Source organism: Acidovorax temperans (assembly GCF_028596105.1).
Classification (GTDB): domain Bacteria; phylum Pseudomonadota; class Gammaproteobacteria; order Burkholderiales; family Burkholderiaceae_C; genus Acidovorax; species Acidovorax temperans.
In genome coordinates this window covers 3,500,591-3,556,004 of record NZ_CP117193.1, presented here as the reverse complement: position 1 = coordinate 3,556,004, position 55,414 = coordinate 3,500,591, and the positions used below count along the sequence as shown (strand labels likewise).

Below are 55,414 nucleotides of genomic sequence, written 5' to 3'. Positions count from 1 at the left end.
CGGGTACAGGCCGTGGGGCGCCGTCTCCGCCTCAATGATCGACATCGTCTGGGGGATGCGGTACTTCTCGAAAATCTCTTGCAACAGTACTTGCGAAGCCAGTGGGCTGCCCGCCATTTCAGCCTTGGAGGGGAAGCCGTCTCCATCAATATGGGCCAGTAGCAACCTCAGGCCGTTCTCGGTTGTGGTGTCGGGCACCGGCAGCGGGGGCAGTTGCAAGGCTTTTTGCAGAAAGGTGAACGGGTTGACCACCCACCGTGTTTGTTCAGTGCCGGGCAGCTCCGTCAGAACATACGGGTCGAGAATGAATCCTCCCCAGGGCATCAGGGCTCCGCCCACGTAGCTGCGGCCATTCTTGTCCACAAATTCGACCAGGGGCTCTGCCTGCGCAGCTTGCGGCCCCACCAGCAAGACGGGCGTGTCGTCCCGCTTGATGGGGGGAAGGGCAATCTCGAATTCCATCGCGGCGTGTTGGCCCTTCAAGCGCAATGGTGCGGTGATGTTCAGATCGTTGGCTTGCAGTCCGAACGTGGTAGCCCAGGATTTGTCGGGTTGCAGGCCAAAGTCACCCATGATGGCAATCGGTATGCCCTCGGTTTTGCGGGCCTGCAACCACTGGTTCAGTTCGCGCATCCGGTTTTTGGGGATGAAGCCAGAAAAATAGGTCACCACCCCGGCATAACGGTCGCGCTGAATCCCCCCGGGCAACGGGTTCAGGATGTCGGCGTAGTCCACCACATAGCCCATGTGGTTCAGGGGCATCTGCGCGTAGCGGTGGGGGTTGCTGTAGTTAAGCGCTGGGGACTCTGAACTGTTGTAAACCACCAGAATGCGGCGGGGCACCAGCTCCAGCGTGCCAATGCCCACGCTGCTCAAACGGCTGTCCGTCACCCAGGGGATGAAGCCATCAGCTTCGATGCGCTTGGCGGTCTCGCGTGCCAGAGCACGGTCGTGGGGGGCGACGTAATCGATGGCCAGTGCAGGAATGCCATCACGGTCCTGGATGGTCTTGAGTTGAGCGATCAGCCACTGGCGGTCAGCCAGAGGCACTTCTTCGTAGCGACTGGCACCCGCATTCCAGCCGCGGTACAGCGATTCTGCGGCGACCATGTGGATCTTGCCTTTCAGGCGTGGCGCAATCTCGAACCCCCGGTTCATGATCAGCTGGATGCCCGGGAAGCGTTCGTGCAGCGTTTCAATCACGCGAACCAGGCCGTCTTGCTGTGCAGCCTCATCAAAGCGGCTGGCCAGGCGGTACGAGTCCATGGTGTCCAGAAAGAACCCCCGGTAGCCCCGTTGCCACAGGGGCGCTACCACCTGGTCTGCAAAAAAAGCGGGCCATTGCGCGGGCGTCTGGTCGACCACCACGGAGTTCCAGTGCCCGTTGCGGGCCATTTGCCACTGCGCCGGTATGTTCTTGAAATAGGCCCGCGTGGGCTGCACTTCTGCCACCGACGTGTAGGCGTAAAGCTCGGTCCCTTTGGCGCGCAAGGCTAGCGGGTCGTAGCCATGGTCGGGCTCCACCACCACGATATCGAAGACTTTCAGATCTTCTAGCGGTGCGTTGTGCTGGTAGTAAAGCGCTACCGCCGGTGCCTTCTTGGCCTGAGCGTATTTTGTTGCGCCCATGGCAGCCAATGCCAGCATCAACAAAACGAGGAGGCGAAGCGGATGTGTCATGGACGGCGGCGGGTTCCGGGGTGGCGCTTTGTGGGCGCAAGGTGATTCGATCCGGTAGGCACTGTAGCGCAGGGCTGTCCGCAGGGTGGCAGGCAGTGGATCAATGAAGTGTGGATTTTATGGCTTGTGGTTCGGGACGGCGTTTACCCTCGATAGAGCGTTCAATGCAAAGATGTGAGTGTGTACTTTTCTTTTTGGTTTTGATAATCAATGGTTTCTGGGCTGAGGAGGCTCACAAAGCCACTTCGGGGTGTTTGGAGTTCACCCACAGTGGAAAACGATTGTTTGCAATGGTGCTGGGGCCGCGACCATGGCCTTCGTCCCTTGTGTGCTCTCGCTGGCCAGCCCGGCGAATCGGAAAAGAAGTCGCGCAAGGCTTTTGGCGCTGCAACGCGGGAGGCTTTTTGATCCGACAATTCACCCTATCTGGTCGATCCCGTGCGATGGATCTCTTCCTCAGAACCCAGATCCCCATTTTTAGGAGTGCGATAGCGTGATTCTTGTAACGGGCGGAGCCGGCTTCATTGGCTCGCATACCTGTGTGGCGTTGGCCCAGGCCGGCATTCCTTTCGTGGTGCTGGACAATTTTTGCAACAGCCGCCGTTCGGTGCTGGAGCGGGTGGAGCGCATCACTGGCGCACCCGCGTCTTTCATCGAGGGCGATATCCGCGACACGGCCTTGCTGCAGCGGGTGTTTGCCGAGCACCCTGTCGAGGGGGTCATCCACTTCGCAGCCCTGAAGTCGGTGGGCGAGTCGGTGCGTGAGCCGCTGCGGTACTACGACAACAATGTGGCGGGCACCGTGGCCTTGCTCGGCGCCATGCGGGCGGCGAATGTGCGCACGCTGGTGTTCTCCTCGTCTGCCACGGTGTATGGTGACCCGGCCTCGGTGCCTATCCGTGAGGACTTCCCGCTGTCGGCCACCAACGCCTATGGCTGGAGCAAGCTCATGATGGAGCAGGTGCTGGCCGATGTGGACGCTTCTGAGCCCGGCCAGTGGCGCATTGCCCGCCTGCGCTATTTCAACCCCGTGGGTGCCCACGCCAGTGGCTTGATCGGCGAAGACCCGCAAGACATTCCCAACAACCTGCTGCCTTACGTTGCGCAGGTGGCCGTCGGCCTGCGCGAACAACTCAGCGTGTACGGCAACGACTACCCCACGCCCGATGGCACCGGCGTGCGCGACTACATCCATGTGTGCGATCTTGCCGAGGGTCACGTGGCCGCGCTGCGCTACCTGCGCGATCACCCCGGTCTGCTGACGGTGAACCTGGGCACGGGGCGCCCCGTGTCGGTACTCGAGATGGTGCGTGCCTTTGAACGCGCCAGCGGCCGGGCCGTGCCCTACCGCATCGTGGCGCGCCGGCCGGGCGATGTGGCCCAGTGCTGGGCTGATCCTGCTCTGGCCCAGCAACTGCTGGGCTGGACTGCCAAACTGGGCCTGGACCAGATGTGCGAAGACGCGTGGCGCTGGCAAAGCGGTGTGGGCGCCAGCCTGCAGGCCTGAGCGGGCCGGGCCCTGCGGATGGCCGTGGTATCTTGCACGGGCCGCTCTGGCCGCGCCCTCGGGGTTGCGGCTTCCTTTCATTGATATTCTTCTTTTTTCTCATCCCTCTGCGCCATGCTTGCCAAACGCATCATTCCCTGTCTTGACGTTACCGGAGGCCGCGTGGTCAAGGGTGTCAATTTTGTTGAACTGCGCGATGCAGGCGACCCGGTAGAGATTGCCGCGCGCTACAACGCCCAGGGGGCCGATGAGCTGACCTTTCTGGACATTACCGCCACCAGCGATGGTCGTGATCTGATCCTGCACATCATCGAAGCCGTGGCCAGCCAGGTGTTCATTCCGCTCACCGTGGGTGGCGGCGTGCGCACGGTGGAAGATGTGCGCCGTCTGCTCAACGCGGGCGCGGACAAGACCAGCTTCAATTCCGCTGCCATTGCCAACCCCGACGTCATCAATGCGGCATCGGCCAAATACGGCGCTCAGTGCATCGTGGTGGCCATTGATGCCAAGCGCCGCTCTGAAGAAGACGCGCTGCGCATCGGCGCCAACGGCCAGCCGGTGGGCCCTGGCTGGGATGTCTACAGCCACGGCGGGCGCAAGAACACCGGGCTTGATGCACTGGCGTGGGCGCAGGAGATGGCGCAGCGCGGCGCTGGCGAAATATTGCTCACTAGCATGGACCGTGACGGCACCAAGTCCGGCTTTGACCTGGCCCTGACCCGTGCGGTGAGCGACGCCGTGAGCGTGCCCGTCATCGCCTCGGGCGGAGTGGGCAATCTCGACCACCTTGCAGACGGCGTGCAGCAGGGCGGTGCCGATGCCGTGCTGGCTGCCAGCATCTTCCACTACGGCGAATACACCGTGGGCCAGGCCAAACAGCGCATGGCAGAGCGTGGCATTCCCGTGCGTCTGTAATCGGTAGCTTGTTTTGCTATTGATTTAATAGCTGCTGGCGCTTTCTGTACAAGCGCTAGCGGCCAAAAACGTTTAAATTTTTGATCCCCGTCCGGCCCTCTGGCACAAATCACCGACAATCCGCCCATGAACTGGCTCAATGAAGTGAAATGGGACGCGCAGGGCCTGGTGCCCGTGATTGCGCAAGAGCAGGGCACAGGCGATGTGCTGATGTTTGCCTGGATGAACCGCGAAGCGCTGGCCAAGACCGCAGAGCTGGGCCGCGCGGTGTACTTCAGCCGCTCGCGCAAGAAGCTGTGGTTCAAGGGCGAGGAGTCGGGCCATGTGCAGACGGTGCATGAAATCCGCCTGGACTGCGACAACGACGTGGTGCTGCTCAAGGTCACGCAGGAAGGGCACGAGCCTGGCATCGCCTGCCACACCGGGCGCCACAGCTGCTTCTTCAGCGTGCTCAAGGATGGCGCCTGGAAGGCCGTTGATCCGGTCTTGAAAGATCCCGAATCCATCTACAAATAAGCCCATGAGTTCCAACGATTCCCACGTGCTGCCTCAGCAAGACGCCCTGGCCCGCCTGGCGGCCGTGATTGAAAGCCGCAAGCCCGCCAACGGTGGCGATCCGCAGACCAGCTATGTCTCGCGCCTGCTGCACAAGGGGCCGGATGCCTTCCTGAAGAAGATTGGCGAAGAGGCCACCGAAGTCGTGATGGCGGCCAAGGATGTGGACCATGGTGCCGACAAGGCAAAGATCGTCTACGAAGTGGCCGACCTGTGGTTCCACTCCATGATCGCTCTGGCCCACTACGGCTTGAGCCCGGCGGATGTGGTCAAGGAGCTGGCCCGCCGTGAAGGCACCAGCGGTATCGAAGAAAAAGCCCTGCGCAAGGCAGACGCGCGCGCGGCAGACGAGAAAGGCTGACAGCCATGGCAGATGACTTCACCGATGTGCGGACCAAGGACCAGCGGGCCGAGGACTTGAAGGCCATCGGCTGGGTCAGCTACCTGTTGCATCTGATTGTGGCGGTGGGGGCGGTCATTCCCGGTGCGCAGCCCGGCGCTGCCTTGCTGTTGATTGCGCTGGTGATCGACCTCGTCAAAAAGAGCGATGCAGAAGGCACCTGGCAGGCCAGCCATTTTTCCTGGCGCCTGCGCACGGTGATTTGGGCAGGTGTGCTCTATGTACTGACGGCCCCGCTGTGGATTTTGATCCTGCCCGGCTGGATCGCCTGGGGGCTGATCTCCCTGTGGTTCCTGTACCGCATCGTGCGCGGCATGGTCGCCATGAACAAGGGGCAGGCTCTGGAGATGTGAGATTGGCGCTGCTGGCGAGCGGGTGCCTTGCTCAGCCCTTGGCTGACAGCCCTTCGTCAGCCGGCGGACACGCAGGACGCCGTGTATATCCCTGACAATGCGAAAACTTGCCCGGAGTCATTCAGGGCTCTGTAATCAGTTATCTGGCGGCTGCGGCCGGTTTCATTCATCCCTCCACCATGCACGATCCGAACTGCCTTTTTTGCAAGATCATTGCCGGCGAGATTCCTTCCCGCAAGGTCTATGAAGACGAGGAAATCTTCGCATTCCACGACATCCATCCCTGGGCGCCGGTGCACTTTCTCATGGTGCCCAAGGCGCATATCCCTTCGATGGCCCAGGTTACCCCAGAGCACGCCGGGCTACTGGGGCGCATGATGGCGCTGGCGCCCCGGCTGGCCCTGGAGCAGGGGTGTAACCCGTACCCAGACGGCGGCTTTCGCATCGTCACCAACACCGGGGTTGAAGGCGGGCAGGAGATCCACCATCTGCATATCCATGTGATGGGTGGCCCACGCCCCTGGCTCAAAGGCTGAGGTCAAGAGCTGACAGTCTTTTCCCCTTCACGCCGGGGTTACATCGCGCGTCTAAAATGATTGCAATTCGTTAGGAGAAATTCCATGGGTTCCTTTTCCATCTGGCACTGGCTGATCGTGCTGCTGATCGTTGTCATGGTCTTCGGCACCAAAAAGCTCAAGAACATGGGCTCTGACCTGGGCAGCGCGGTCAAGGGCTTCAAGGACGGCATGAAAGACGGCGCAAGCGACGCCCCCGCGCCCACCGCAGCCCCAGCTCCCAGCCAAGTCGCCAACAGCCAGGCCGCTGACAAGACCACCATCGACGTGGAAGCCAAGCAAAAAAGCTGATGGCTTGAGCGAGCGTTGATTCCATGATTGATATTGGCCTGTCCAAAATGGCGCTCATTGGGGCGGTGGCGTTGATCGTCATCGGCCCTGAAAAGCTGCCCCGCGTCGCCCGTACCGTGGGCACCCTGCTGGGCAAGGCGCAGCGCTACGTGGCCGATGTGAAGTCTGAAGTCAACCGCTCCATGGAGCTCGATGAGCTTCGCAAGATGAAGGACTCGGTGGAAAACGCCGCGCGCGACGTGGAGCAGTCCATCCAGACCAGCGCCAGCGAGTTTGAAAAAGACTGGGCGCAAGCCACCAGCTTCGAGACCGAAAGCCACGACACTGCTTCGGCTGTGCTGCCCGCCTACAAGCACCCTGGCAAAAACTGGCGCCTCAAGAAAGGCGCTACCCCCCAGTGGTACAAAGCCCGCAATGGTGTGCGCACCAAAGCGTTGTCCGGTGCGGCGCGGGTAGCGCGCTACCGCCCTAAAAAGTTCCACTGATGCTGCGCCCGCGCGCGCTGCATGGGCGGCCCTGACGCCCTCGAAGATCCAACATGGCAGACACCCCCACCCAAGAAGACGAGCTTGCTGGAACGGAGCAACCGTTTGTCCAGCATTTGATGGAGCTGCGCGACCGCTTGGTCAAGGCCATCATCGCCATTGCCGTGGCTGCTGCTTTCCTGTTTTTCTTTCCCGGCCCCGGGCCGCTGTACGACTTTCTGGCAGCGCCACTCGTAGCGCATTTGCCCAAGGGCGCCACGCTGATTGCCACTTCGGTGATCTCGCCCTTCATGGTGCCGCTCAAGATTTTGCTGATGTCGGCCTTTTTGCTGGCTTTGCCATTCGTGCTCTGGCAGGTGTGGGCGTTCGTGGCGCCGGGCCTGTATTCGCATGAGAAGAAGCTGGTCTTGCCGTTGGTGGTCTCCAGCACTGTGCTGTTTTTCATCGGCGTGGCCTTTTGCTATTACTTCGTGTTCGGGCAGGTGTTCGCGTTCATCCAGAGCTTTGCACCCAAGAGCATCACGGCCGCGCCAGACATCGAGGCGTACCTGAGCTTTGTGCTGTCCATGTTCCTCGCCTTCGGCCTGGCCTTTGAAGTGCCGATTGCGGTGGTGGTGCTGGCCCGCATGGGGGTGGTGAGTATCGAGAAGCTAAAGAGTTTCCGTGGTTACTTCATCGTCATCGCGTTCGTGATCGCCGCCATCGTCACCCCCCCCGACGTGGTGTCGCAGTTGGCCTTGGCGGTACCCATGTGCATTCTTTACGAGATTGGCATCTGGGCCGCGCAACTGTTCATCAAGCACACCAAAGCGCCGGGCACGGCAGAGGAAGAAACCGCTTCTTCCTGACAGCGGAGGCGCTGCTTTGTGGCGGCATTGGGCTGCTGCCCACTATTGCGGCGCCGTATTGCCCTGCTTTGCACTCCTCCAGTGACGCTCCGCATGGTTGGTTTGACGACTTTCAGTGCAGGAAGTCTGGTTGCCACCAAAGCAGGATAGGTTTTTTCTTTACCAATAAAAATAGCTGCTAGCGCCCGAAAATAAAGCGCTAGCAGCTATGTTATTGATAGCGTATAAGTTCCTGCGGGCCGCAGGAGTTTTGTATTGTGCTTCAGCGACGCACAGCGCGCTGGGGGCGAGGGCGTACCCCAGGGTTGATGTTCAACTCCAACTTCTTGTCGGCACGTTGCACCTCGAAAGCTGAGGGCGTGCCGGGTTTGAGCGCAGCCACGGCAGTCAGCAGCTGCGACACGTTGCCCACAGCCTTGTCATCCACCTTCAGAATCACGTCGCCGGGGCGCATACCCGCCTGTGCGGCGGGGCCGTCTTGCAGCACCCCGGTGATGATCACGCCTTCGGTGGCTTTCACGCCGAAGGTTTCGGCCAGTTCGGGCGATAGTTCATTGGGTTCCACGCCAATCCAGCCGCGGGTCACCTGCCCGTCTTTCACGATGCCGTCGAGCACCAGGCGCGCGGTAGACACGGGAATGGCGAAACCGATCCCCATGCTGCCACCCGAGCGCGAGTAGATGGCCGTGTTGATCCCCATGAGGTTGCCGTTCACATCCACCAACGCGCCACCCGAGTTGCCGGGGTTGATGGCGGCATCAGTCTGGATGAAGTTCTCAAACGTGTTGATGCCCAGCTGGCTGCGCCCCAGCGCACTGACAATGCCGCTGGTCACCGTCTGGCCCACGCCAAAGGGGTTGCCAATGGCCAGCACCTGATCGCCCACGGCCAGGGAGTCTGAATCGCCGAGCGTGATCACGGGCAGCTTGTCGAGCGTGATCTTGAGAATGGCCAGGTCGGTTTCGGGGTCGGTGCCGATCACGCTGGCGCGGGTGCGGCGGCTGTCGGTCAGCGTGACTTCGATTTCGTCCGCACCTTCGACCACATGGTTGTTGGTGAGGATGTAACCGTCGGGGCTGATGATGACACCGCTGCCCAGTCCGGTCTGGGCCTGTGGGGCCTGGTCACCAAAGAAGAATTGGAACCAGGGGTCGTTGCTGCGTGGGTGGCGTACGGCCTTGCTGGTATTGATGCTGACCACGGCGGGCGATGCTTTGCGCGCTGCGCCGCTGAAACTGCCCGCCGCAGGCTGCCCCGCCGGGGCTGGGGGCGCTTCCATCAGGGCCACGCCGGCGCCCGAGCGGGTGGCGCCTTGGCGGATCCAGTCGGGCTGGAGGGTGGCGACAACAAAATAGGCCGCGGCGAAAACCGTCACGGCCTGAGAGAACAGCAGCCAGATGCGTTTCATGATGAGTAGATAGGGCAAAGGTGCGTGGGGTGCGCGGAGTTCTGCTGTGTGATCTTCGGGGCTCGGAATAGTTGCTATTGTCCTCCAAGCCTTGGCGGCGCATGGCGCGGCGTTGGGTGGGGTCTTGGTGCTGCCTGCGCGAGCCCGCGCGACAATAGCGGGCATGAGCATATCCCGCGTAGACCTTCTGCAGGCATTCGACGGCCTGCTGCAACCCGAGCGTTTCAAAGACTACGGGCCCAATGGCCTGCAGGTGGAGGGCAAGGAACAGATCGCCCGCGTGGTGAGCGGCGTCACGGCCAGCAAGGCGCTGATCGAGGCGGCCATTGCAGCGCGCGCTGATGCCATCTTCGTCCACCACGGACTGTTCTGGCGCGGACAAGATGGCCGGGTTACAGGCTGGATGAAGCAGCGCCTGCAACTGCTGCTGGCGCACGACATCAATCTTTTTGCGTACCACTTGCCGCTGGATGCGCACCCCCAGTGGGGCAACAACGCTCAGTTGGGCCAGATGCTGGGGTGGACTAGCGTGGCGCAGTTTGGTGAACAGCTGCTGGGCTGCGTGGCCAATGCCGACTATCCCCATGCGCAGGCCGTGGCGAACCACGTGGCCGCCGTGCTGGGCAGGCCGACCACGCTGGTGACCTCGGCCGATAGCACGCGCCCCGTGACCAAAGTGGCGTGGTGCACGGGTGGGGCGCAAAGCTACTTTGAGGCGGCCATCGCTGTAGGTGCTGACGTGTTCATCACGGGCGAAATCTCGGAGCCACAAGCCCATCTGGCGCGCGAAACGGGTGTGGCCTTCATTGCCGCAGGGCACCACGCCACCGAGCGCTATGGCGCCCCCGCGATCGCGGGCGAGGTGGCGCGGCTGCTGGGCATCGGGCACGAGTTCATCGAAATCGACAACCCCGCGTGAATGGTTTGCTATTGAAAGCGTAGCTGCTTGCGCTTGATTCACGGGCGTTAGCGCCAGAATTTATGAAAATCAATCTCAAGCCCATCGCCATTACCCAAGGCGACCCTGCAGGCATAGGCCCTGAAATCGTGGCCAAGGCGTTCCGGGATGCGCCCGATGTGCTGCGCGGCTGCTTCGTTGTCGGGAACGTGGCCACGCTGCGACGCGCCGCGGGCTGCATTGCAAGCCCGGGCATACCTTCGCTGCCCGTGGCGGTGATCGAGGGGGTGGCCGATGCCCTGGCTGCGCCCCCGCGCTGCGTACCGGTGCTGCCGCTTGCGGGTCTGCCCGACACCGTGGCGGTGGGGCAGGTCAGTGCTGAGGCAGGGCGCGCCGCTGCTGATTGTGTGCAGTGGGCAGCACGCGCCGCGCTGCGCGGTGAGGTGGCTGCACTGGTTACGGCACCGTTGCACAAAGAGGCGCTCTCTGCTGCAGGCGTGGATTACCCTGGTCACACCGAACTGCTGCAGGCCGAGGCTGCCGCCCACCAAGGCGTGGCGCTGGATGCGATGCCGGTGCGCATGATGTTGGCAAGCGATGAGTTGCGCACGGTGCTGGTCAGCATCCATGTGTCCCTGCGCGATGCAATTGCTGCTGTGACCGAGGCCAACGTGCTGCAGACCGTGCAGATCGCGCATGCGGCACTGCTGCGCACCTTGGGGCGTGCGCCGCGCATCGCTGTGGCGGGGCTCAACCCCCATGCGGGCGAAGGTGGTTTGTTTGGCCGGGAGGAGCTGGAAATCATTGCTCCCGCTCTGGCTCAATTGCGCGCGCAAGGGGTGGATGTGCACGGACCGTTGCCGCCGGATACCGTCTTCATGCGGGCTCGGCACACCGAGGCACATCCTGGTGAGTTTGATGTCGTGATCGCGATGTACCACGACCAAGGGCTGATTCCTGTCAAATATCTGGGTGTGGATAAAGGGGTGAACGTCACCCTGGGCCTGCCATTGGTGCGCACCAGCCCCGACCACGGCACCGCGTTCGATATCGCAGGGCGGGGCGTAGCCGATGCGTCCAGCCTGATCGAAGCGGTACGCATGGCGCGGCAACTCGCCTGAATTTTCGAGCGGTGTCGGCCGCAGATGCGACAACGCCCTCGACAAGAGGGCGCTGAGTCCATCAAAAAGCTGAGTTTGTGGCGCAGATCAGCGCTTGAGGCTATCGCGGATCTCGCGCAACAAGACGATGTCTTCGGGTTCAGGTGCTGGAGCGGCAGGCGCTGGAGCAGGTGCTTCGCGCTTGAGTCGGTTGATTTGCTTGATCATCATGAAAATGATGAACGCCAGAATGATGAAATTGACGGCCACGGTCAAAAAGTTACCGTAGGCGAAAACCGGCACGCCAGCCTTGCGCAGTGCGTCCAGGGTCATGGCGGTGCCCGCTGGCACATTGCCCAACACCAGGAACAAATTGGAAAAATCCAGTTTGCCAAACACCAGGCCCACCACCGGCATGATCAGATCGGCCACCACGGAGTCCACGATTTTCCCGAAGGCTCCGCCAATGATCACCCCCACAGCCAGGTCGATCACATTGCCCTTGATGGCAAATTCTTTGAATTCTTTGATGATTGTCATCTTTGCTTCCCTTTTTGGTTTCAAGGGCCCGTCGCCCCAGGTGGTGTGAAACCGCATTATCTAGGAGAGATGGCGCAGCGGTGCTGCTTCGCTATGGGGCTGTGACGCCAGATTGCAAGAGGGCGGCTGGTGTTACGAGTTTTCACTCCGCTACAATCCCCGGCTGACCCCAACATAGCGATGTATACCGAGGATCCCCATGAGTGACACACCAGTCGACACCAGCAAGCGGACGTGGCTGATTGCGTCCGGATGCGCTGGTGCTGCGGGAGGAGTGGCCGTAGCCGTGCCCTTCGTCAGCAGTTTTCAGCCTTCGGAAAAAGCCAAAGCAGCCGGTGCTGCGGTAGAGGTTGATATTTCAGCCCTGCAACCCGGCGAGAAGCTCACTGTGGAATGGCGCGGCAAGCCCGTGTGGATTCTCAAGCGCACCCCTGAGCAGATTGCTTCGTTGGCCAAGACCGAGCCTCAACTGGCCGATCCCAAGTCAGATCGCAAGACGTACCCCACCCCTGAGTACGCAAAAAACCAACACCGCTCCATCAAGCCTGAAATTTTCGTGGGCGTGGGCATTTGCACCCACTTGGGTTGCTCGCCCGGCGATAAGTTCCAAACGGGCCCTCAGCCTTCTTTGCCTGACGACTGGAATGGCGGCTTTCTGTGTGCTTGCCACGGCTCCACTTTCGACTTGGCTGGCCGTGTGTTCAAGAACAAGCCTGCGCCTGACAACCTGGAAATCCCGCCCCACATGTATCTGTCCGATTCGCGTCTGCTGATCGGTGAAGACAAGAAGGCTTGAGGTAGCACGACATGGCTGAATTCAAGGAAATCTCCCCCAACGCTTCGGCGTCTGCCAAGCTGACGAACTGGTTTGAGAACCGGTTCCCCACAGCTTTCGATGCCTACCGTGTGCATATGTCGGAGTACTACGCTCCGAAGAATTTCAACTTCTGGTACATCTTTGGTTCGCTGGCACTGCTGGTGCTGGTGATCCAGATCGTCACCGGTATCTTCCTGGTCATGCACTACAAGCCTGATGCGAATCTGGCTTTCGCATCGGTGGAGTACATCATGCGTGATGTGCCCTGGGGCTGGTTGATTCGCTACATGCACTCCACGGGGGCTTCGGCCTTCTTCGTAGTGGTGTACCTGCACATGTTCCGTGGCCTGATCTACGGTTCTTACCGCAAGCCGCGTGAGCTGGTCTGGATCTTTGGCTGCGCCATTTTCCTGTGTCTGATGGCTGAAGCCTTCATGGGCTACCTGCTGCCTTGGGGCCAGATGTCTTACTGGGGCGCTCAGGTGATCGTGAACCTGTTTGCAGCCATTCCCTTCATCGGTCCTGACCTGGCTCTGCTGATCCGTGGCGACTTTGTGGTGGGCGACGCTACCCTGAACCGCTTCTTCAGCTTCCACGTCATTGCCGTTCCTCTGGTTCTGCTGGGCTTGGTTGTGGCGCACTTGCTGGCGTTGCACGATGTGGGCTCCAACAACCCAGACGGCGTTGAAATCAAGGGTCCCAATGCGCCCCGTGATGCCAAGGGCAAGCCTCTGGATGGCGTGCCATTCCACCCTTACTACACCGTGCACGACATCTTTGGCGTGTCTGTGTTCCTGTTGGCTTTCTCTGCGGTGGTGTTTTTCGCGCCTGAATTTGGTGGCTACTTCCTCGAGTACAACAACTTCATCCCCGCAGATCCGCTGGTGACGCCGTTGCACATTGCTCCCGTGTGGTACTTCACCCCGTTCTATTCGATGCTGCGTGCTATCACCAGCGAGATGATGTATGCCCTGATCGCCTGTGTGCTCCTGGGTGCATTGTTCGGAGTGCTCAAGGCCCAGTTGCCAGCCATCTTCAAGGTGGTGATCGCTGGTGGCGCTGTGGTGGTCACCGCTTTGATGCTGGCCATTGACGCCAAGTTCTGGGGCGTGGTCGTGATGGGTGGTGCCGTGATCATCCTGTTCTTCCTGCCTTGGCTGGACTACAGCCCTGTGAAGTCCATTCGTTACCGTCCCGACTGGCACAAGTACTTCTACGCTGTGTTTGTGATCAACTTCCTGATCTTGGGTTACCTGGGCGTCCAGCCTCCTTCGCCGATTGGTGAGCGGGTTTCTCAGGTGGGTACTTTGTTCTACTTCGGCTTCTTCCTGCTGATGCCTTGGTGGAGTCGCATTGGTAAGACCAAGCCTGTGCCTGATCGCGTTACCTACGTTGCGCACTGAGAGCCGGAGAAAACAACAATGAAGAAACTCATTCTCACGATCGTGGCAGCGCTGGGCATGGTGGCTGGCTCTGCAATGGCTGCTGGCGGCGGCCATCCCCTGGACAAGGCGCCCGTCAAGACCAATGACTTGGCCTCTTTGCAAAATGGTGCCAAGCTGTTCGTCAATTACTGCCTGAACTGCCACTCTGCTGCGTTCATGCGGTTCAACCGTTTGAAAGACATCGGTTTGACAGACCAGCAGGTGAAAGACAATCTGCTCTTCACCACCGACAAGGTCGGTGAAACCATGAAGGCGGCGATTGATCCGAAACAAGCCAAGGCCTGGTTCGGTGCCAATCCTCCTGACCTCACTGTGATTGCCCGTTCGCGTGCAAGCTCTGCAGGTTCGGGTGCGGACTACCTCTACACCTACCTGCGTACCTACTACCGCGACGACACCAAGCTGACGGGCTGGAACAACCTCGTGTTCCCCAACGTGGGCATGCCTCACGTGCTGTGGGAGCTTCAGGGCGAACGCCGCCCCGTCTTTGAAGAGCACGAAAGTCACGGTCAAAAGACTCACGTGCTCAAGGGTTGGGAGCAGGTGTCTCCGGGGAAGATGACCCCCGCCCAGTACGATGCGGCTATCGGCGACTTGGTCAACTACATGCAGTGGATGGCCGAACCCGCTCAGAACACGCGCATTCGCGTTGGTGTGTGGGTTCTGATTTTCCTGGGCTTCTTCACCGTGATCGCATGGCGACTGAATGCGGCTTTCTGGAAAGACGTCAAATAACTTGCTGACTTTCTGACGACTTCTCTTGGATGAGACGTCGTCAGTTTTTTATAGAGTGGGCGCTTTGGTGCTTCCCACTCTTTTGATTTTTAGGAGCCTCCCACCATGATGGTGCTTTATTCGGGAACAACTTGTCCCTTTTCCCACCGCTGCCGTTTTGTCCTGTTTGAAAAGGGCATGGATTTTGAAATCCGCGATGTGGATCTGTATAACAAGCCGGAAGACATCAGCGTCATGAACCCTTATGGGCAGGTGCCTATTCTGGTGGAGCGTGATCTGATTCTGTATGAGTCGAACATCATCAACGAATACATTGATGAGCGCTTTCCTCATCCCCAGTTGATGCCTGGCGACCCGGTTGATCGCGCGCGCGTGCGTCTGTTCTTGCTGAATTTCGAGAAAGAGCTGTTCGTTCATGTGAACACGCTGGAGTCTCGCGCCACCAAGGGTAACGAAAAGGCGCTGGAGAAAGCCCGGGCCCATATCCGTGATCGCCTGACCCAGCTCGCGCCTGTGTTCCTCAAGAACAAGTACATGCTGGGCGACAATTTCTCCATGCTGGATGTGGCCATTGCTCCGCTGCTGTGGCGCCTCGACTACTACGGTATTGAATTGAGCAAGAACGCTGCACCTTTGCTCAAGTATGCAGAGCGCATCTTCTCGCGTCCCGCCTACATCGAAGCATTGACTCCCTCCGAAAAGGTCATGCGCAAGTAAGTGCGAAGCCTTTGCTAACCCGCTGAACTGCTGGACACCCCATGAACGCTCAGGAATCGACCTCCACACGACCGTACTTGATTCGTGCTCTGTACGAGTGGTGCACTGACAATGGTTTCACGCCTTATGTCGTGGTGCGTGTGGATGATTCAGTGCAGGTGCCTCGCGAGTTTGTTCACGATGGTGAGATCGTGTTGAACATCAGTTTTGACGCAACCAGCTCGCTGCAGCTGGGTAATGATTTCATCGAATTCAAAGCCCGGTTTGGTGGCAAGCCACGCGATATCCTGGTTCCTGTCGGGCGTGTGATTGCCATCTATGCGCGTGAAAATGGACAAGGCATGGCTTTTCCCCCACCTGTGGACAGTTTGGTGGCGGCCCCTTCTTCCTCGGCTGTGTTGACTCCCGTAGCCGATGTTGTCGAGTCGGGTGCTTCTGCTGAAGATCGCGTTGTTCAGTTGGTTCCTGCCGTTGATGTGGGGGATGATGAACCGCCTAAACCAACCCCTGGGCCTCCTAGTGGGCGTCCCTCACTCAAACGGGTGAAATAAGCATTTTTTGTTGAGGCTCGTTTTTTCGGTATAAAATGCGGGCTTCGCCGGTTTAGCTCAGTTGGTAGAGCACCCGCCTTGTAAGCGGTAGGTCGTCAGTTCGATTCCGACAACCGGCACCATATTTCTTTTCCTTTTTCTCTTCATTTCGTCAGTTCAACGCAAGTTCGTTTGAACTTTCAGGCGAATGGAGTTAACCTCCCACCCCTTGGTTCGCAAATGAGCCTGCAGTGCAGGAAGTATTTGCCGCAGCTTGGCCGCTGCTGAGTTGCTTTTGACCAGAAGGCACCAGGTAGCACCTTCGATAGGCCCTGCCCGTACGGTGTCGCGCAGGCCCGCTGGAAGCAGCGGCTCAATAGCCTTCAGCCTTTCGCTAGAGTCTTTGGTCAGTGCGGTCAGCATGGCCAGCGTGGGTGATTCTGCGCTGGCTTGCTGCAGTGTGATGGCATAGTGGCGGCGGTTCATGGGTGGTGCCTCTATGGCAGGGAGATGATTTTGTGCATTTGATTATCACGGACGCTCGCGGAGCCCGCACCCGCTCCTTGCACCTGTCGGGTGCTCGGCTGGCTCTGGTGGGTTGCGTGCTCGCGCTCGGATTCTTGCTGGTTGCTGCGTCGCTCTATCACTGGGTTTTTGTGAAGGGGGCGCGGGAGGGGTGGCCCGTGTTTGGCGCGCTGGTCAAACTGGTTGCCAAAGACGAGTTCGATGAACGCGACAAGTTCATGCGCGCCAACCTTGATGCCATGGCAAGGCGCGTGGGCGAGATGCAGGCCCGTATGGTTCAGCTGGAATCCCTGGGCGAGCGCGTCATGGGCTTGGCAGGCTTGCCCGCATCAGAGGTTCCCAAGGCCGATGGTCGTGGCGGTGCGCTGGTCGGGGCGCGGAATTTGTCGCTCGAAGAGTTGCAAGCCACCCTGGATGATCTTGAGAGAGTGGCTGGCCAGCAATCTGACTGGATGACGGTGGCTGAATCCCGGCTATTCGATCAGCACATCCGCAAGAAAATGGTGCCCACGCATGCCCCGGTAACCGGGCGCACGGCCGGATCTGCTTTTGGGTGGCGGCTGGATCCATTCACCGGCCAGTCGGCTCTGCATACAGGGCTTGATTTTCAGGCGGATACCGGCACTCCCATTCTGGCTGCTGCTGGTGGGGTGGTGATTGCTCAAGAGTTTCACCCGGCCTATGGGAACATGATCGAGTTGGATCATGGCAACCAGCTGGTGACACGCTATGCCCATGCGTCCCGCACCCTGGTAAAGCAGGGTGATCTGGTCAAGCGTGGGGAGAAAATCGCTGAGGTAGGTAGCACCGGTCGTTCTACGGGACCCCATCTGCATTTTGAAGTGCTCGTTCAAGGGGTATTTCAGGATCCTCAAAAATTCCTCAATGTCGCATCTGGCAAGGCTGCAGATACCGTCGCGGCGATCTCCAGAACCCCCCTGGTAGCCCAGCAAAACGCGCCTCCTGCAGGCAGCTAAAATCCATCGTCCTGGGCTCCCCGCGGAATGCTTGCATTTATCCGCGAAGAGCCCACCTGCATTCAATTCTTACTAGGGATTTCGGTCGTTCGACTGCGCTGTTGAAGTGTGTCGAGCGGACCTGTTCGCATGGCAACCAATTTCCTCACCAAAATTTTCGGCAGCCGAAATGACCGGCTTCTCAAGCAATACCGCAAAGTGGTGGCTCGCATCAACGGCATGGAGCCTGAATATGAGAAGCTTTCGGACGACGCGTTGCGCGCCAAAACCCAGGAGTTCAAGGATCGTGTAGCCAAGGGCGAGTCTCTTGACTCCATCCTCCCGGAAGCCTTCGCTGTGGTGCGTGAGGGTTCCAAGCGCATCATGAAGATGCGCCACTTCGATGTGCAGATGCTCGGGGGCATGGCGCTGCACCATGGCAAGATTTCGGAAATGCGCACGGGTGAGGGCAAAACCCTGACCGCTACGCTGCCGGTATACCTGAATGCGCTGTCTGGCAAGGGCGTGCATGTGGTCACCGTGAACGACTACCTTGCCAATCGTGATGCCCAGTGGATGGGCCGCCTGTATAACTTCCTTGGCTTGACGGTGGGTATCAACCTGCCCAACATGCCGCGCGAAGAAAAGCAGGCTGCGTATCGCGCTGACATCACCTACGGCACCAACAACGAATACGGCTTCGATTACCTGCGTGACAACATGGTCTACGAAGCCCGTGACCGTGTGCAGCAAGGGCTGAATTACGCCATTGTGGACGAGGTGGACTCTATCCTGATCGATGAGGCACGTACGCCGCTGATCATCAGTGGTCAGGCAGAAGACCACACGGCAATTTACATTGCCATGAACAAGGTGGTTCCGCTGCTGGTACGCCAGGAAGGGGAAGCCGATCCTCGCACGGGCGAAGGGGTCATCAAGCCCGGAGACTTCACTGTTGATGAGAAGGCGCACCAAGTCTTCCTGACCGAGCAAGGGCACGAGTCTGCAGAGCGTATTCTGGCCAGCCATGGCCTGATCGCCGAGGGTGCTTCGGTTTACGACCCGGCCAACATCACTTTGATGCACCACCTGTACGCAGCCCTGCGTGCCCACCACCTTTATCACCGCGATCAGCACTACGTTGTGCAGAACGGCGAAATCGTGATCGTGGACGAATTCACCGGCCGCCTCATGTCGGGCCGTCGCTGGAGCGATGGCTTGCACCAGGCAGTAGAGGCCAAGGAAGGTGTGAACATCCAGGCTGAAAACCAGACCCTGGCTTCTATCACATTCCAGAACTACTTCCGCTTGTACAACAAGCTGGCTGGCATGACGGGCACGGCCGATACCGAAGCGTATGAGTTCCAGGAAATCTACGGCCTCGAAACCGTGGTCATCCCACCCAACCGGCCCAGCAAGCGAGACGACCAGCTCGACCGCGTCTACAAGACCACGCGCGAGAAGTATGAAGCCGCGATCAAGGATATTCGCGAGTGCCACGAGCGCGGCCAGCCCGTGCTGGTGGGCACCACGTCGATCGAGAACTCCGAAATCATCGACCAGCTGCTGAACAAGGAGGGCCTGCCGCACCAGGTGCTCAATGCCAAGCAGCACGCGCGCGAGGCCGATATCGTGGCCCAGGCGGGTCGCGAGGGCATGATCACCATTGCCACCAACATGGCTGGGCGTGGTACCGACATCGTGCTGGGTGGCAACATCGAGAAGGATGTGGCAGCCATCGAAGCCGACGAGTCCCTGTCCGAATCCGAGCGTGCCGCCAAGGTGGCAGCGCTGCGCGAACAGTGGAAGGCTGACCACGAGAAGATCAAGGCACTGGGCGGTCTGCGCATCATTGCGACGGAGCGCCATGAGTCTCGCCGTATCGACAACCAGTTGCGTGGCCGTTCCGGCCGCCAGGGTGACCCAGGCTCTTCACGTTTCTACCTGAGCCTGGACGACTCGCTGATGCGCATTTTCGCGGGCGACCGCGTCAAGGCCATCATGGACCGCCTGAAGATGCCCGATGGCGAAGCCATCGAAGCGGGCATCGTGACGCGCAGCATCGAATCTGCCCAGCGCAAGGTCGAGGCCCGCAATTTCGACATCCGCAAGCAACTGCTGGAATACGACGACGTAGCCAATGACCAGCGCAAGGTGATCTACCAGCAGCGCAACGACATCCTCGATTCGTCGGATTTGACGGACGTGATAGCCGCGATGCGCGAGGACTGCATGACAGACCTGGTGCGCCAGTATGTGCCTGCCGAGTCAGTGGAAGAGCAGTGGGACCTGGCTTCGCTGGAGAAAATCCTCAACGACGAATGGCAGGTTCCCGTGCAGTTGCAGGCATGGGTGAGCCAGTCCGAGTCCATCACCGACGAGGAAATTCTGGAGCATGTTGTCAAGCTGGCGCATGCCGCTTTTGAAGCCAAGGTGGCACAAGTGGGGCGTGAGAACTTCACGCAGTTCGAGCGTGCAGTGCTGCTGCAAAGCTTTGACTCTAACTGGCGTGACCACCTGAGCGCACTGGACTATCTGCGCCAGGGCATCCATCTGCGTGGCTACGCCCAGAAGCAGCCCAAGCAGGAATACAAGCGCGAAGCGTTTGAGCTGTTCCGTCAGTTGATCGATCACGTCAAGAACGAAGTCACCAAGATCTTGATGACGGTGCAAGTGCAGTCCTCTGCCCAGCTGGATGAGGCGGCACAGCAGCTGGAGGCCCGCGCTGAGCACATCACCAACGTGACCTACACCGCACCCACCGAAACTGGCGAGGCCGAAACCACTTCTGGCAACGCCGGTGGCGGTATCGACACCGCAGCCTTTGAAGGCATGCGCGTGGGGCGCAATGATCCCTGCCCTTGCGGCAGTGGCAAAAAATACAAGCAGTGCCACGGCAAGCTGGCCTGATGGCTGCTTAGTTTCCAACACGGGCTGCGGCCCGTGTTTTCATTTGTACCCTCGTCTTTGCGCATAATCGTTCGCAGTTTTCTTGAAAGAGCACTCTATGCCTGTAAATCTTCTGGCCCCTGTGGCGGCTGACCTGCATCCCATCGCAGGTGTTCGTATTGGTGTGACCGAAGCGGGCGTCCGCAAGGCCAATCGCAAGGACCTCACAGTGTTTTTGCTGGACGAAGGGGCCAGCGTGGCTGGCGTCTTCACGCAAAACCGCTTTTGCGCAGCGCCGGTGCAAGTGAGCCGCGAGCATCTGGCCGCAGGCAAAGGTGTGCGCGCCATGGTCATCAACACTGGCAACGCCAACGCCGGCACGGGGGCCGATGGCTTGGCGCGTGCGCGCTCTACCTGCCAGGCCCTGGCGGGCTTGCTGAACGTGGCGCCCGAGCAGGTGTTGCCTTTCTCCACCGGCGTGATCATGGAATCCCTGCCCACGGACCGCATCGAAGCCGGTCTGCCCGCCGCGGTGGCTGATGCGCAGGCTGACCACTGGGCGCGTGCGGCCGAAGGCATCATGACCACGGACACCCTGCCCAAGGCGTTCAGCGCCCAGGCCCAGGTCGGTGGTGCCACCGTGTCCATCACAGGCATCAGCAAGGGCGCAGGCATGATCCGCCCCAACATGGCTACGATGCTCGGCTTTTTGGCAACGGATGCTTGCGTGGGTGCATCGGTTGTGCAGCAACTGGCACGCCATCTGGCAGACCGTTCTTTCAACCGCGTGACGATCGATGGCGACACCTCTACCAACGATTCTTTCGTGGTGGTGGCGACCAATAAGGCAGCCCACGCCCCCATCACTTCGCTGGACAGCACCGAAGGGCAGGCCCTGCTGGCAGCCATGCTGGACGTGGCGCAAAAGCTGGCCCAGGCCATCGTGCGCGACGGCGAGGGGGCAACCAAGTTCATCACCGTGCGCGTGGAAGGCGGCAAGACTGGTGAAGAGTGCCGCCAGGTGGCCTATGCCATCGCCCACTCGCCCCTGGTGAAGACAGCCTTCTACGCCAGCGACCCAAACCTGGGTCGCATTCTGGCGGCGGTGGGCTATGCCGGCATTGCCGACCTGGACCAGACCCGTATCGATCTGTACCTGGACGATGTGCATGTGGCCGTGAGCGGTGGGCGCAATCCTGCCTACCGCGAGGAGGATGGCCAGCGTGTGATGAAGCAAAGCGAGATCACCGTGCGCGTGGTGCTGGGCCGTGGTGATGCCTCGGACACCGTGTGGACCTGCGACTTCAGCCACGACTACGTGACGATCAACGCCGACTACCGGTCTTGATTTGCTATTGAATTTATAGCTGCTTGCGCTTGATGGTAAAGCGCTGGATGCCAAAATGAATGAAAAATTTGAACGCTTGATGGAGCGGGCCGAGCAGCTCATCGCCCGTATCGAATCGGTGCTGCCCCAGCCCTTGGGTGCGCCCGATTGGTCGCAGGCCATTGCCTGGCGCTACCGCAAGCGCAGCAGCGGCCACGGCACGCTGGAGCCTGTGCGCCATGTGGCGTCCATGCAGTTGGCTGATCTGAAAGAGATCGATGCCCAGAAGGAGAAGATCGAGCGCAACACCCTGCAGTTTGTGCAAGGCAAAACCGCCAACAATGTGCTGTTGACGGGCGCCCGTGGCACGGGCAAGTCCTCCCTCATCAAGGCCTGCCTGAATGCCTACGCGGGCCAGGGCCTGCGCCTGATTGAAGTGGACAAAGCCGATTTGACGGACCTGCCGGATATCGTCGATGTTGTATCCGACCGTCCTGAGAAGTTCATCATCTTTTGCGATGACCTGAGTTTTGAAGATGGCGAGCCGGGCTACAAGGCACTCAAGTCCATTCTGGACGGTTCGGTGGCTGCAGCCACCCCCAACGTGCTGATCTATGCCACCAGTAACCGGCGCCACCTCTTGCCCGAATACATGTCGGAAAACCGCACCTACACCCACACGGACGATGGCGAAGTGCACCCGGGCGAGGTGGTGGAAGAGAAGATTTCGCTGTCGGAACGCTTTGGACTGTGGGTGAGCTTCTACCCCTTCAGCCAGGATGAATACCTGACCATCGTGGCCCAGTGGCTTGCATCCCTTGGTGTGCCCGCATCGGCGATTGAAGCGGCACGACCCGAGGCCCTGGTGTGGGCGCTGGAGCGCGGCTCGCGCAGCGGGCGCGTGGCCTACCAGTTCGCACGCGACTATGCGGGGCGGCTATGAGGCTTGGTTGCGTTAGGGGGCACTTCCCACGTGGAGGGCTCTGCCATGGCTGAACCCCGCAAGCACACCGAGGTCGCCGTCGGCATCCTGTTGCGTGAAGATGGCGCCATGCTGCTGTCCACCCGCCCACCGGGCAAGCCGTACGCAGGGTACTGGGAATTTCCGGGAGGCAAGCTGGAAGCGGGTGAGACCGTGGAGCAGGCGCTGCGCCGTGAACTGGAAGAGGAGCTGGGCATCACCATCGCTGCTGCCAGCGTCTGGAAGGTGACCGAGCACGACTACCCGCATGCCCTGGTGCGCTTGCACTGGTGCAAGGTTCGGGAATGGAGCGGTCAGTTTGAAATGCGCGAAGGCCAATCCATGGCCTGGCAGACGTTTCCCCTCACCGTGGAGCCCGTACTGCCAGGGGCCTACCCTGTTCTCGATTGGCTGGAGCAGGAGCAGCTTGCTTGATTTGCTCCTGATTTTGTAGCTGCTGGCGCTTGATAGATAAGCGCTAGAGCCATATTTAATGCATCACTGCTCTAGGCGCGGGTCACCATACTGGGCATCTGCAGGAGGCGCTTCTGCCGGCATGCGAAAGTCCTCACTGGCCCAGGCGCCCAAATCGATTTGCTTGCAGCGCTCGCTGCAAAATGGCCGGTAGCGGTTGGCAGGGCTGTAAACGCTGTCTCCACCGCAGGTCGGGCACACCACGGTGCGGGCCGCTCCTTGGCCTGATGGTTCGCTAGGGGTGTTGCTGGATGCCATGTTGGAATTCTTCAAGAAGCTTGCGCGGCGGAAAGCCTGTAATCAAGCGCACAGCGTCAGTTCAAACGCAGCGTCGTCGGTGCAAGCGTGCAGCCGCCCGTCCGCCTCTTGTTTCATCAGGCGCACGGAGACAATCAGGCGGTTGCCGCTGATTTCAGGGATCAGTCCGCAATAGGGATCGATGCGCAGCCGCAGCAGTTGAAACGTGCGGCCAGCCGGCAGGTTTTGCTGGAACTGACCCCGTTCGGCCGCCACTTTTTGTGGCACGCCAGAGTCGCGCAGGAGTTTGAGCAGCACATAGATCGATTCGGCCAGCGGGGCCAGCGTCGAGGCCCAGCCTTGAAGAGCCTCTTGCCGGTAAGCGGCGTCCTTGTGTTGCCAGGCGTAGTACGCGGGCAGGTCAAACCCGCAAGTACCGCCGGGAATGCCTACGCGGCTGCGAATGCTCATCAGCCAGTCGTTTTCGGTGAGCGCATGGCCCGCCTTTCCTGATTGGCTGTTCAGCGCAGCAAAGCAACGATCCAGCTGCGCAATCACCGCATCCAGGGCAGCCTCGGAAATGGATGGATTGCCGCGGTAACCATCCAGCTGGTGCTTGTGCTTTTCGATGTCCTTGAGAACATCCGATTTCAGATCGGCTCTGGCCGCCACATCCATGATTTCAAACATGGTGACCAGCGCGTAATGGTGGTCCAGGGGATGGGCCCTGGGAATCAACTCTCCAAGCCGCCGGAACAATTGCTCCAGGCGGAGGTATGTCCTGAGTCGTTCGTTGAAAGGGTATTCGTAAAGGATCACGCTGGCAGGTTCCTGGGCGCAGTGGGTTGGGCCTGGCGCCGAAGGCTTGAAAACGCCGACCGGCAGGTGCTTTTATGCATTGAGGAACATCATAGCCCCAACCGGGTGGCTACTTGTTTCGCCATCTTGTGAAGATCGGCCAGCGTGCAATTATCACCATTGTGAACCACGATATCGGCCGATGCGCGCCGAATGTTGCGTGGCGATTGGGCGGCCAAAATCGCCTCGACAGTGCTCTGGCTCAGACCACTTCGGCTCATCACGCGCTGAATCTGCACAGCGGGTGGGCAATCGATCACGATCACCGCATCCAGCCGCTGCACCCAACGGCCCGACTCCACCAGCAACGGAACGTCAAACACAATGACCCGCGTTCCCGCATCTTCTGCCGCCTGTGCTTGCTGGCTGCTGTGCAAGGACACCAGGGGGTGAACGATGGCTTCCAACGCCATTCGCGCTTCAGGTGTCGAGTACGCCAACTCTCGCATCCTCCCTCGGTCAAGCGCCCCCGTATCGTCCACGAACTCAGGTCCAAAGCGCTGAACAATCGCTGCGATGGCCGCGCCCCCGGGCCCGGTGACTTGTCTGGCGATTTGATCGGAATCCACGAGGGCTGCGCCGCGCTTCTGGAGCAACGCTCCAAAAGTGGACTTGCCGCTACCGATGCCCCCGGTGAGGCCAATTCTTGACGCTCGCCCGTGCATTTACAGCCCAAACGTCCGCAACACCGTATCCATCATCACCTTGGGGCTAGCGATCATTGCGGTCAGCCCAGCACCTACCAGGAACGGCCCGAAAGGAATGTAGCCCCCCTCGCGCAAGCTGCTGAAAACTTTGAGTCCAATACCGACAATCGCCCCAATCACTGAGGACATCAGGATGATCGGGACCAAGGCTTCCCAGCCAAACCAGGCGCCCAAGGCGGCAAATAGTTTGAAATCGCCGTACCCCATCCCCTCCTTGCCCGTGGCCAGCTTGAAGCCCCAATAGACAAGCCACAAGGACAGGTAGCCAGCCACAGCTCCCATCACGGACGAGAACAAAGGCACCTGAATCCACTGCAATGCGGCAGCCACCACCCCCGCCCACAAGAGTGGCAAGGTCAAATCATCAGGCAGCAGCGTGGTGTCCCAATCAATGAAAGCAAGCGCAATCAAAACCGCTGAAAAACCACACCACGCCAATCCTGTGGGGGTGGGGCCCCAGCGATGCACGCAAAAAAAGAAAAGTGCTCCGGTCAAAAGTTCCACCAGCGGATACCGCGCACTGATCCGCGTCGCGCAACCTGAACACTTACCGCGTAGAAACAGGTAACTGATGACAGGGATGTTTTCGTACCAAGCGACCTGATGCCCGCATGCCGGACACGCTGACCGAGGAACCATGAGATTGAAGGGCGCTTCCGCGGGGGACGGCTCTTCTATCTTTGATGGTGTGTTCTCTTTTTCTGCCTGATAAGCGGTAATTTCCGCCGCCCATTGACGTTCCATCATCTTGGGCAATCGGTAAATCACCACATTCAGAAAACTACCAATAAGCAATCCCAGCAAACCCGCCAACCCAGCGGCTGGCAACACAGCGAAATCCATTAAACCACCTGACCCAATTTGAAAATGGGGAGATACATGGAGACTACGATTCCGCCAATCAAAGAGCCGAGAAAAACAATAATGATGGGTTCCATCAGGCTGGAGAGGCCTGCAACCATCTCGTCAACTTCCGCTTCGTAAAAATCAGCAGCCTTCCCCAGCATATGATCAATGGATCCGGACTCTTCACCGATAGCACACATTTGAATGACCATCGACGGAAATATCTTCGCGTTGTCCATAGCTACGGTGAGGCTGGTGCCTGTAGATACTTCCTGTTGAATTTTTTCTGTCGCAGTTGCGTAGACGGAGTTGCCTGAAGCTCCTCCTACCGAATCCAGTGCTTCGACTAGTGGAACGCCCGCTGCAAACATGGTCGCCAATGTACGTGTCCATCGTGCAACACAAGATTTATCGATCAGTGCACCAAAAATAGGCATTTTCAACAAGAATCGATCCATGAATTTCTGCATTTTTTCATTTCTTTTCCATGCTTGAAAGAAAAAATAAAATCCACCGCCAATTACTGAAAAAATGAGCCACCACCATTTTACGAAAACTTCGCTGATTCCCATCACGAAAAGTGTGGGTGCGGGTAGGTCGGCTCCAAAAGAGGTAAATACCTCTTTGAATGCTGGAATAACAAATATCATGATCACTGTTACGACTACAAAAGCAACAATGATGACGGAAGCTGGATACATAAGAGCCGATTTGATTTTCGATTTAATCGCCTCCGTTTTCTCCATATAGGTGGCCAGACGATCAAGTAATGCTTCTAAAATACCTGCGGCCTCTCCCGCCTCTACTAGATTACAATAGAGACTATCAAAATACATGGGGTGCTTGCGAAACGCTGCGTTCAAAGATGTTCCTGTTTCAACATCCGAGCGAATGTCATTAAGAAGCTTTGTAACGCTTGCGTTTGTATTTCCTCGACCAACGATGTCAAAAGACTGAAGCAAGGGAACCCCAGCTTTCATCATTGTTGCCAGCTGTCGAGTGAAAAGCGCTATGTCTTTGGGCTTGATCTTTTTCCCAGAGCGGGTGCGCCGCTTCTTTATTTTTGTGGGGAAAACCCCTTGACGGCGAAGCGTCGCTTGGACTTGATTTTCCCCTACAGCACGGATTTCTCCGCGCACCACTTTACCTGCACGATCTTTTCCCTCCCATTCAAAGACAAATTCCTTGGCGGATTCAAGTACGAAGCGCAACAAAGATGAACCCGGTGACGGGTGGCTGAGGATGCCAAGGCATCATGGCCGCTCAAACCGCCAAGTCCAAGTTGCCCGATGTACAAGCACCTCAGCCGAGAAGAACGATACCAAATCCACAGTCTCTTGAAAGCCAATCACACCATCAGCGAGATTGCCCGCCTGCTGGGTCGAAGCCGCAGCACCATCAGCCGCGAATTGAACCGCGGTCGTGGTCAGCGCGGGTACCGCGCTGAGCAGGCGTGCCGCAAGGCAGCCCAACGAGCGCAGCGCAGCCGCAACGCCCGACGCGTGAGTGCTCAGGTCTGGGGCGATGTAGTGTTCTACCTTGGACTGCAATGGAGTCCTGAGCAGATTGCCCAGAAGGTTGCAGTCAGCCACGAGAGCGTGTACCTGCGTGTCTATGCGGACAAGGCCGCTGGTGGCAAGCTGCACCAGAACCTGCGCAGTCAAAAACCTCGGCGCAAACGCTATCTACACGGCCGCGACAGACGCGGGCAAATCCCCAACAGACGCCCGATCAGCGAGCGGCCAGGCCATATTGAAGAGCGCAAGCAGGTAGGCCACTGGGAGGGCGACACCGTCATTGGCGCAGCACACAAGCAGGCCATCGTGACTTTGGTAGAGCGCAAGAGCGGCTATGCCGTTTTGGCCAAGGTCAGCAACAAGACCGCTGATCTGGTGGGCCAAGCCATTGAGGACAAACTGGGGCCCTTGGCTGCGCGGGTGAAGACGTTGACGGTGGACAACGGAAAGGAGTTTGCCAACCACCAGGCCATCGATCAGGCCTTGGGCATCCAGACCTACTTTGCCGATCCGTATTGCAGCTGGCAGCGCGGAAGCAACGAGAACTTCAATGGGCTGCTGCGCCAGTACATCCCAAAGAAGCGGCGCATGGAAACCGTGACGGATGAAGAGCTGGCTATGATCCAAAACAGATTGAATCACAGACCTCGAAAGCGGCTCGGATTCAAGACACCCCACGAGGTGTTTCACGCCTCGTTAAACCGTGTTGCACCTCGTACTTGAATCCGCCCTTGATGTCTCTCGATGCTGCCGTGGCCATAGATTGTTCCCTGTGTATCTAAATTTTCTTATTCGTTAGTCACGGCAAGCACTTCTTCGAGGGAAGTGAGCCCAAGCCGAGCCTTGTGCAAGCCGGACTCTCGCAAGGAGCGCACCCCCTCGTTCCGGGCTTGTTCTGCGATTTCGAGTGCGCTGCCATCACGCAGAATAATGCGCTGAATTTCCTCGGAAATTGGCATGACTTGGTAGATCCCCACACGCCCTTTGTAACCATTATTGCAGGCTGAGCATCCGACAGCTCTGTATGTCAGCCAGGATCCATCCAAATCCTCTTCGCGGTATCCTGCTTCCAAAAGTGTCTCGTGAGGAATATCAGCAGGAGCTTTGCAGCTTGGGCATAAGCGTCGCGCCAGGCGCTGAGCTGTGATCAGAATCACACTGGATGCGATATTAAATGGGGCAATACCCATGTTCCGCATGCGTGTCAGTGTGGTTGGGGCATCATTGGTGTGGAGTGTAGATAGAACCAAGTGACCCGTTTGTGCCGCTTTGATGGAAATATCAGCTGTCTCAAGGTCTCGAATTTCCCCCACCATGATGATGTCGGGATCTTGGCGTAAAAATGATTTCAGTGCGACGGCAAACGTAAGTCCGGCCTTTTCGTTGACATTAACTTGGTTAACGCCAGGTAGATTGATTTCGGAAGGGTCTTCCGCGGTGGCAATATTTACGCCTGGTTTGTTTAATAGATTTAGACAGGTATACAACGATACGGTTTTTCCTGAGCCTGTAGGGCCCGTTACAAGAATCATGCCATATGGCCGACCAATTGCGTGTAATAGTCGCTCTTTCTCTTCTGGTTCATATCCCAGAGCATCAATGCCAAGCTTTGCGCTACTCGGATCAAGAATGCGGATTACTATTTTTTCACCAAACAAAGTCGGCAGCGTACTCACTCGAAAGTCAATAACCCGATCTGGACCTACCTTGAGCTTCATTCGTCCATCTTGCGGGACTCGCTTTTCTGAAATATCCATTCTGGATATCACTTTAATGCGTGAAGCTAGCTTGTCTTTAATTGCGATAGGAGGAGATGAAATTTCTTTCAGCTCGCCGTCAATGCGAAAACGCACTCGGTATTGATGTTCGTATGGTTCAAAATGCAAATCAGATGCCCGCATATTAAAAGCATCCAAAAGCATCTTATGAAGAAACTTAACAACGGGAGCATCTTCAACCTCGTTGGCTCCTGAATCTATAGCCTCAGGAGTTTCCTCTGCAACTGATTCGTCAAATTCAAAATCGCCACTGGTCAGGCTTTCCATGGACTCGGAAGCGGACTTGGTTGTAGCCTCCACTAGGCGATTCAGTTTGTCATATTCCGCGATAATCCAATCCACGCCCATCTGGGTGGTGAACTTGATTTTTTCTGCTGCCTCTTGGTCTGTGGGGTCCGCCGTCGCAACAATCAAGCGGTTGCTACGTTTGCTCAGTACTACGACTTTGTAGGCTTGGCAGATCTTGGCATCCAATAAATCTTTCGGTAATCGCAGCGGGTCAATAGCTTCCAAATCAAGTAGTGGTGCTCCAAAAACTGCAGAAACCGTATGTGCCAAGTCAGCTGCCGACACCACCCCCGACCCCGTCAGTTCGGCGATAAAGCTTGTTCGGCTAATTTGTGACTTTTGGTAAATTTCCTCCGCTGCTTTCTGCGTAAGCTTGCCCGTAGACATTAAAGCCCTTCCTAGGCCGGGAAGAGCGATTGCAGAAGCGTCTTTGGGGGCAATATCAGCGGTAGCCATTTAGCCGTTAGTACGTTATGGGACAGCAGGGCATCCTATCATCGCCCATCCCCTCTGCGCTGTACAGCCCGTAAGGAGGGTGGCACAGTCGCAACGTCGCCCTGCATCACTTTTCGATTGACCCGATGTCTCGTGTTCTACGGGTAACAGCTCGGCATATTGTGCGCATGCAAACTCAAGTGCTGCGCCAGTAATTCAAACGTCTGAAGGGTTGTCTCGATGCTGATAACTTCGACTTAGCAGGCTGCTGAAATACTCCCCTCGCCCACGAGCATCTTCCTCGACCCTTGCGCATTTCTCGCGTCAGCTTTCCGTATCTTGAAACTGAGTGCTCCAGATTGGCCTTTGTTGCCCTCTCCAGCACGTTTTCTCGCCCTTTTTCCCTCACACCCGCCCCTGCAGACGGATTTGCCCCAGGCTGCGCAACCGCGTGAGGTTGTAGCCCGCCATCGTCAGCACAAACATCTGGTCAAATCTGGTCAACCTTCTTGATCCCGCGCACCAGCACCTGGCGCATGTGACCCACCGTCTTGGCCCAGCCAAAGCCTTGTTCGATCAGCTTTCTCTTTTGCTGGGAGATGACGTAGCCTTCGCTGCCCGCGATCCTGTCAGGCACCGCCGATTGACGCCCTGATTTGTTCTGCGCCACATGGGGCAGCACGTTCATCTCTTGCAGCGCGTCGATGAACTCCCTGGCGTCGTAACCCTTGTCTGCGCCCAGCGTGATCGTGATGGGGTCATCGCCGGGCAGTGCCTGTCGCGCATCGTTGATCATGGCCTTGGCCGCTTCGCGCTCTGCATATCCGTCGGCCTGTGTGACCACGGCGCTGACCACCAGCCCGTGGCGGTTGTCGGTGAGTGTGTGGCCCATGAAGCGCAACTCGCTGGCCGTCCTGCCTTTTCGGTACAGCCTTGCGTCCCCGTCCGTGGTGGATTCATGGGTGTCGTTGCTGCGCTTTTGGTCTTTGAAGTTGCCCGCGTCGGTATCGTCGTCGCCCTGGCGGTCTTTGCGCACAAAGCTCTTGTGGCCCGCCCAGGCCTGGATCAGAGTGCCGTCCACGCTGAAGTGCTCGCCCGAGAGCAGTTCCCGCTCCTGGGCTTGTTGCACGATCTGATTGAAGAACTCGATGACCGCATCGTGCTCGATCAGGCGTTCGCGGTTCTTGCTGAAGACGGTGGGCACCCAAACGGCATCGTCCATGGCCAGGCCAATGAACCAGCGAAACAGAAGGTTGTACTGGGTCTGCTCCATGAGTTGGCGCTCCGAGCGCACGCTGTAGAGCACCTGGATGAGCATGGCGCGCAGCAGCTTCTCGGGGGCAATGCTGGGGCGCCCGCCCTTGATGTCGGCCGCATACATCTGGGCAAACAGCCCATCCATGTTTGCCAGGGCCTTGTTGACCATCACGCGAATCACGCGCAGAGGGTGGTCGGCGGGCACGAAGTCATCGAGGTGGCGCATGGTGAACAGGCTCTCGGTGAAGGTGTCGGCTCCGCGCATGTCTTGCACTTCTATCTTGCCGGTGGTGTGCCTTGATTGTCCTGGCAAGGCGGCAGCTGGGCAGTGACGTTGGGGTGTATTTCAGCAGCCTGTTAGAGCCATCCCTTTCAAGGTGTTGTCCCTGCTCCCGCAGCAGTAACCTTCGCCCCACAGAGGGAGAACTGCGGATGTGGAAAGAAGTCTTGGAGAGGTTTGAGAGCCATGCGCCGGTGAGCGTGATGACCCGGGTGGCGTTGGAGCATGCCTTGCCGGCGTGCTGGGTGGATGAAGTGTTCCAGACCAGCCGCCAACGCCAATATCCACGCGAGTTGCTGTTCTCCAGCGTGGTGGAGCTGATGATGCTGGTGAGCCTGGGGCTGCGCCCCTCGCTGCACGCGGCGGCCAAGAAGATGGCGCAGTTGCCCGTCACGCTGGCGGCGCTGTACGACAAGGTCAAGCGCACAGAGCCCCAGGTGCTGCGGGCACTGGTGCAAGGCAGCGCGGCGCGCCTGCAGCCGGTGGTTGCTGCGGTAGGCAGCCAGCCCAGCCTACAGGGCTGGCAACTGCGCATTCTCGATGGCAACCATTTGCCAGCCAGTGACAAACGCCTGGCGCCACTGCGCTCGCACCGGGGAGCGGCCATGCCGGGCCACACGCTGGTGGTCTACGACCCCGACAGCGCCCTGGTCACGGACATCCTGGCCTGCGAGGACGCGCACGAGAGCGAGCGCGTAGGCGCGGCCACCTTGCTGCAGCAGGCCCAGCAGGGCCAGGTGTGGATTGCCGACCGCCACTTCTGCACCCGCACCCTGCTGCAGGGCTGGCAACAGCGCCAAGCGGGCTTTATCGTGCGTGAGCACGCCAGGCACCCGAAGTTGGACAATACCGGCCCCTGGAGCGAAGCCGTGCCAACAGAGACAGGGCAGGTGCGTGAGCAAGCCATTGAGCTGGCGGCCACCCAGGAGACGGTGCTCGCCCCGCCGTCCTGGCGCCGCATCGAGATCCAGTTGCAGGCGCCCACCGAAGCGGGTGACCAAAGCATTGCCTTGTGGAGCAACCTGCCGGCGAGCATCGACGCGGCCACCATTGCGCAGTTGTACCGCAAGCGCTGGCGCATCGAGGGCTTGTTCGGACGGCTCGAATCGGTGCTGCACAGCGAGATCCGGACCTTGGGCCACCCGCGTGCGGCGCTGTTGGGGTTTGCTGCAGCAGTGCTGGCGTTCAACGTGTTGGCGCTACTCAAGCGCTGCGTGGAGCGGGCGCACTGCGAGCGAGCGCCTGGTCTGGATGTCTCGACCTATCACCTGGGCGTGCATGTGGCCAGCGACTACCAGGGCATGCTCATCGCGCTGCCATCTGAGGTGTGGCAATCGTGGTGCGAGGCGTCAGGCGGGGAGGTTGCGCAGCATCTGCTGCGCCTGGCAAGGACGGTCAACCCGCGCAGTGTTGCCACGGCCAAGCGCGGCCCCAAGAAGGGAAAGCCTGGGGGATACGTGGCTGGCGCTGTGGCTCGCAAGCAGCTGTCCACCGCTCGTGTCCTCAAACAGGCTGCGGGGACAAGACCTTGAAAGGGATGGCTCTTAGTACTGAAAGCCATGCGCAGTTAAGGTTGTGTCTAGGTGTCGCATCCCGGACGATTGCATAGACTCTAAACGCTATCCACTCTTCATAGCCCGAGCTGTTTTGAAGGAGTTGATAGAGTCCTTGCAATCTATCCAGGGAGTGAAGCCATGTTGATAGCCCTGCACAAGAACGCCCGCACCACGCCCGCCGTGCGCGCCGAGATCGCAGCCAGCAATGAACCAGCCAGCGTCCTAGCCCAGCGCTTTGGGATCACTGAGCAGACGGTCTACAAATGGAAGAAGCGCTCCGTCTTTGCAGACCGCTCGCACACGGCCCATCGCCTGCAAACCGTGCTCACGCCAGCACAAGAAACCGTGGTGGTCCACTTGCGGCGCACCTTGCTGCTGCCTCTGGATGACCTGCTGGCAGTCACGCGGGAGTTCATCTGCCCCAATGTCTCACGCTCGGGTCTGGACCGATGCCTGCGCCGCCATGGAGCGGGCAACCTCAACGCCCTCAAGCCCCGGGAACCTGCGGTAGCGCACAAGGCCTTCAAAAGCTACGAGCCAGGCTACGTGCACATGGACGTGAAGTACCTGCCCCAGATGCAGGACGAATCGCAACGGCGCTACCTGTTCGTGGCCATCGACAGGGCCACGCGCTGGGTGTTCGTGCAGTTCAAGGCCAACAAGACAGCGGCCAGTGCCAGGGCCTTTCTCAAAGCACTTCACAAGGCCTGCCCGATCAGGATCAACAAGCTGTTGACCGACAACGGCAAGGAGTTCACAGACCGACTGTTTGCCAGCCGGGAGCGCGAACCCAGTGGCCACCATGAGTTCGACCAACTGTGCCAGGAGCTGGGCATAGAGCACCGGCTGACCAAGCCCAGGACACCGAGAACCAACGGCATGGTGGAGCGGTTCAATGGCCGCATAGCGGACGTCCTGAAGACCCACCGGTTCAACAGCCGTGAAGATATGGAGCAGACCTTGCAGCGCTATGTGGCCTTGTACAACCACCAGCTGCCGCAGTCAGCACTGGGCAGCAAGACGCCGATGCAGGCCATGAAGCAGTGGTACTTGGAGAGGCCGGATCTGTTTCACAAGCGGCCATATGATCGTCCGGGATGCAACATCTAGGGGTTTGGGGGGACCTTCTTCAACTCTTCATCAATCTGCTGCTGTGTCCCAAATTTTGCGAAGGAATCTTCGCTGAAATATCTCTGTCAGATTGCAAAGATGGTTGTTCGCGCACCATGTTCTGCCTTGGGCTCAGTCCGTCCGTCGGCTGCTCCGAATTGACGGAGGTGGTTGGTTCGGTGTGCGGATGCTTGCCAGCCGTGGTATCTATTGATCCGGCGGGGATTATTCATGAGGCCGCATAGGCGACATGCTTGTCACTAAAGTACTTCTTGACCCGCTCTGGTGTGTTCTCCAACATCGTCATGTGTTCAGTCGCCGCTGCGCGCAGCTTGGCCTAGGTTCGCACCGGAACCTTGCTGCCAATCGCATGCTTCAAATCTGCGTTCAGCCGCTCCTCTGGGTTGAGCTCAGGGCTGTAGCTGGGCAGGTAGAACAATTCAATGTCCTGTTTGTGCTGTGTCGCCCACTCCTTGACTGGCTTGCTGTGGTGCACCCTCAGGTTGTCCAGAATCAGGAATATCTTCTTGCCCTGCGACTCCTTGATCAAGGCCTGCATGAACTCGATCAGCCTGTCTGAATTGAACGCCTCGTCAATGATCATCCAGCGCGTTTTGCCCTGGTTGGTGACGGTGGCAATCATGGAGAGCTTTTGCCGCGTTCCGCCGACTGCGCGCGTCACTGGTGTTTGGCCCGCAGGTGCGTAACTTCTGCCACGCACATCCGTGTTGACCAGCGCTGTTTCGTCACCCCAATGAATTTCTGCGCCTTCACGCTTGGCTCTGGCCTCAATGGTGGGGTATTCATCTTCGAGCCAGGCCTGGACGGCCTCGGGCCGCTGCTCGTAGGCTTTCTTGATCGGCTTTTGCGGTGTAAAACCCCAGCGTGCCAGATAGTCGCCCACCGCCCGCACAGACAGCTTGATCCCCAGGTCGCGTTCAATGAGTTCGCGCACTGCGGGCCGACTCCAAAGCGCGAACTCCATCTTGATCTGCTCTGGGCGTTTGTCGATGATGGTCATTCGAATCACGCGCTCTTGCTCAGTGCTCAGGCTGCGTCCACTACCTGGTTTCTTTCCCCTGGCGTGGGGCTTGAGTGCGGCCGCACCGCCTTGCTCGAACAGGCGCAGTGCAGTGTTAACCCCAGACCAACTGAGCCCGGTTTGCTCAACGATCTGCATCACGCCAACACCTTTTCGATGCAAGCGAATGACCTGCTTGCGCCGTTCATGCAGCACTTCCCGCGACTGCTTGCGTGCATCTTCTTTTTCCATGAACGTTCGACTCACGCAATCTACAAAAGTTCATGAATAAATCATGCCGAGTTTATAGTCAAGGAGTGGGCGACACAGCACAAACAGGACATTGAATTGTTCTACCTGCCCAGCTACAGCCCTGAGCTCAACCCAGAGGAGCGGCTGAACGCAGATTTGAAGCATGCGATTGGCAGCAAGGTTCCGGTGCGAACCAAGGCCAAGCTGCGCGCAGCGGCGACTGAACACATGACGATGTTGGAGAACACACCAGAGCGGGTCAAGAAGTACTTTAGTGACAAGCATGTCGCCTATGCGGCCTCATGAATAATCCCCGCCGGATCAATAGCTTTGAGCGATTACTGGTTTGTCGCTCTCAATCTGCTGTTGCATTTGTGCAATTTGCGCGCTCGGCTTCCATTTGTGATGCGTCAAGTTCTCATCGACACGCCAGGCACGCCCAGCGGGAATTCATTTGGAGTCTTTAAACTTGCGCACCAGTGAAGTGACGTCTGGGTCTTGAGCTTCTTCGATTGCTTGCCTTGTAAGTGTGTGGCTAGGCTTGCATGGCGCTAAGTTCGCCTGTCTGTCAGCTGATTGGCGAGCACTCGCATTGCGGCAGCAAATTCGGTCGCCGGAAGTAGCCTAATGGCTTCTATCGCGCGGTTTGCTTCTTGGGTTGCAGCAGACCTTGCAAACTCAAGCGCGCCTGTTTGTTGGACGATTTCGATGATTTTTGTTAGTTCCTCTGTGGAGCCCTGTTCAATCGCGCTGCGAATTACAGCCGCTTGCTGAGGAGTGCCGCGCTCTATGGCGGCGATCAGAGGCAAGGTGGCTTTCCCTTCGCGTAGGTCATCACCCAAATTCTTGCCCATTTCGACTGCGTTCCCAGCGTAATCCAGAACATCGTCAATGATCTGGAATGCGGTGCCCAGTGCTTGCCCATAGGTGGCGCATGCTTCCTCGATGGCAGGTGGAGTGTTTGCGAGTACGGCTCCCAGCCGCGCGCTGGCTTCAAAGAGCTTTGCGGTTTTGGAACGAATCACTTTGAGGTAATCCGCTTCGCTCAAGGAGGCGTCGTGCATGTTCATCAATTGCAGGACTTCGCCCTCGGCGATGATGTTGGTGGCCTCTGAAAGGATTTCCATCACCCTCATGCTGCCTGTCTCAACCATCATTTGGAAGGAACGGGAGTGGAGAAAATCTCCAACCAGAACACTGGCTGGGTTGCCAAACGTTTCGTTGGCTGTGGCTCTGCCTCTGCGCAGCGTGGATGCGTCGACCACGTCATCATGCAGCAGGGTTGCCGTGTGGATGAGCTCAACCACAGCTGCCAAGGTGTGGCGATGTGAGCCTTGGTAGTTCAATGCTCCGCACACCATGAGCAAAAGGGCTGGGCGCAGTCGTTTGCCGCCTGCTGCAATGATGTATTGGGCGACCTGGCCTACCAGCGGGACTGTGGATGTCAGGCGTTGCCCGATGACGATATCAACTTCACGCATGTCCTCTGCGATTAGCGAGAGGGGCGAGGAGGCTGTGGAGGAGAGGTGATCAGTCAAGATAGCGGCTACCAAAGTTCCCCGGATTATAGGAATGAAGCGTTGGTCAGGAGTGCCTCCTCGGCGTTGAGCTAGCCTTTTTTGGGGTGCTGTGGCATAATCTGCGGCTCTGCAAAAATTGGTTTGCGGAACTCAATTCAAGAGGTTCACATGTACGCGGTCATAAAAACCGGCGGCAAGCAGTATCGCGTTGCTTCCGGCGAAAAAATTAAAGTAGAACAGATTGCTGCGGACGTAGGCCAGGAAATTGTGATCGATCAAGTGTTGGCAGTCGGTAACGGCGCTGAACTCAAGATCGGTACGCCCCTGGTGTCCGGCGCAACCGTGAAAGCCACCGTCGTGGCACACGGCAAGCACGACAAAGTGCACATCTTCAAGATGCGCCGTCGCAAGCACTATCAGAAACGCCAAGGCCATCGCCAGCAGTTCACTGAGCTGCAAATCGGTGCGATTGCTGCCTAATAAGGAGTCGATGTCATGGCACAGAAAAAAGGCGGCGGCTCTACGCGAAACGGTCGTGATTCCAAGCCAAAGATGCTGGGTGTCAAGGCCTTCGGCGGTGAATTGATCAGCGCTGGTTCCATCATCGTGCGTCAGCGCGGTACACGCTTCCACCCCGGCAACAACGTCGGCGTGGGCAAGGACCACACCCTGTTTGCTTTGGTTGACGGCCACGTGTCGTTCGGCACCAAGGGCGCACTGTCCAAGCACACTGTCAATGTGACTCCAGCCTGAGGTTTGCCTCTGGTTGAATCCAAAGCCCCGCATTGCCGGGGCTTTGTCGTTTATGTTCTGCGGTTGCTGGTTCTGGCAATATGTAGATTTTTCGGCCAGAGCAGGCCGTTAGTTGTCTGAAGTGCTGAGCATTTCTGACTCCGGGTGAGCGCAGGTGGGGTTCGTTGGTGAAGTGAAGTTCTAGTCACTCCAGATGCCGATGAGAAATCACCGTCTGCCTTTCGCGCCTCTTTTGTAAATTGGATACCCCATGAAGTTCGTCGACGAAGCCTATATTGACATTGCCGCAGGTGATGGCGGCAATGGCTGCGTGTCTTTTCGCCACGAAAAATACAAGGAATTCGGTGGGCCCAATGGTGGGGATGGCGGGCGTGGGGGGCATGTGTTTGCCGTGGCAGACCCGAATCTGAACACTTTGGTGGATTTTCGATACTCCCGTCGCCATGAAGCCAAGCGCGGTGAGCACGGAATGGGCTCCGACATGTTTGGTGCCGCTGGCGAAGACATCACGCTGAAAATGCCGGTGGGGACCATCATTTCTGATGCTGAGACGGGCGAGGTGCTGTATGAGCTGCTCACCCCCGGAGAGGTCATCACCATTGCCAAGGGAGGCGATGGTGGCTTCGGAAACTTGCGCTTCAAGAGCGCTATCAACCGTGCCCCGCGTCAAAAAACGCCAGGCTGGCCGGGTGAGCGCAAGAACCTCAAGCTGGAACTCAAGGTGCTGGCTGACGTCGGCCTGCTGGGCATGCCTAATGCGGGCAAGTCGACGTTCATCACAGCGGTGTCCAATGCTCGCCCCAAGATTGCTGACTACCCCTTCACCACACTGCACCCCAATTTGGGCGTCGTGCGGGTGGGGCCGGAGCAGAGCTTTGTGGTGGCGGATATCCCTGGCTTGATTGAAGGCGCCTCCGAAGGCGCGGGTCTGGGTCACCAGTTTCTGCGCCATTTGCAGAGAACGCGCCTATTGCTGCACATCGTGGATATGGCTCCGTTTGACGACGCCATCGATCCTGTGGCGCAGGCCAAGGCCATTGTGGGCGAGCTCAAAAAATACGACACCCAACTGTATGAAAAGCCCCGCTGGCTCGTGCTGAACAAGCTCGACATGGTGCCCGTAGAGGAGCGCGAAGCGCGGGTCAAGGATTTCGTGAAGCGCTTCAAATGGAAGGGGCCCGTGTTTGAAATTTCGGCACTGACCCGTGAGGGGTGCGAGGCACTGATTCACGCCATCTACCGCCATGTGCAAAGCGAGCAAAGGGTGGAAAACGCCCCTGTGGAAGTGGATCCACGCTTTGCTGGTGATTCGCCTCTTTAATTGCTATAAAAATGGTAGCTGCTGGCGCTTGCTGCATAAGCGTCTACTCATAAAAAGACCCTTAACATGGTTTCTAGCGTATTGCGAGATGCCCGCCGCATCGTGGTCAAGGTGGGTTCCAGTCTGGTGACAAACGAAGGGCGTGGCCTGGACGAGGCTGCGATTGGGGAGTGGAGCCGCCAGTTGGCTGCGTTGGTGCGAGGGGATGGAGGCGTGCCGCGCGAAGTGGTCATGGTCTCCAGTGGGGCTATTGCTGAGGGTATGAAGCGGTTGGGGTGGGCGACCCGCCCGCAAGAGATTCACGAACTGCAAGCGGCTGCTGCGGTGGGCCAAATGGGGTTGGCCCAGATGTATGAAACCAAGTTGCGGGAGCAAGGTATGGGCAGCGCCCAGGTGCTCCTCACCCATGCCGACTTGGCTGATCGTGAGCGCTATTTGAATGCGCGTTCCACCCTGTTGACGCTGCTGCGTTTGGGGGTGGTGCCTGTGATCAATGAGAACGACACGGTCGTGACCGACGAAATCAAGTTTGGCGACAACGACACCCTGGGTGCCTTGGTTGCCAATCTGGTCGAGGCGGATGCTCTAGTGATCCTGACCGACCAGAAGGGCTTGTACACCGCAGACCCGCGTCGTGATCCGGCTGCGCAGTTCGTGCACGAGGCCAATGCGGGCGATCCTGCGCTGGAAGCCATGGCAGGTGGGGCTGGGTCCAGTATCGGCAAGGGCGGCATGATTACCAAGATCCTGGCTGCCAAGCGTGCAGCCGGTTCCGGTGCATCCACTGTGATTGCGTGGGGGCGAGAGCCGGATGTGCTGGTGCGATTGGTGGATGGCCAGGCACTGGGCACCTTGCTGATCGCGCAAACGCAGAAAAAGCAGGCGCGCAAGCAATGGATGGCCGATCACCTGCAGTTGCGTGGTGCTGTGACTGTTGATGCCGGTGCTGCCGCCAAACTGAGGGAAGAGGGCAAAAGCCTGCTGCCGATCGGAATGACTGCGGTCGAAGGAGATTTCTCGCGGGGGGACGTCATTGCAGTGCGTGACGAAGCCGGAGCGGAGATTGCCCGTGGGTTGGCCAACTATGCTGCCGCAGAGGCGCGCTTGCTATGTCGCAAGCCTTCGTCTGAGTTTGAAAAGCTGCTCGGTTACACGGCTGAAACCGAGATGGTTCACAGGGACAACTTGGTGTTGTCGGTTGCTTAAAAGCAGCCAGCGAGGCTCCCGGGAGTCGTTGTCTCGCCTGATGGTTTCTGCGCTGGTTGCTGCCGAGCGCTGGGTGAGGGTCGCTTCTCTGAGTTTTTAGCCGATCCAAATCATTCCCATGAAAAAAGCCGATGCAGGAGTTTGCTCTGGCATCGGCTTATTCATGATTGCGTTTCGGCGGGTTGTCGCTTCGCTAAGTGCTTCCTGCTTCTGGCTTGACGGCAGGGTGAACTGCCTCCATCGCCAAGCTGTTTTGTGGATCTGGATCGAAACTCGCCCCAGGGGGGAGTTCCATCGCGGGGTGGAGCAGCATGGATCCGGTGCGCAGCGCGGGCGCTGCATGCGCGTTGCCATGTGCGTGTTCCCCGTCGCGAGCACGCATTCCGCTGCGCAAATACCGGTTGCGCTGATCTTGCCGCGGCAAGTACCTGGCCAACTCCGTCAATGCCATTTCATAGACGCCACGCTTGAACTCAACAACCACGTCGAGAGGCACCCAGTAGTCGTTCCAACGCCAGGCGTCGAACTCTGGATGGTTGGTGGCGCGCAGATTCAAATCCCAGTCGTGACCGACCAGTTGCAGCAGATACCAGATTTGTTTCTGGCCTTTGTAGTGACCGCGTGCATCGCGGCGGATATACCGGTCAGGCACCTCATAGCGCAACCAATCCCTTGTACGGGCGACCAAGCGGACGTGGTTGGGCAATAATCCTACCTCTTCGTGCAATTCCCGAAACATGGCTTGTTCGGGGGTTTCACCCCGGTCGATACCGCCTTGTGGAAACTGCCAGCTGTGGGTGCGGATCCGCTTGCCCCAGAACACTTGGTTCTTTTGGTTGAGCAGGATGATGCCGACGTTCGGCCGAAAGCCGTCCCGGTCAAGCATAATCGAACCCCAAATTTTTAAACTGCGTCCATTATGCACGGTGCCATGCGCCCGGCAAGAGGACCAGTCTGAATAGACTGAATTCGCCCCGATGAAAGCCTCTCAATTCTTTATCTCCACCCTCAAGGAAGCTCCGGCAGACGCCGAAGTGGTCAGTCACAAACTCATGATGCGTGCGGGGCTGATCAAGAAGCTGGGCGCGGGCATCTATAACTACATGCCCATGGGGTTGCGGGTCATCCGCAAGGTGGAAGCCATCGTGCGCGAGGAAATGAACCGGGCCGGGGCTGTGGAGTGCACCATGCCGGTGGTTCAACCTGCCGAGCTGTGGCAGGAAACTGGGCGCTTTGAAAAGATGGGGCCTGAGTTGCTGCGCATCAGCGACCGCCATGGCCGCGACTTCGTGGTGCAACCCACCAGCGAAGAAGTGGTGACAGACATTGCACGGCAAGAACTGCGCAGCTACAAACAGCTGCCCAAGAACTTCTACCAGATTCAGACCAAGTTCCGCGACGAGCGCCGCCCACGCTTTGGTCTGATGCGCGGCCGCGAGTTCATCATGAAGGACGCGTACTCGTTCGACCGCGACCAGGCGGCGGCCAAGGCCAGCTACCAAGTCATGGCCCAAGCCTATCGCCGGATCTTTGACCGTTTTGGCCTCACTTACCGAGCAGTGGCCGCAGACAGCGGCGCCATCGGTGGCGACTTGAGCGAAGAGTTTCAGGTAATTGCCGCCACGGGCGAAGATGCCATCGTGTATTGCCCAGGCAGCGACTATGCCGCCAACATGGAAAAAGGCGAAGCCCTGGCACCCCAGGGGCCGCGGCCATCCCCCAGCCAGGCGATGACCAAAACGGCAACGCCCGGCAAGAGCACCTGCGCCGATGTGGCCGAGTTGCTGGCACTGCCCCTGAGCCGCACCGTCAAGTCTTTGGTGCTGGCCACGGACACCACCAACGAACATGGCGAAATCGTCAAGACGCAGGTCTGGCTATTGTTGCTGCGTGGTGACCATGACATGAACGAAATCAAGGTCAACAAAGTTGCGGGACTTGAAAACTTCCGCTTCGCCACCGTTGCCGAAATTGAAGATCACTTCGGCTGCAAGCCAGGCTACCTGGGGCCCATCGGTTTGCAAAAGCCCGTAAAGATTGTGGTCGACCGCGAGGTGGCGGTGATGGCCGACTGGGTGTGCGGCGCCAATGAAGCGGACTTCCATATCACCGGCGTGAACTGGGGCCGTGATTTGCCCGAGCCGGACGCAGTGGCAGACCTGCGCAATGTGGTGGCGGGCGATCCCTCGCCCGACGGCAAGGGCGTGTTGGCGATTGAGCGCGGCATCGAAGTGGGCCATGTGTTCTATCTGGGCACCAAGTACAGCCGCGCGATGAATGCGACCTTCCTGGACGAGAACGGCAAACCGCAACCCTTTGAAATGGGCTGCTACGGTATTGGTATTACCCGCCTGCCCGCCGCCGCTATCGAGCAAAATCATGATGAGCGCGGCATCATCTGGCCAGACGCCATCGCTCCGTTCACTGTGGTGATCTGCCCCATTGGCATGGACCGCAGCGAGGAAGTGAAACAGGCGGCCGAGAAGCTCTATGCAGAAATGCTGGCGCAGGGCGTGGATGTTTTGCTGGACGACCGTGGCGAGCGCCCCGGTGCCATGTTTGCCGACTGGGAGTTGATCGGTGTACCCCACCGTGTCACGATTGGCGACAAGAGCCTCAAGGAAGGTGTGGTCGAGTACCAGCATCGCCGCGATGCAGCGGCGACCAAGGTGGCGGTGAGCGATGTTGCGGCCCATGTGAAAGGCCGCATGGCGGTATGACGCAGGAGGTGGACAGCGTGCGAGGGGATGGTGGTTTGGAGCGCGGCATGCAAGGCATTTCGCGCCGTGCGTGCTTGATTGCGGCTGCAGCGCCTGCCGGTTGGCTGGCGGTGCCTGGCCAGGCCCATGCGGGCGGCCAACTGGAAGAGCCGCTGATGGACTCGGTGCGTACTGCCCTGAGTTCTGCGATCGCCAATCAGGCACCACCCGAGCCCGTGTTCTTCTCTACCGAGTCTCGCCTGAGCTACCTGCGCTGGCTGGGCACGATGAGCGACCGGCTGCGCAACCGCAAGCCCGATTGGGAAGTGCGCCGCGATTTTTTGCAGACGGTCTGGTACGAGTCCAAGCGTGCAGGGCTGGATGTGTCCCTCGTGATGGGGCTGATCCAGGTCGAAAGCGCTTTCCGCAAGTTTGCGGTGTCCAGCGTGGGGGCGCGGGGCTACATGCAGGTCATGCCCTTCTGGACCCGTGTGATTGGCGATGGGGACCCGGGAAAGCTCTTCCACATGCAGACCAATTTGCGCTTTGGCTGCGTGATCCTGCGCCACTACATCGACCGCGAGCAGGGCGACCTGTTCATGGCCCTGGGCCGCTACAACGGCAGCCGGGGCAAGCCGCCGTACCCCAACGCGGTGTTTGCCGCCCAGCGCAACTGGGCGTTTGAAGCCAAAACGAATCTGGGTTGAGTTGCGCCGAGGCGGAGGGGCGCATGGGGCATGAACCCCACTCCCTCAGGCCCATCCATCTCGCTAGCCCACGCCTTATGGCGCGGCCGGGCTGTCTGCGGAAGGCAGCCGCGAGACCATGACCTGGTCGATGCGGTAGCTGTCCACGTCCAGCACCTCGAACTTGAATCCCTTCCAGCTCACGCTGTCGGTCCGGCGGGGCACGCGGCGCAGCATCACCATCAGGAAGCCCGCCAGCGTCTCGTACTCGCCCGCGTGCGGCAGCTCGTCCAGGTCCAGCACACGCACCACGTCGCTGACGGGGGTGACGCCATCGATCAGCCACGAGTTCTCGTCGCGCTGCACGATCTGCTCTTCATCCGAAGGGCCGCCCACCAGGTCGCCCATCACCGTGCTCATCACGTCGTTCAGTGTGACCACGCCTACCACCAGGCTGTACTCATTGACGATGACGGCGAAGTCCTCATGCACCTGCCGGAACTGCTCCAGCACTTCCGACAGCGTGAGTTTGTCCGGCACGATGAGCACCTTGCGCACCAGGCTGTCGTCGGCCAGCGAGATGGGCTGGTTGTTCAGCACGCGCTGGAACAGGTCCTTTGCGTCCACGTAGCCCACTACGTGGTCGATGTCGCCCTCGCAGACGGGGTAGGTCGAAAACGGCTCGGCGGCAATGCGCAGCCGGATGACGGAGTCGGGTTCGTCCCGCAGAAAAAAGGCCACCCGGTCACGGGGGGACATGGCGCTCGACACCGTGCGGGTGTCCAGCTCAAACACGTTGGTGATCACTTGCTGCTCACGCGCGGCCAGCACGCCCGCGCGGGCGCCGGCTTCCATCATGGCGAGGATGTCATCTGACGTAATGCGATCGTCGCGCAGCGACGACAGGCCCAGCAGCCGGAACAAGGCATCCGCCCCCCGGCTGTAAAACCACACCAGCGGGCGCAGCAGCGCCATGAACCAGGCCATGGGCTGCGCCAGGCGCACGGCCAGCCTTTCAGGTTCGGCCATGCCCAGGCGTTTGGGGAACAGGTCAGCAAAAAGAATGAACAGCGACGTGATGATCAGGAACGACGCAATGAACCCGGCGGTGTTTGCAGACGCGTCGCTCATCCAGACGCTGAAGAAACTGCTGAAATGGGGGCTCAGGGCGCCTTCGCCCACGATACCGCCCAGGATGGCGACGGCGTTTTGCCCGACTTGCACCACGGTGAAGTAGTCACCGGGCTGTTCTTGAATGCGTAGCACCAGGTCGGCGCGTGGGTCTCCTTCGTCGGCCATCTGGCGCAGGCGCAAGCGCCTGGCTGCGGCCAGCGAGATTTCTGCTATGGAGAAAAAGGCACTCGCTGCAATCAGCAGCGCAATCACTAAAAGGCTTTGGGTCATGGAGGGTGACAGAGCGTGGCGCTATGGCACAACGGTCCATGAAGTGTATCTGTCCGTACAGCCCCGCCTCAAGGCAGGGCTGTACCGTTCAGTGCCGCAGGGTCTGCCCGTAACGGCTCACTGCACAAAGCCAATGCGCCCGCGCGCGTTGGCTGCTTTGGGCAGGTCCGCAATCTCTACCGTCGAGCGGCGATCCAGCCGCGCATTGCCAAAGCCCGTCATCAGCGCGCGGCGCATTTCGCGCGGTGGCATGTGGGCCAGGTGGTCCAGCACATCGTCTTGGGGCTCCGGGTCCAGTAGGCGGCCCCAGTCGTGGCTGTTGCGAATGCCCTGGTACAGGTTTAGCGCAATGGTGCGTGCCTGCTCCAGCGTGGGCGCCTCCACCTCAAACACATTCATGCGGTTGAGGATGGGGTCAGGGATGCCGCGTGCATCGTTGGCCGTGGTGATCCAGATGACCTGGCTGGCATCAATCGCCACCTCGGCAAACTCGTCGGTAAAGCTCTGTGCGGTGTCGTGCTCCAGCAGGCTGTACAGGGCTCCCAGAGGGTCGTACTGCGCGTCGCCGCTGGCCTTGTCGATCTCGTCCACCACGATGACGGGGTTGGCGTATTCGCCCTCCACCAGGGCCTCAAACACCTTGCCAGGGCGTGCACCCTTCCATTGCGCAGACGACCCCGACAGCAACCAGCCAGCGGTCATGGAGCTCATCGGCAGCAGGTTCATGCCCGTGCCGAGCAACTCGGCCAGGTGGCGGGCAAAGTGGGTCTTGCCGATACCGGGTGGGCCCAGCAGCAGCATGGGGGTCACTTCCAGCCCATCGCTGCTGTCTTGCGCCAGGGCCACGTGGCGTTTCACATCGTCCAGCACGTCGGTGAAGTTGGGCAGCAGCTCGTACAGGCTGCTCATGTCGGGCACCCCTGAGGGTTTGACCTGGAAGCGTTCAGGCCCTCGTTCCAGCATGCGTTCGTACACGGCACGCAGGTTTTCGTATTCGCGCTGGCTGCCGGCGTCCTGCAGGCGGGCCAGCTTGCGTTCCACATCCCCAGGGTGAAACACATTGCGCATCTGCGCCACCGGAATACGCAGTGCGGCGCTTTGGGGAACAAGGCTATGGCTGGTCATTGCATGCTCCTGTGTGTTGGGGTCACGCTGTCATTCAAGCACACAACATGCCCAGCCTCAATGTGGGAAAAGCCCTGAAATGGTGCCGGTGTTGCAGCCATCCCAATCCCTGTGGTGGCCAAGCGGCCTGGCTTGCCACGTACCAAAGAAAAAGCCGCCCGAAGGCGGCTTGGTGGCGGGGTTTGGCTCAGCCTCAGGTACCCAGCACCTGCTTGAGTTCGCCAGACTCGTACATCTCCATCATGATGTCGGAGCCGCCGATGAACTCGCCCTTGACGTACAGCTGGGGGATGGTGGGCCAGTTGCTGTATTCCTTGATGCCTTGGCGAATGGCGTCGTCTTCCAGCACGTTCACGGTGACTACGCTCTTGGGGTCCACGCCGCAGGCCTTCAGGATCTGGATGGCACGGCCGGAGAAGCCGCACATGGGGAAGCTGGCGCTGCCCTTCATGAACAGCAGGATGTCGCTGGATTTGACGAGGGCGTCGATACGTTGTTGGGTGTCGCTCATGGGGTACTCCTTGAAAAAGAGGCGGACAAAAAATGCTGTGAGCCCGCGTTGGGGGGGATTATTTCACTGTCGGCCACTGCCCGCCCGTACAGCGCGCGATGCCGGCAAGGTCATTGCGGCTTTGCACCTGCACAAACCCTTGGGCGACTAGCAGCGCGTGCACGGGTTCGGCTTGGTCGTAGCCATGTTCCAGCAGCAGCCAGCCGCCCGGTGCCAGCCGCGTGGGTGCCTGGGCCACGATGGTGCGAATGTCGGCCAGCCCGTCGCTGCCGCTGGCCAGTGCCTGCAGCGGCTCGTGCTGCAGCGCGGCCAGGTGCGGGTCTGCGCTGGCGATGTAGGGCGGGTTGGACACGATGGCGTCGAACACGCTCTCTACCCCGCGCAGCCAGTTGCCGTGCGCAAAGCGCACGGGCAGGCCCAGCCGCTGTGCGTTGGCCTGGGCCACCACCAAGGCGTCGGCGCTGGCATCCACCGCCAGCACCTGTGCCGTGGGCCGCTGGCTTTGCAGTGCCAGCGCAATGGCGCCACTGCCCGTGCCCAGATCGGCCACACGCGGGGCGGGCAGGGGGGCGATGGCTTCCAGCGCCCAGTCCACCAGCGTTTCGGTGTCGGGGCGAGGGTCCAGCACGCGGGCATCCACCTGTAGCGGCAGGCCGTAAAACTCCTTGCGCCCGGTGAGGTAGGCCACGGGCTCACCCGCCACGCGGCGCTGGCACAGGGCGATGAACTGCGTGTGCGTGGCCCCGTCCATCGCGTCCGTGTCGTGTGCCAGCAGCCAGGCACGGCCCGCGTCGGGGCGCCCCAGTGCGTGCAGCAGCAGCAGTTGCGCGTCGATGCGGGGCAGGCCCAGCGCGTGGGCCTGGGCCAAAGCCTGGGTGAGGTTGGGGGTGTTCACAATTGCTCTGTTTTTGATAGCTGGTGGCGCTTGCTGGATAAGCGCTAGAGCCCTAAAAGGCTTGAAGGGGCTGCAGACTGCACCGGAATCCTGCTGCAGGTGTTACACACCCGCACCCTTTTCCAGCTCTTCCAGTTGCTCTGCCTCACGGGCGTGTTGCAGTGCTTGCAGCACATCGCCCAAGTCGCCTTCCAACACAGCCAGCAGCTTGTACAGCGTGAGGTTGATGCGGTGGTCCGTCAGCCGCCCCTGCGGGAAGTTGTAGGTGCGGATGCGGTCGCTGCGGTCGCCGCTGCCGATCAGGCCCTTGCGCAGCGCGGCCTCCTTGGCGGCGCGCTCGCTGCGTTCCTTTTCCTGAATGCGCGCTTGCAGCACCTGCAGCGCCTTGGCCTTGTTGCTGTGCTGGCTGCGGCCGTCCTGGCATTCGGCCACGATGCCGGTGGGCAAGTGCACCACGCGCACGGCAGAGTCCGTCTTGTTGATGTGCTGCCCGCCCGCGCCGCTGGCGCGGAAGGTGTCGATGCGCAGGTCCGCCGGGTTCAGTGTGATGGCCTGGTGCTCGTCGGGCTCGGGCATCACCGCCACGGTGCAGGCGCTGGTGTGGATGCGGCCTTGGGTTTCGGTGGCGGGCACACGCTGCACGCGGTGACCACCGGATTCGAACTTGAGCGCGCCGTAGACACCGCTACCGGAGGGGCCCGTACCGGGCTGGCCTTCAATGCGCAGCACGATCTCCTTGTAGCCGCCCAGCTCGCTTTCGTTGGCGCTCATCACCTCCACCTTCCAGCCCTGGGTGGCGGCATAGCGGGTGTACATGCGGGTCAAATCGCCTGCGAACAAGGCTGACTCGTCACCGCCCGTGCCTGCGCGGATTTCGACGAAGGCGTTGCGCGCGTCGTCGGGGTCCTTCGGTAAAAGCAGGCGCTGCAGTTCGTCCTCCAGCTGCACCAGTTCAGCTTCGGCGCTAGCGATTTCCTCCTGCGCCATTTCGGCCATGTCGGGGTCGGAAAGCATTTCTCGCGCACCGGCCAGATCGGCCTCGCGCTGCTGGTAGCGGGCGTAGCGGCCTGCGATCTGCGTGACCTCGGCATGCTCGACGGAGATGCGCCGGTACTGCGCCATGTCGCTCATGATGTCTTCGCGCGAGAGCAGGAAGTCCAGCTCGCCCAGGCGCTGTGCATAGCGCTCCAGTTGGTTTCGGAGAAAGGGTTTCATGGGGTCTGAAAAAGAAGGTGCTACGAATTTGGTAGCTGCTAGCGCTTATGTATCAAGCGCTGGAGGCCGATTTGGCTTGAAATCGGGGCTGCGAGTGAGCGGGCAGGCGCCGCTACTGGCTGTTTTTGCTTTGCGAGCGCAGGAACAGGCGTGAGACGGTCTGTGCCGTCTGGGCGCGCATTTCCGCGTCGCCCGCGCGCAGCTCGGCCAAGGTGCCGTGCAGCATTTTTTGCGTGAGGCCACGCGACAGGGCTTCCAGCACCGCATCCACGTCTTCGCCCTTGGCCAGCAGCTTCTTGGCGCGCGCGATCTCGGCGGCGCGCCATTCGTCGGCTTGCGCGTTGAGCTGCTGGATCAGCGGCACCACGCCACCCGCAGCGGTGGCGGGGCTGCGCAGCTCCATCCAGTGCATGAAGCTCTGCACGCCCGCGTCGATGATGGCCTCCGCCTGGGCCACAGCAGCCTGGCGGTTGGCCTGCGCGGTTTGCACCACGGTGGCCAGGTCGTCCACGGTGTACAGGTACACGTCGCCCAGAGCCTTGACTTCGGGTTCGATGTCGCGCGGCACGGCCAGGTCCACCATGAAGATGGGGCGGTGGCGGCGCTTCTTCAGGGCGCGTTCCACAGCACCCAGACCGATGATGGGCAGGCTGCTGGCCGTGCAGCTGATGACAGCGTCAAACTCGTGCAGGCGCTCGGGCAGGTCGGCCAGGCGCATCACCTCGCCGCCAAAGCGGGTGGCGAGCTTTTCACCGCGCTCCAGCGTGCGGTTGGCAATGGCAATGGCCTTGGGGTTCTTGGCGGCAAAGTGCGTGGCGCACAGCTCGATCATCTCGCCGGCGCCCACGAACAGTACCTTGATTTCGGTGAGGTCTTCAAACAGCTGGCTGGCCAGGCGCACCGCAGCTGCCGCCATGCTGATGCTGTGGGCGCCAATCTCGGTGCTGCTGCGCACCTCCTTGGCCACGGCAAAGCTGCGCTGAAAGAGCTGGTTGAGCGTCGTGCCCAAAGCGCCAGCCGTTTCAGCAGCGCGCACGGCGTCCTTCATCTGGCCCAGGATCTGCGCCTCGCCCAGCACCATGGAATCGAGCCCACTGGCCACGCGGAACGCATGGCGGGCAACGAGGCTGTCTTCCAAAGTGTAGGAGTGCGAACGCAGCAGCGCGGGGCTCACGCCGCCGCTGTGGGCGAGCCAGCCCAAGGTATGGTCGAGCGCGGGCTGCTGGCCAGCGCAGTAAATTTCGGTGCGGTTGCAGGTGGAAATGATGGCGGTTTCCACCCCCGGGTGGCTGAGCGACTGCCCCAGCGACTGGCGCAAACCCTGCAAGGTAGGCGCGATCTGGTCGAGCGCGAACGCAAACCTGCCACGCAGATCGAGCGGCGCGGTGGTGTGGTTGATGCCGAGGGCCCAGACTGCCATAGTGGCGGATTATAAAATCGTTACCTTCTTCGCGGCTCCCAGCATGGGTATGCCTTGATCTGGGTCAATTGCGCACATGGGTCCGCTCGACAGCCTCAACCACCTTCTGAACTTTTTGGCGCCGGCATTCTGGATGGCTCTCTTCATGGCCATGCTGGGCCCCCTGGTGCTGCGCAGCTCGCGCGGGCTGGGGCGCAGCGCGCAGTGGCTGCTGGACTTTGCGGTGTGCTCGGCCGTGCTGCTGGCGGGGCTGTGGATCACCGGCCGCGACGGCAAGATGCTGACTTACGGCGCCTTGGTGCTGGCCTGCGCCACATCGCACGCAGTAGGCCAGCGCCTGTGGCGCAAATAAGCGTTTGCATTGCTCAGCGCGGCGGCTGTTAAGAGCGGCTAACAAAACTCAGCGAAGCGGTTCTGGCTGGGCGCCGCGTCGCAGGCAGTACGCGTAGCACGACAAGACGCGGCAACGACGCCAGAACAGTTTTGTTAGCCGCTCTAAGCCTGCCATTCTGCTTTTACCATCGCAACTTGACAGATTTACAACAACGGAGACACCCCATGAGTACCTTTCGCACCCTGTTGGTGGGCGCAGCCTTGGCCTGGACGGCTGCTGTGCACGGATTTCCTACCAAGCCCGTGCGCATCGTGGTCGGCTTTCCAGCAGGGGGGCCGCTGGACCAGCATGCCCGCTTGCTGACCGACAAACTGCAGGCCGTGCTGGGCCAGCCCGTGGTGGTGGACTACAAGGCCGGCGCCGGCGGCACGGTGGGCGCGCAAGACGTGATGAAGGCGCCGCCCGACGGCCACACCCTGATGCTGGCCAACACGGGTGTGATGGTGATCAATCCGGCGTTGTACAGCCGCCTGCCGTACGCCACGCTCAAGGATTTCACGCCGATTGCACGCACCGCGATGCAGCCTTTGGCCCTGCTGGTGAACCCGAATGTGCCAGCCAAGAATCTGCAGGAATTCATGGCCTATGCCAAGTCCAAGCCAGGGCAGATCAACTATGGCTCGGCAGGCAATGGCGGCATCAGCCACCTGGTGCCTGAAATGTTCAAGACGGCCACGGGCCTGTTCATGGTGCATATCCCCTACCGCGGCAGTGCCCCCGCGTTCACCGACCTGATGGGCGGGCAGGTGCAGTTCATGGCAGAGAGCATTCCGCAGGCCGCGGCGTACCACAAGCAAGGGAAGGTGCGCGCCCTGGCGGTGACCAGCCGCGCCCGCAACCCCGCCTTGCCTGATGTGCCCACAGTGATCGAGAGCGGCCTCAAAGGCTTTGAGGTGGTGGGCTTTTATGGATTCCTGGCGCCTGCGGGCACGCCCAAGGATGTGGTGGCCAAGCTCAGCGATGCGTTTGGCCAGGTGATGCAGTCGCCTGAAGTGAAAAGCCGCATGGTGAGCCAGGGCGCGGATCCTGCCTTCCTGGGCGCGGATGACTTTGCCAAGTTCCTGGCCGCTGAAATGCCACGTTGGGCCGACGCGGTGAAGAAGTCGGGCGCGAAGCTGGATTGATTCCCTGAGGCGCTGCGCGCCTCTCCCCTGGGGGGGGGGCCACCGGTAGCCCGGCAAAGCCGGTTCCACGGTGGCGCTCGCTCAGGGCCGCGTTGGTTGGAAGATGCCCCCTATGGCGTGGCGGGCGAAAACAGATCCACGCGGTCGGTGATGATGCCGTCCGTGCCCAAAGCAATCAAGCGCTCGGCGGCCCAGTCGTCGTTGACGGTGTAGCTCAATGTGCGCATGCCCATGCCTTTCACCTGGGCGACCAGTGCGGCGTCCCACAGCGCGTGGTTGCACACGAGGGCCACACAGCCCAGGCGGCGAGCGGTGTCCAGACATCCATCCCACAGCGTATCGAGCAGCAAGGCGCGCGGAATGTGGGCTGCGGTGGCCTGTGCGCCTGCCAGCGCGTCGGGCTTGAAAGACGAGAACAGCGGGGGCACGGCCTGGCCCTGCCAGAGCCGCGCTGCGGTTTCGCCCACCACGCGCCCGGTGGTTTCTTCCTGCCCTGGCGTGGGTTTGATCTCGATGTTCAGAAAGTAACCGTTGGCGATGCAAAAGCGGGCCAGCGCCTCCAGCGTGGGCACGGCCTCGCCAGCGTAGGCGCGTGAATGCCAACTGCCCGCATCGAGTTGCGCAAGCGCGCCCAGCGGCAGGTCGCCGCCAGTGCCACGGCCGTTGGTGGTGCGCTCCAGCGTGGCGTCGTGCAGCAAAAAGGGCACGCCGTCCGCGCTCAGCTTGGCGTCGCATTCAAACATGCGGTAGCCGTGCTGTGCGCCCAGGCGGAAGGCGGCCAAGGTGTTTTCAGGGGCCAGCTTGCCGGCGCCACGGTGGGCAATCCAGCGGGGGTAGGGCCAGTGGGAAGCGGTGATCGCGTTCATGGTGCGAAGGGGGAGGGCAGTGGTTGGCGGGCTCAGTTCGGTTCAAGCGGGTTCGCCAAACTTGAGCAGGTTGCCGTGGGGGTCGATGACATAGAACTCGCGCATGCCCCAGTCGCGCACTTGCGGGGGCTCTACCAGCAGGCCGCGTTGCGCAAAGTCGGCATGCAGGGCGGCGGTGTCGCCCCGCACGTAGCACGAGGTGTTCTCGGCGATGTGGCGCTCGGCGCAGTGCCACAGGTGCAGCTCACAGCCATCGCGCCGCAGCATCAGGTAGTCGGCCGATGCGTGCAGACAATCGAAGCCCAGCCGTTCGGTGTAGAACTGCCGGGACTCCGCCAGGTCCAGCGATGCCAGCACGGGCACGGTGGCGTGAATGCCTGCCATGGTGGCGCTAGTGCGTTGTGCGCGCGCTCAGATGCGCTTGCCGGTTTCCGCGTTGAACCAGTGCAGGCGGTCTTCGCGGGGCGCCACGCGGATGGCGTCGCCAGGCTTGGGCGAGGGGCGACCTTCGTCGATGCGCACGATCAGCGTGTCCTGGCCCATGGTGGCGTACACCAGGCGCTCGGCGCCCAGCAGCTCGATGGTGTCCACGCGCACTTCCCAGCCGGTGTCGCCAATGTCCATGTGCTCGGGGCGGATGCCCAGGATGGTGCCGGGCTTGCTGTTGGGCGCGTGCTTGAGCAGGTTCATGGGCGGCGAGCCAATGAAGCTTGCGACGAAGGTGGACGCAGGCGTGTGGTAGACCTCTTCGGGCGTGCCAAACTGTTCCATGTTGCCTGCGTTCATCACGATCATGCGCTGCGCCAGCGTCATGGCCTCGACCTGGTCGTGCGTGACAAACAGGCTGGTGATGCCCAGCTCGCGGTGCAGCTTCTGGATTTCGAGGCGCGTTTGTGCACGCAGCTTGGCGTCGAGGTTGGACAGGGGCTCGTCGAACAGGAACACCTGCGGCTGGCGCACGATGGCGCGGCCCATGGCCACGCGCTGGCGCTGGCCGCCGGAGAGTTCGCGGGGCTTGCGCTCCAGCAGGTGGCCCAGTTCCAGAATCTTGGCGGCCTTGTCCACACGCGCCTTGATTTCCTCCTTGGGCACCTTGGCGATCTTCAGGCCATAGGCCATGTTCTCGAAGTTCGTCATGTGCGGGTACAGCGCGTAGTTCTGGAACACCATGGCGATGTCGCGCTGGGCGGGTTCCAGGTCGTTCACCATGCGGTTGCCGATGTACAGCTCGCCGCCGGAGATTTCTTCCAGTCCGGCCACCATGCGCAGCAGCGTGGATTTGCCGCAGCCCGAGGGCCCGACGATGACGACGAATTCGCCGTCCTTGATTTCAGCGTTCACGCCATGGATGACCTGGTTGGCCTTGGGGCCGTGGCCGTAGCGCTTGATGATGTTGCGAAGAGAGATGGATGCCATTTTGCTCTTAAATTTATAGCTGCTAGCGCTTTATATATAAGCGCTAGCGGCAGATTTCGTTTATTTTTCTGTATCGACCAGGCCCTTGACGAACCAGCGCTGCATGAACACCACCACCAGGGCGGGGGGCAGCATGGCGAGTAGGGCGGTGGCCATCACCACGTTCCATTCGTTGCCGGTGTCGCCGCCCGCAATCATGCGTTTGATGCCGATCACCACGGGGTACATGTCTTCCGAGGTGGTCACCAAGAGCGGCCACAGGTACTGGTTCCAGCCGTAGATGAACTGGATCACGAACAGCGCGGCGATGGACGTGCGCGACAGCGGCACCAGAATGTCCTTGAAGAAGCGCATGGGGCCGGCACCATCAATGCGCGCGGCTTCGACCAGCTCGTCCGGCACCGTCAGGAAAAACTGGCGGAACAGGAAGGTGGCCGTGGCCGACGCGATCAGCGGCACCGTCAGGCCCGCATAGGTGTTGAGCATGCCCAGGTTGGACACCACCTGGTACGTGGGGCCAATGCGCACTTCCACGGGCAGCATCAGCGTGATGAAGATCAGCCAGAAGCAGATGCCCTTGAAGGGGAAGCGGAAGTACACGATGGCGAACGCCGACAGCAGCGAGATGGCGATCTTGCCCACGGTGATGACCATAGCCGTCACGAAGCTCACCCACATCATGTGCGCCACCGGGGCGCTGGAGCCAGGGCCCGAGCCGCCGCCGAACAGCGCGGTTTTGTAGGTTTCCCAGAAGTTGCTGCCGGGCAGCATGGGCATGGGCACCTGCACGATGTCTTGCGCAGTGTGGGTGGACGCCACAAACGCCAGGTACAGCGGGAAGCCCACGATGATGACGCCCAGCACCATGATCAGGTGCGAGAACGCCTTGAGAAAAGGACTGCGTTCAACCATTTCAATACTGCACTTTCTTCTCGACGTAGCGGAACTGGACCACGGTGAGCACCACCACGATGGCCATCAGCACCACCGATTGCGCGGCCGATCCGCCCATGTCCATGGCCTTGAAGCCATCGTGATAGACCTTGTAGACCAGGATCGAGGTGTCTTGCCCAGGGCCGCCCTGCGTGGTGGAGTCCACGATGGCGAAGGTGTCGAAGAAGGCATAGACCACGTTGATCACCAGCAGGAAGAACGTGGTGGGCGACAGCAGCGGGAACTGGATACTCCAGAACCGGCGCCATGGGCCAGCGCCATCAATCGCGGCCGCTTCAATCAGCGACTTGGGGATGGACTGCAGCCCTGCCAGGAAGAACAGGAAGTTGTAGGAGATCTGCTTCCACACGGCCGCAATCACGATCAGCGTCATGGCGTGGTCGGAGTTGAGCAAGTGGTTCCAGTCAAACCCCGACTGGCGCAGCAGATACGCCACCACGCCCAGCGAGGGGGAGAACATGAACATCCACAGCACGCCCGCCACGGCAGGGGCCACCGCATAAGGCAGCAGCAGTGCGGTTTTGTACACCAGGGCGCCGCGCACGATGCGGTCTGCAAAGATGGCCAGCACCAGCGAGATGGCGATGCCCGAGACCGCGACGGCGATCGAGAAAAATGCCGTCGTCTTGAACGAGGCGAGATAGCTCGGGTCTTCAAACAGGTTGCGGAAGTTTTCCAGCCCCACCCATTCGGTGGACATGCCAAAGGCATCTTGCATTTGGAAAGATTGCACCAGCGCCTGGCCCGCCGGCCAGAAGAAGAAGACGCTGATCACGACCAGCTGGGGTAGCAAAAGCACCCACGGCAGCCATGCAGAGCGGAATAAAACGCG

Annotated in this window: 55 protein-coding genes, 1 tRNA gene and 3 pseudogenes (2 of these 59 cut by a window edge); 34 read left to right on the top strand and 25 right to left on the bottom strand. The window is 59.9% G+C overall.

Features of this window, described 5'->3' with window-relative positions; translation table 11 throughout:
• A protein-coding gene (locus tag PQV96_RS16645; protein ID WP_273623626.1) for a bifunctional glycoside hydrolase/polysaccharide deacetylase family protein crosses the window boundary here: on the bottom strand, positions 1-1,680 show its 5' portion. The gene continues 1,164 nt to the left of window position 1, outside the view; only the first 1,680 of its 2,844 coding nucleotides appear in the window; the start codon lies at positions 1,678-1,680; the stop codon falls past the left edge of the window.
• A 493-nt stretch (positions 1,681-2,173) separates the two neighbouring features.
• On the opposite strand from PQV96_RS16645, the gene galE reads away from it, so the two are divergent.
• From galE to tatC, 9 genes are all read left to right on the top strand, one after another.
• Positions 2,174-3,187, top strand: coding sequence for a UDP-glucose 4-epimerase GalE (gene galE / locus PQV96_RS16640; protein WP_273623624.1), 1,014 nt, complete (start codon positions 2,174-2,176; stop codon positions 3,185-3,187).
• Between the two features lie 114 nt (positions 3,188-3,301).
• A complete protein-coding gene (gene hisF / locus PQV96_RS16635) occupies positions 3,302-4,102 on the top strand; it encodes an imidazole glycerol phosphate synthase subunit HisF (RefSeq protein ID WP_044400245.1) in 801 nt (266 codons plus the stop codon).
• Between the two features lie 126 nt (positions 4,103-4,228).
• Positions 4,229-4,618, top strand: coding sequence for a phosphoribosyl-AMP cyclohydrolase (hisI, locus tag PQV96_RS16630; RefSeq protein ID WP_044400239.1), 390 nt, complete (start codon positions 4,229-4,231; stop codon positions 4,616-4,618).
• A 4-nt stretch (positions 4,619-4,622) separates the two neighbouring features.
• Entirely contained in the window at positions 4,623-5,018 is a 396-nt protein-coding gene (locus PQV96_RS16625; protein ID WP_066785688.1) for a phosphoribosyl-ATP diphosphatase, read from the top strand.
• A gap of 5 nt (positions 5,019-5,023) precedes the next feature.
• Entirely contained in the window at positions 5,024-5,410 is a 387-nt protein-coding gene (locus PQV96_RS16620) for a DUF4870 family protein (protein ID WP_044400232.1), read from the top strand.
• A 179-nt stretch (positions 5,411-5,589) separates the two neighbouring features.
• Positions 5,590-5,946, top strand: a complete 357-nt coding sequence (locus PQV96_RS16615; protein ID WP_044400409.1) for a histidine triad nucleotide-binding protein — start codon at positions 5,590-5,592, stop codon at positions 5,944-5,946.
• 84 nt (positions 5,947-6,030) lie between these two features.
• On the top strand, positions 6,031-6,276 hold the full coding sequence (gene tatA / locus PQV96_RS16610; RefSeq protein WP_044400229.1) for a Sec-independent protein translocase subunit TatA: 246 nt from the start codon (positions 6,031-6,033) through the stop codon (positions 6,274-6,276).
• Between the two features lie 23 nt (positions 6,277-6,299).
• Positions 6,300-6,761 (top strand): Sec-independent protein translocase protein TatB, encoded by a 462-nt coding sequence (gene tatB / locus PQV96_RS16605; RefSeq protein WP_044400226.1) that lies wholly within the window; start codon positions 6,300-6,302, stop codon positions 6,759-6,761.
• Positions 6,762-6,814: 53 nt separating this feature from the next.
• Positions 6,815-7,609, top strand: a complete 795-nt coding sequence (gene tatC / locus PQV96_RS16600) for a twin-arginine translocase subunit TatC (protein WP_207374146.1) — start codon at positions 6,815-6,817, stop codon at positions 7,607-7,609.
• A gap of 262 nt (positions 7,610-7,871) precedes the next feature.
• Here the strand turns inward: tatC and PQV96_RS16595 are convergent, their stop codons facing one another.
• Positions 7,872-9,017: a Do family serine endopeptidase gene (locus PQV96_RS16595; RefSeq protein WP_066697820.1), complete on the bottom strand. Its 1,146-nt coding sequence runs from the start codon at positions 9,015-9,017 to the stop codon at positions 7,872-7,874.
• Between the two features lie 163 nt (positions 9,018-9,180).
• On the opposite strand from PQV96_RS16595, the gene PQV96_RS16590 reads away from it, so the two are divergent.
• Together PQV96_RS16590 and pdxA are read left to right on the top strand one after the other, a co-directional pair.
• Positions 9,181-9,936 carry a Nif3-like dinuclear metal center hexameric protein gene (locus tag PQV96_RS16590; protein WP_207374144.1) on the top strand — a complete coding sequence of 252 codons (756 nt, stop codon included), beginning with the start codon at positions 9,181-9,183 and terminating at the stop codon, positions 9,934-9,936.
• Between the two features lie 62 nt (positions 9,937-9,998).
• A complete protein-coding gene (pdxA, locus tag PQV96_RS16585) occupies positions 9,999-11,036 on the top strand; it encodes a 4-hydroxythreonine-4-phosphate dehydrogenase PdxA (protein WP_142081922.1) in 1,038 nt (345 codons plus the stop codon).
• An 87-nt stretch (positions 11,037-11,123) separates the two neighbouring features.
• On the opposite strand, the gene mscL is transcribed toward pdxA, so the two are convergent.
• The gene (gene mscL, locus PQV96_RS16580; protein WP_066697826.1) at positions 11,124-11,555 is read right to left on the bottom strand and encodes a large conductance mechanosensitive channel protein MscL; all 432 of its coding nucleotides are present in this window, start codon (positions 11,553-11,555) and stop codon (positions 11,124-11,126) included.
• Positions 11,556-11,754: 199 nt separating this feature from the next.
• Here mscL and petA point away from each other — a divergent pair, with 199 nt between their 5' ends.
• From petA to PQV96_RS16550, 6 genes are all read left to right on the top strand, one after another.
• Positions 11,755-12,351 (top strand): ubiquinol-cytochrome c reductase iron-sulfur subunit, encoded by a 597-nt coding sequence (petA, locus tag PQV96_RS16575; RefSeq protein ID WP_066697829.1) that lies wholly within the window; start codon positions 11,755-11,757, stop codon positions 12,349-12,351.
• 11 nt (positions 12,352-12,362) lie between these two features.
• A complete protein-coding gene (locus PQV96_RS16570; protein ID WP_044400205.1) occupies positions 12,363-13,775 on the top strand; it encodes a cytochrome b in 1,413 nt (470 codons plus the stop codon).
• 18 nt (positions 13,776-13,793) lie between these two features.
• The gene (locus tag PQV96_RS16565; protein WP_044400202.1) at positions 13,794-14,552 is read left to right on the top strand and encodes a cytochrome c1; all 759 of its coding nucleotides are present in this window, start codon (positions 13,794-13,796) and stop codon (positions 14,550-14,552) included.
• A gap of 105 nt (positions 14,553-14,657) precedes the next feature.
• The gene (locus PQV96_RS16560) at positions 14,658-15,269 is read left to right on the top strand and encodes a glutathione S-transferase N-terminal domain-containing protein (protein ID WP_044400199.1); all 612 of its coding nucleotides are present in this window, start codon (positions 14,658-14,660) and stop codon (positions 15,267-15,269) included.
• 41 nt (positions 15,270-15,310) lie between these two features.
• Positions 15,311-15,820 (top strand): ClpXP protease specificity-enhancing factor, encoded by a 510-nt coding sequence (locus PQV96_RS16555; RefSeq protein WP_273623619.1) that lies wholly within the window; start codon positions 15,311-15,313, stop codon positions 15,818-15,820.
• Between the two features lie 46 nt (positions 15,821-15,866).
• Positions 15,867-15,942 (top strand) — tRNA-Thr (locus tag PQV96_RS16550).
• Positions 15,943-15,976: 34 nt separating this feature from the next.
• Here the strand turns inward: PQV96_RS16550 and PQV96_RS16545 are convergent.
• Complete coding sequence (locus PQV96_RS16545) at positions 15,977-16,285, bottom strand: hypothetical protein (RefSeq protein ID WP_273623618.1); 309 nt, start codon at positions 16,283-16,285, stop codon at positions 15,977-15,979.
• Positions 16,286-16,317: 32 nt separating this feature from the next.
• On the opposite strand from PQV96_RS16545, the gene PQV96_RS16540 reads away from it, so the two are divergent.
• From PQV96_RS16540 to mutT, 5 genes are all read left to right on the top strand, one after another.
• Entirely contained in the window at positions 16,318-17,301 is a 984-nt protein-coding gene (locus PQV96_RS16540; protein WP_273623616.1) for a M23 family metallopeptidase, read from the top strand.
• 129 nt (positions 17,302-17,430) lie between these two features.
• On the top strand, positions 17,431-20,190 hold the full coding sequence (gene secA, locus PQV96_RS16535; RefSeq protein WP_273623615.1) for a preprotein translocase subunit SecA: 2,760 nt from the start codon (positions 17,431-17,433) through the stop codon (positions 20,188-20,190).
• Positions 20,191-20,287: 97 nt separating this feature from the next.
• The gene (gene argJ, locus PQV96_RS16530; RefSeq protein ID WP_207374141.1) at positions 20,288-21,517 is read left to right on the top strand and encodes a bifunctional glutamate N-acetyltransferase/amino-acid acetyltransferase ArgJ; all 1,230 of its coding nucleotides are present in this window, start codon (positions 20,288-20,290) and stop codon (positions 21,515-21,517) included.
• Between the two features lie 55 nt (positions 21,518-21,572).
• Complete coding sequence (locus PQV96_RS16525; protein WP_207374140.1) at positions 21,573-22,439, top strand: ATP-binding protein; 867 nt, start codon at positions 21,573-21,575, stop codon at positions 22,437-22,439.
• Between the two features lie 45 nt (positions 22,440-22,484).
• Positions 22,485-22,892 (top strand): 8-oxo-dGTP diphosphatase MutT, encoded by a 408-nt coding sequence (mutT, locus tag PQV96_RS16520; protein WP_207374139.1) that lies wholly within the window; start codon positions 22,485-22,487, stop codon positions 22,890-22,892.
• A 63-nt stretch (positions 22,893-22,955) separates the two neighbouring features.
• Here mutT and PQV96_RS16515 read toward each other — a convergent pair whose 3' ends face one another.
• From PQV96_RS16515 to PQV96_RS16495, 5 genes are all read right to left on the bottom strand, one after another.
• Complete coding sequence (locus tag PQV96_RS16515; protein WP_207374138.1) at positions 22,956-23,189, bottom strand: DNA gyrase inhibitor YacG; 234 nt, start codon at positions 23,187-23,189, stop codon at positions 22,956-22,958.
• A 42-nt stretch (positions 23,190-23,231) separates the two neighbouring features.
• The gene (gene zapD, locus PQV96_RS16510) at positions 23,232-23,987 is read right to left on the bottom strand and encodes a cell division protein ZapD (protein WP_066783621.1); all 756 of its coding nucleotides are present in this window, start codon (positions 23,985-23,987) and stop codon (positions 23,232-23,234) included.
• Positions 23,988-24,076: 89 nt separating this feature from the next.
• A complete protein-coding gene (gene coaE / locus PQV96_RS16505) occupies positions 24,077-24,691 on the bottom strand; it encodes a dephospho-CoA kinase (RefSeq protein WP_207374137.1) in 615 nt (204 codons plus the stop codon).
• Entirely contained in the window at positions 24,692-25,576 is an 885-nt protein-coding gene (locus tag PQV96_RS16500) for a prepilin peptidase (protein WP_273623614.1), read from the bottom strand.
• Positions 25,576-26,793: a type II secretion system F family protein gene (locus PQV96_RS16495; protein WP_273623613.1), complete on the bottom strand. Its 1,218-nt coding sequence runs from the start codon at positions 26,791-26,793 to the stop codon at positions 25,576-25,578. The genes PQV96_RS16500 and PQV96_RS16495 overlap by 1 nt, the downstream gene beginning before the upstream one ends.
• A 75-nt stretch (positions 26,794-26,868) precedes the next feature.
• On the opposite strand from PQV96_RS16495, the gene PQV96_RS16490 reads away from it, so the two are divergent.
• On the top strand, positions 26,869-27,819 hold the full coding sequence (locus PQV96_RS16490) for an IS30 family transposase (protein ID WP_031635932.1): 951 nt from the start codon (positions 26,869-26,871) through the stop codon (positions 27,817-27,819).
• A gap of 65 nt (positions 27,820-27,884) precedes the next feature.
• On the opposite strand, the gene pilB is transcribed toward PQV96_RS16490, so the two are convergent.
• Both pilB and PQV96_RS16480 read right to left on the bottom strand, forming a co-directional pair.
• Entirely contained in the window at positions 27,885-29,618 is a 1,734-nt protein-coding gene (pilB, locus tag PQV96_RS16485) for a type IV-A pilus assembly ATPase PilB (protein ID WP_273623611.1), read from the bottom strand.
• Between the two features lie 384 nt (positions 29,619-30,002).
• Positions 30,003-31,119, bottom strand: a pseudogene (locus PQV96_RS16480) (IS5 family transposase).
• A 218-nt stretch (positions 31,120-31,337) separates the two neighbouring features.
• Between PQV96_RS16480 and PQV96_RS16475 the strand changes: the two are divergent.
• Both PQV96_RS16475 and PQV96_RS16470 read left to right on the top strand, forming a co-directional pair.
• Positions 31,338-32,666: an IS4 family transposase gene (locus PQV96_RS16475; protein WP_207375710.1), complete on the top strand. Its 1,329-nt coding sequence runs from the start codon at positions 31,338-31,340 to the stop codon at positions 32,664-32,666.
• Between the two features lie 162 nt (positions 32,667-32,828).
• Entirely contained in the window at positions 32,829-33,800 is a 972-nt protein-coding gene (locus PQV96_RS16470) for an IS481 family transposase (RefSeq protein ID WP_273623609.1), read from the top strand.
• A 229-nt stretch (positions 33,801-34,029) separates the two neighbouring features.
• On the opposite strand, the pseudogene PQV96_RS16465 reads toward PQV96_RS16470, so the two are convergent.
• Positions 34,030-35,073: pseudogene (locus tag PQV96_RS16465) on the bottom strand (IS630-like element ISStma10 family transposase).
• 42 nt (positions 35,074-35,115) lie between these two features.
• Here PQV96_RS16465 and PQV96_RS16460 point away from each other — a divergent pair.
• Positions 35,116-35,379, top strand: a pseudogene (locus tag PQV96_RS16460) (transposase); the annotation flags it as partial.
• Between the two features lie 245 nt (positions 35,380-35,624).
• Here the strand turns inward: PQV96_RS16460 and PQV96_RS16455 are convergent.
• The gene (locus tag PQV96_RS16455; protein WP_273623608.1) at positions 35,625-36,554 is read right to left on the bottom strand and encodes a polyprenyl synthetase family protein; all 930 of its coding nucleotides are present in this window, start codon (positions 36,552-36,554) and stop codon (positions 35,625-35,627) included.
• Positions 36,555-36,761: 207 nt separating this feature from the next.
• Between PQV96_RS16455 and rplU the strand changes: the two genes are divergently transcribed.
• The 4 genes from rplU (at position 36,762) to proB (ending at position 39,873) form a co-directional block, all read left to right on the top strand.
• Positions 36,762-37,073 (top strand): 50S ribosomal protein L21, encoded by a 312-nt coding sequence (gene rplU / locus PQV96_RS16450; RefSeq protein WP_010462012.1) that lies wholly within the window; start codon positions 36,762-36,764, stop codon positions 37,071-37,073.
• 15 nt (positions 37,074-37,088) lie between these two features.
• Entirely contained in the window at positions 37,089-37,346 is a 258-nt protein-coding gene (gene rpmA, locus PQV96_RS16445; RefSeq protein ID WP_044400157.1) for a 50S ribosomal protein L27, read from the top strand.
• Between the two features lie 250 nt (positions 37,347-37,596).
• Entirely contained in the window at positions 37,597-38,667 is a 1,071-nt protein-coding gene (gene cgtA / locus PQV96_RS16440; RefSeq protein ID WP_066696214.1) for an Obg family GTPase CgtA, read from the top strand.
• Between the two features lie 66 nt (positions 38,668-38,733).
• Positions 38,734-39,873, top strand: coding sequence for a glutamate 5-kinase (gene proB, locus PQV96_RS16435; RefSeq protein ID WP_066696211.1), 1,140 nt, complete (start codon positions 38,734-38,736; stop codon positions 39,871-39,873).
• Positions 39,874-40,066: 193 nt separating this feature from the next.
• Here the strand turns inward: proB and PQV96_RS16430 are convergent, their stop codons facing one another.
• Positions 40,067-40,759 carry an RNA pyrophosphohydrolase gene (locus tag PQV96_RS16430; protein ID WP_066696209.1) on the bottom strand — a complete coding sequence of 231 codons (693 nt, stop codon included), beginning with the start codon at positions 40,757-40,759 and terminating at the stop codon, positions 40,067-40,069.
• A gap of 91 nt (positions 40,760-40,850) precedes the next feature.
• On the opposite strand from PQV96_RS16430, the gene PQV96_RS16425 reads away from it, so the two are divergent.
• Together PQV96_RS16425 and PQV96_RS16420 are read left to right on the top strand one after the other, a co-directional pair.
• Positions 40,851-42,593 (top strand): proline--tRNA ligase, encoded by a 1,743-nt coding sequence (locus PQV96_RS16425; protein WP_273623607.1) that lies wholly within the window; start codon positions 40,851-40,853, stop codon positions 42,591-42,593.
• Positions 42,594-42,640: 47 nt separating this feature from the next.
• On the top strand, positions 42,641-43,279 hold the full coding sequence (locus PQV96_RS16420) for a lytic transglycosylase domain-containing protein (RefSeq protein WP_207375047.1): 639 nt from the start codon (positions 42,641-42,643) through the stop codon (positions 43,277-43,279).
• A 75-nt stretch (positions 43,280-43,354) separates the two neighbouring features.
• Here PQV96_RS16420 and paeA read toward each other — a convergent pair whose 3' ends face one another.
• The 6 genes from paeA to hemA form a co-directional block, all read right to left on the bottom strand.
• Positions 43,355-44,662, bottom strand: a complete 1,308-nt coding sequence (paeA, locus tag PQV96_RS16415) for a polyamine export protein PaeA (RefSeq protein ID WP_207375046.1) — start codon at positions 44,660-44,662, stop codon at positions 43,355-43,357.
• Positions 44,663-44,779: 117 nt separating this feature from the next.
• Positions 44,780-45,787 (bottom strand): AAA family ATPase, encoded by a 1,008-nt coding sequence (locus PQV96_RS16410; protein ID WP_142081905.1) that lies wholly within the window; start codon positions 45,785-45,787, stop codon positions 44,780-44,782.
• Positions 45,788-45,980: 193 nt separating this feature from the next.
• The gene (grxD, locus tag PQV96_RS16405; protein WP_044400131.1) at positions 45,981-46,298 is read right to left on the bottom strand and encodes a Grx4 family monothiol glutaredoxin; all 318 of its coding nucleotides are present in this window, start codon (positions 46,296-46,298) and stop codon (positions 45,981-45,983) included.
• Between the two features lie 58 nt (positions 46,299-46,356).
• The gene (prmC, locus tag PQV96_RS16400) at positions 46,357-47,196 is read right to left on the bottom strand and encodes a peptide chain release factor N(5)-glutamine methyltransferase (protein ID WP_207375050.1); all 840 of its coding nucleotides are present in this window, start codon (positions 47,194-47,196) and stop codon (positions 46,357-46,359) included.
• Between the two features lie 99 nt (positions 47,197-47,295).
• Complete coding sequence (gene prfA, locus PQV96_RS16395; RefSeq protein WP_207375045.1) at positions 47,296-48,408, bottom strand: peptide chain release factor 1; 1,113 nt, start codon at positions 48,406-48,408, stop codon at positions 47,296-47,298.
• A 112-nt stretch (positions 48,409-48,520) separates the two neighbouring features.
• Positions 48,521-49,828: a glutamyl-tRNA reductase gene (gene hemA / locus PQV96_RS16390; RefSeq protein ID WP_142081899.1), complete on the bottom strand. Its 1,308-nt coding sequence runs from the start codon at positions 49,826-49,828 to the stop codon at positions 48,521-48,523.
• Positions 49,829-49,904: 76 nt separating this feature from the next.
• On the opposite strand from hemA, the gene PQV96_RS16385 reads away from it, so the two are divergent.
• A complete protein-coding gene (locus tag PQV96_RS16385; RefSeq protein WP_142081896.1) occupies positions 49,905-50,180 on the top strand; it encodes a hypothetical protein in 276 nt (91 codons plus the stop codon).
• Between the two features lie 206 nt (positions 50,181-50,386).
• A complete protein-coding gene (locus PQV96_RS16380) occupies positions 50,387-51,346 on the top strand; it encodes a Bug family tripartite tricarboxylate transporter substrate binding protein (protein ID WP_142081895.1) in 960 nt (319 codons plus the stop codon).
• Between the two features lie 110 nt (positions 51,347-51,456).
• Here PQV96_RS16380 and ugpQ read toward each other — a convergent pair whose 3' ends face one another.
• The 5 genes in view from ugpQ to ugpA are tightly spaced (at most 60 nt apart) and all read right to left on the bottom strand, a layout consistent with a single transcriptional unit that may run on beyond the window.
• Complete coding sequence (gene ugpQ, locus PQV96_RS16375; protein WP_207375044.1) at positions 51,457-52,212, bottom strand: glycerophosphodiester phosphodiesterase; 756 nt, start codon at positions 52,210-52,212, stop codon at positions 51,457-51,459.
• 42 nt (positions 52,213-52,254) lie between these two features.
• Entirely contained in the window at positions 52,255-52,596 is a 342-nt protein-coding gene (locus PQV96_RS16370; RefSeq protein ID WP_273623601.1) for a bleomycin resistance protein, read from the bottom strand.
• Positions 52,597-52,623: 27 nt separating this feature from the next.
• A complete protein-coding gene (locus PQV96_RS16365; protein WP_207375042.1) occupies positions 52,624-53,628 on the bottom strand; it encodes a sn-glycerol-3-phosphate import ATP-binding protein UgpC in 1,005 nt (334 codons plus the stop codon).
• 60 nt (positions 53,629-53,688) lie between these two features.
• Positions 53,689-54,540, bottom strand: coding sequence for a sn-glycerol-3-phosphate ABC transporter permease UgpE (ugpE, locus tag PQV96_RS16360; protein ID WP_044400109.1), 852 nt, complete (start codon positions 54,538-54,540; stop codon positions 53,689-53,691).
• Between the two features lies 1 nt (position 54,541).
• Positions 54,542-55,414: the 3' portion of a sn-glycerol-3-phosphate ABC transporter permease UgpA gene (gene ugpA, locus PQV96_RS16355; protein ID WP_044400106.1), read on the bottom strand. The gene runs 9 nt beyond the window's last position; the window shows 873 of its 882 coding nt (coding positions 10-882); the start codon falls outside the window, past its right edge — the gene reads right to left on this strand; its stop codon occupies positions 54,542-54,544.

Bases quoted from the DNA above. Each gene is read 5' to 3' on its own strand.
- tatA (WP_044400229.1), top strand. From the start codon at position 6,031: ATGGGTTCCTTTTCCATCTGGCACTGGCTGATCGTGCTGCTGATCGTT.
- argJ (WP_207374141.1), top strand. From the start codon at position 20,288: ATGCCTGTAAATCTTCTGGCCCCTGTGGCGGCTGACCTGCATCCCATC.
- rpmA (WP_044400157.1), top strand. From the start codon at position 37,089: ATGGCACAGAAAAAAGGCGGCGGCTCTACGCGAAACGGTCGTGATTCC.
- ugpE (WP_044400109.1), bottom strand. From the start codon at position 54,540: ATGGTTGAACGCAGTCCTTTTCTCAAGGCGTTCTCGCACCTGATCATG.
- PQV96_RS16615 (WP_044400409.1), top strand. From the start codon at position 5,590: ATGCACGATCCGAACTGCCTTTTTTGCAAGATCATTGCCGGCGAGATT.
- hisF (WP_044400245.1), top strand. From the start codon at position 3,302: ATGCTTGCCAAACGCATCATTCCCTGTCTTGACGTTACCGGAGGCCGC.
- PQV96_RS16590 (WP_207374144.1), top strand. From the start codon at position 9,181: ATGAGCATATCCCGCGTAGACCTTCTGCAGGCATTCGACGGCCTGCTG.
- PQV96_RS16370 (WP_273623601.1), bottom strand. From the start codon at position 52,596: ATGGCAGGCATTCACGCCACCGTGCCCGTGCTGGCATCGCTGGACCTG.
- PQV96_RS16515 (WP_207374138.1), bottom strand. From the start codon at position 23,189: ATGGCATCCAGCAACACCCCTAGCGAACCATCAGGCCAAGGAGCGGCC.
- coaE (WP_207374137.1), bottom strand. From the start codon at position 24,691: ATGCACGGGCGAGCGTCAAGAATTGGCCTCACCGGGGGCATCGGTAGC.
- prfA (WP_207375045.1), bottom strand. From the start codon at position 48,408: ATGAAACCCTTTCTCCGAAACCAACTGGAGCGCTATGCACAGCGCCTG.
- hisI (WP_044400239.1), top strand. From the start codon at position 4,229: ATGAACTGGCTCAATGAAGTGAAATGGGACGCGCAGGGCCTGGTGCCC.
- PQV96_RS16475 (WP_207375710.1), top strand. From the start codon at position 31,338: ATGACCCGGGTGGCGTTGGAGCATGCCTTGCCGGCGTGCTGGGTGGAT.
- cgtA (WP_066696214.1), top strand. From the start codon at position 37,597: ATGAAGTTCGTCGACGAAGCCTATATTGACATTGCCGCAGGTGATGGC.
- PQV96_RS16365 (WP_207375042.1), bottom strand. From the start codon at position 53,628: ATGGCATCCATCTCTCTTCGCAACATCATCAAGCGCTACGGCCACGGC.
- ugpQ (WP_207375044.1), bottom strand. From the start codon at position 52,212: ATGAACGCGATCACCGCTTCCCACTGGCCCTACCCCCGCTGGATTGCC.
- rplU (WP_010462012.1), top strand. From the start codon at position 36,762: ATGTACGCGGTCATAAAAACCGGCGGCAAGCAGTATCGCGTTGCTTCC.
- PQV96_RS16570 (WP_044400205.1), top strand. From the start codon at position 12,363: ATGGCTGAATTCAAGGAAATCTCCCCCAACGCTTCGGCGTCTGCCAAG.
- PQV96_RS16430 (WP_066696209.1), bottom strand. From the start codon at position 40,759: ATGCTTGACCGGGACGGCTTTCGGCCGAACGTCGGCATCATCCTGCTC.
- PQV96_RS16560 (WP_044400199.1), top strand. From the start codon at position 14,658: ATGATGGTGCTTTATTCGGGAACAACTTGTCCCTTTTCCCACCGCTGC.
- tatC (WP_207374146.1), top strand. From the start codon at position 6,815: ATGGCAGACACCCCCACCCAAGAAGACGAGCTTGCTGGAACGGAGCAA.
- PQV96_RS16385 (WP_142081896.1), top strand. From the start codon at position 49,905: ATGGGTCCGCTCGACAGCCTCAACCACCTTCTGAACTTTTTGGCGCCG.
- paeA (WP_207375046.1), bottom strand. From the start codon at position 44,662: ATGACCCAAAGCCTTTTAGTGATTGCGCTGCTGATTGCAGCGAGTGCC.
- PQV96_RS16500 (WP_273623614.1), bottom strand. From the start codon at position 25,576: ATGGATTTCGCTGTGTTGCCAGCCGCTGGGTTGGCGGGTTTGCTGGGA.
- PQV96_RS16420 (WP_207375047.1), top strand. From the start codon at position 42,641: ATGCAAGGCATTTCGCGCCGTGCGTGCTTGATTGCGGCTGCAGCGCCT.
- PQV96_RS16410 (WP_142081905.1), bottom strand. From the start codon at position 45,787: ATGACCAGCCATAGCCTTGTTCCCCAAAGCGCCGCACTGCGTATTCCG.
- proB (WP_066696211.1), top strand. From the start codon at position 38,734: ATGGTTTCTAGCGTATTGCGAGATGCCCGCCGCATCGTGGTCAAGGTG.
- PQV96_RS16620 (WP_044400232.1), top strand. From the start codon at position 5,024: ATGGCAGATGACTTCACCGATGTGCGGACCAAGGACCAGCGGGCCGAG.
- PQV96_RS16425 (WP_273623607.1), top strand. From the start codon at position 40,851: ATGAAAGCCTCTCAATTCTTTATCTCCACCCTCAAGGAAGCTCCGGCA.
- PQV96_RS16525 (WP_207374140.1), top strand. From the start codon at position 21,573: ATGAATGAAAAATTTGAACGCTTGATGGAGCGGGCCGAGCAGCTCATC.
- mutT (WP_207374139.1), top strand. From the start codon at position 22,485: ATGGCTGAACCCCGCAAGCACACCGAGGTCGCCGTCGGCATCCTGTTG.
- PQV96_RS16490 (WP_031635932.1), top strand. From the start codon at position 26,869: ATGTACAAGCACCTCAGCCGAGAAGAACGATACCAAATCCACAGTCTC.
- secA (WP_273623615.1), top strand. From the start codon at position 17,431: ATGGCAACCAATTTCCTCACCAAAATTTTCGGCAGCCGAAATGACCGG.
- PQV96_RS16455 (WP_273623608.1), bottom strand. From the start codon at position 36,554: ATGCGTGAAGTTGATATCGTCATCGGGCAACGCCTGACATCCACAGTC.
- PQV96_RS16565 (WP_044400202.1), top strand. From the start codon at position 13,794: ATGAAGAAACTCATTCTCACGATCGTGGCAGCGCTGGGCATGGTGGCT.
- hemA (WP_142081899.1), bottom strand. From the start codon at position 49,828: ATGGCAGTCTGGGCCCTCGGCATCAACCACACCACCGCGCCGCTCGAT.
- tatB (WP_044400226.1), top strand. From the start codon at position 6,300: ATGATTGATATTGGCCTGTCCAAAATGGCGCTCATTGGGGCGGTGGCG.
- PQV96_RS16545 (WP_273623618.1), bottom strand. From the start codon at position 16,285: ATGAACCGCCGCCACTATGCCATCACACTGCAGCAAGCCAGCGCAGAA.
- PQV96_RS16555 (WP_273623619.1), top strand. From the start codon at position 15,311: ATGAACGCTCAGGAATCGACCTCCACACGACCGTACTTGATTCGTGCT.
- pilB (WP_273623611.1), bottom strand. From the start codon at position 29,618: ATGGCTACCGCTGATATTGCCCCCAAAGACGCTTCTGCAATCGCTCTT.
- grxD (WP_044400131.1), bottom strand. From the start codon at position 46,298: ATGAGCGACACCCAACAACGTATCGACGCCCTCGTCAAATCCAGCGAC.
- PQV96_RS16470 (WP_273623609.1), top strand. From the start codon at position 32,829: ATGTTGATAGCCCTGCACAAGAACGCCCGCACCACGCCCGCCGTGCGC.
- pdxA (WP_142081922.1), top strand. From the start codon at position 9,999: ATGAAAATCAATCTCAAGCCCATCGCCATTACCCAAGGCGACCCTGCA.
- PQV96_RS16380 (WP_142081895.1), top strand. From the start codon at position 50,387: ATGAGTACCTTTCGCACCCTGTTGGTGGGCGCAGCCTTGGCCTGGACG.
- mscL (WP_066697826.1), bottom strand. From the start codon at position 11,555: ATGACAATCATCAAAGAATTCAAAGAATTTGCCATCAAGGGCAATGTG.
- PQV96_RS16595 (WP_066697820.1), bottom strand. From the start codon at position 9,017: ATGAAACGCATCTGGCTGCTGTTCTCTCAGGCCGTGACGGTTTTCGCC.
- PQV96_RS16625 (WP_066785688.1), top strand. From the start codon at position 4,623: ATGAGTTCCAACGATTCCCACGTGCTGCCTCAGCAAGACGCCCTGGCC.
- petA (WP_066697829.1), top strand. From the start codon at position 11,755: ATGAGTGACACACCAGTCGACACCAGCAAGCGGACGTGGCTGATTGCG.